We start from the raw sequence: 44,062 nt of genomic DNA on the forward strand, positions 1-44,062 counted from the left end.
TACCTTCGATGCTGATATAACATGGAGTTGGCATGTGTATGCTCCTAAATAGGTTGGTTAAACGAGATAGCACTCGACCAACCTTTAGCAGCGTCCATGCCATTTTTTTATTCCTTATTTATCAAATAATTACATTCCGCCAGTTCTCGCCCAACGCACATGGGTGCAATAAGTTGCGCAATATCATCACACTCACTGGCAAAACTGACCTTTTTAGTAATTTCATCTACGTAATGAGCAAGCTTTTGCGTTAGGCAGCATCATGCACTGTTATCATCCACATTTTCGATTTGTGCCGTGTCAATGTTCAGCCTGACAATCCCCTGCATCAGTGCCCAGGATATCGCCTGATTTTTGCTGCTTGCCCCCAGCTTCTCCGCAATCCGCTCAAGATGGAAAGTGACAGTTCTGGGCTTGATCCCCAGGATCTGGGCAATATCGCTCACTTGCTTGCCTTCGGCGGCCCATTGGCACACCTCCAGCTCCCGTAGCGTCAGATCTTCCTGAGGAAACTTCACGGCAAGACAAACACGGGCCACCGCCTCGAAGACATGCACTGCCAGCCAGCTTAAAAAGGGAATAGCCGTCAACCACTGATGTTCGGTTCGTGGCGTACGAGTGATCAATGACAGCAAGCCAACATGGCCATTCGCCCCGTGCCAGGGAATCGTGATCCCGTCGCGCAGCCCCATCTCTTGTGCCTGCAGCATCACTTCCAACCCAGCGATGTCCTGCTGATCGCAACACTCGGTGATCAGATTGGCCCAGAGGATGGGGGTGCTCTGCTTCATTCCTTTACGCACAACGGGATCTACCGCAAAGAAACGCTGTTTGTCATAGGCCTGCACCCACTCGGCAGGACAGCCGTTGAAAATCCTCACATCAGGACGCTGAATCGAACTGGGAAAGATGAATCCAAGCCGGAAGTGGTCAAACCCCATCTGCTGGCTCAGAGTTCGCAACAGAGTCACTATGGTCTGCTCGTCAGGGGCCTCATTGAAGCGGGTAATTAGCTCAAGTGCATCGGCGGTGTCGAGAAAATAGTTCGATGTCGAAGTCAAAGGCGAGTCGCACCCATTGTAAAGAATTACTAAATATCATTAACAATGAATCAAATAGCATAATATCTCGCCAACACAAAGAAAAGGCGAAGCCAACGAATAACATGGCGTGAGCGGGTCACCTCACGCCTGGCTACATGTATAAAAAATCCCCGCCTGTCAGGGCGGGGATCCGGTGCGGGCAACTGCCCTCGATCACTGCGTGTGTTGTCTTTTTAGAATACGTATTTGACCCGTGCACTCAGGTTGCGGCCCGGTTCGGTCATCATGCTGTTATCGGAGCCCTCGGCACGACCGGCGATGCGCTCGTAGCTGGTGTACTCCTTGTCAAACAGGTTGAAGACCCCAACGTTGAGCTGCAGGTCGGTCATCGGGTTGAACTGGGCGTACATATCCACCACACCCCAACCGGCGCTCTTCACGTAATCCTTGCCTTTGCTGTCTTTACGGACTTTGTCCATGTCGTCAGCAAAGCGCAGCGCGGTGTTGAAGTTCCATTGGGACTGTTCCAGACGCACACCGACGGAGCCATTGAGCGGGCTCAGGCTGTTGATGTAGTTGCCATCCCCATCCTTGCCTTCGATGTAAGCGAGGTTGCCCCAGACATTGACGATGTCGTTGAGCCAGTAATCCGCCTTGGCTTCGACCCCTTTGGTGGTCGCCTTGCTCAGGTTCTGGTACTGGTAGACGGCGGTGCGCCCCTCTTTGCCCACTTCCACCATCTCGATGAAGTCTTCAAACTTGTTGTAGAAGCTGGCTACTTCATAGCTGAAGCCGTTGCTGCTGCCACGCACGCCAAGATCGATGCCGTCGCTGCTCTCCGGATTGAGGTTCGGGTTGGGCTCGATGCGATAGCCGTACGCCTGATGGTTCAGGGTGGAGAAGGCGCTGTCATACATGGGGGCCTTGAAACCGTGGCTGTACTGGGCGAACAGGTTGGCCGCCTCGTGGGCCTTGAACACCAGACCCAGCTTGGGTGACAACTCCCCTTCGGAGAACTTGTGCAGCTTATCGCCGGTGTAGGCCGGATCGTTGTCCGGGGTCATCCGGTAGTAGTCATAACGGGCACCCGGGGTCAGTACCCAGCGCTCGCCAAACTTGATCTCGTCAAAGGCCCACAGGGCGCTGCGCTCGCTGGTGGTAGCCGGGAAACTCAGCTCGTTGTAGCCGACAAAATCACCGGGTGTCGTCGGCCCCTTGTAACGGGTACGTTCGTTGTCGGTGTGCTCGTATTCAGCCCCCCAGGCCAGACGATGGTTGGCGACCGCCTTGTGGAACTGCAGCTGGGCGCCGATGTTCTTCTGATCGAACACGTTGTGATCCAGCGAGTTTTTGGTCACATAGGGATTGCGCGGGTTAACCGGATACTTGGATGAGGCGTACTGATCCAACGTCTGCTTGGTGCGAGCGAAGTAAACCTTGCTATCCATCCGATCTGCCCAGCCTTGATTCAGCGCGATGCCGTGATCCAGCACCACAGAGAGGTTGTCGGTCTGCTTGTCGGTGATGGGCTGATCAAAGACACGGGCAGTACCGGTACCGACCTTGTTGAGCTTGACCGCATCCGGCTCCTCGCCATCGGTCAGGTAGTCAACGGTCAGCTTGAGGAACTGCTCATCGGAGAGGTTCCACTTGCTCTTGAGCAGCAGGGCGTGGGTACCGATATCGAAGTCGTTCTTGGTGGAGTCGAAATTCTGGGTCACACCGCCATCGCGCCAGGTGTAGCGCAGCAGGTTCTCCACTTCACCAGTGCGCAGGGCGCCGGTAAAGCCCGCCATCTTCTGGTGGCTGCTGGAGGCGTAACCACTGGTCACATCCAGATAACTATCCTTGCCCTTGAGGAAGTCGCTGGCATCCTTGGTGGTGATGGCAATCACGCCACCCAGCGCATCGGAGCCGTAGGCGGCTGACGCCGGCCCCTTTGCCACTTCTACCTGCTTGATCATGTCGGTATCGAAGTAGCTCTGGCCAACACCGCCCTTGCTGTAAGCATCGTTCTGGCGCACACCGTCGCGCACCACCTTGACCCGGTTTTCACCCATGCCGCGGATGATGAAGGTCTGCGCATCCCCCTGACCGCCCAGAACGGTCACACCAGGTTCGTAGCGGAACAGGTCGGCGACGTTGGTGACGACCTGCTCTTCAATCTGCTTGGCGGTGATCACCGAGATGGGGCCGGAGACATCTTCCAGTTTTTGCTCCATCCGTGAGCCGCTGACGACCACGACTTCATCCGCCTTCTGGGTGGCAGCAAAGACCTGGGAGGAGAGACCGGCAGCCACAGCGAGGGCAACCAGAGAGAGTGCGTTATGATGGGTCACAGCGAATCCTTATTGAGAACTGTTATCAAACAGGCCGCATATTACCCGGCTCTCGACAAAGATCAACAAGAAACGAAATCATTCTCATTTGTTTTGAACCAAATTGGTTTTACACTGTCGCCCTGTGTTGCCCTTATTCTCTATTAGCCCCCCGAGATGCACCGGCATCCGGGCATATCAGCCGTGAGATCCCATGATTAGACGACTTCCCCTGCTCGCCCTGCCGCTGCTACTGGCAGCCTGTGCCACCCCCACCCAACCGACCCAGTCATCACAGTTGCAGACGCTCTATGACTACCAGCTAAGCAGCGAGGGAGACGCAGACCTGACGCTGGAGCAGGCGATCGCGCGCATTGCCGACGCCGACATCATTCTGGTGGGTGAGCTGCACAGCCATCCCGCCGTGCATCTGTTGCAATCGCGCCTGCTGAGCGGGCTTTACACCGCTGGCCAGCAGCACGGGCGGCCATTGGCCCTCTCCATGGAGCAGTTCAGCCGCGCCGATCAGAAGACGCTGGATGCCTATCTGGCGAACCAGATTGGTGAAGCGGCCTTGATCCGCGAAGGCAACGCCTGGCCCAACTATCCGAGCGACTACCGCCCGCTGGTAGAGTTTGCTAAAGCGCACCAGATGCCAGTGATCGCCGCCAACGCCCCCAAGCCGCTGGTGAGCTGTGTCGGTCAGGAGGGGGCTGAGTGGCTAGACAAACTGCCCGCGTCGCGTCGCAGCCAGCTGGCCCGCCAACTGACGCTAGGGGATGATCCCTATAAACAGAAATTTATGGCCTCCATGCACCACGGCGATGCCGACAGCAACGCCCGCCGCTTCGCCGCCCAAACCAGCTGGGATGACACCATGGCCGAAAGCATGGTGGATTATCTCGCCAAGCACCCGGGCCAGCAGATCATGCATATCGCCGGCAATTTCCACGTCGAGGGGGGGCTTGGACTCGCCAGTCGCATCGCCAGCCGCAATCCTGCCCTCAAGGTGGCGCTGGTCGTGCCCCGCACAGATGAGACCTCTGTTGCAGATCCCGCAGCCGATGTGCAGGTAACCATCATGCCGCTGCCTAAGCGCTGGCAAAACAGTGACGAGATGAAGCAAGATATGGGCGCGCTGCATCAATCCCGCAGTCGTGACTGCAGCCAGTGGCTGCAACCCTAATCTTCCAGGAAACGGCGGGTAAAATATGGATGTGTTACTGATCATCGATGTGCAGCAAGGCTTGTTCAACGAGCCCCGTTACCGCCAGGAGCAGGTGCTGGCCAATATCAATCGGGCTGCGGCCCATGTCAGGCAGCAACAGGGACGGGTCATCTATATCCAGCATGACTCGCCCCCCGGTACCGAACTGGAACCCGGCACCCCGGGTTGGCAGTTGCACAGTGCGCTGCAACCGGCCAAGGGAGAGAGCCGGGTGCGCAAAACGGCCTGTGACAGCTTTCTCGACACCGAGCTTGCCTTCCTGCTAGCCGAGCAGCCGGTCGATCGACTCATTCTCTGTGGCTGCGCCACCGATTTTTGCGTCGACACCACGGTGCGCAGTGCCGCCTCCCATGGGTACGAGGTGCTGGTGTTGAGCGATGGTCACACCACCGCCGATCGCCCCCATCTGAGCGCAGCCCAGATCACCGAGCACCATCACTGGATGTGGCGCCACCTCAGCCTGCCGGAGGGGCGCAGTGTGACCCTGCTCACCACCGACGAGCTGCTGGCAGTAACACCCGCCCTGCAGCCGTGCTAATCTGCGAGCCTCGCCTCGTTTCTCACTGGAGTCTGTCGTGCGCCTGTTGTCTGCCACCCTGTTGTTGATTGTTCCCCTGCTGTCGGCCTGCTCCAGCTTGCCCGGACAGAAATATGACGGGCCGGAACCCCTGTTTCTGACCCATATCAACGAGGAGGGGAGCAAGCGGTTCACCTTTGAAGCCGCGCCCAACGACACCTTGCCGCGCGGCCTCTCGGCGGCCCAGAGCCAGCGGTTGCTGGAGCAGCGGGAGGCGTTGCAGGAGAACCTGCTGACCGAGACCCTGGCGACCAAGCAGTATTGCCGTCAGGGCTACATAGTGCTGAGCCAGACCTCCTGGAAGGTGCGGGGGGAGTGCAACGAAACGGCCACCGACGCCGATCGTCGCGCTTTTCCCAACAAGGCCAGCTGGCAGGATTGAACTGGCGGATGAGATAACGCAATAAAAACGGGCAGCCCAGTGGCTGCCCGTTTTGTTATGACGACTGTCGTGGTCGACTGGGATCGTCAGACCGGCGCATCGGCCGGACTGGTGAGCTCGGCACCGTTGTCGATGCGCTTGTGCCCTTCCACCAGATGGACGAAATCCACCAGCTCGTCACCGGAGACCGCGAACGCCTGGCCGAAGCCCTTGACGAACAGCCCCTGCTCCGGCTTGAGGCGGAACAGTTTGAAATCCTTGAGGTTGGAGAGACCCTTGATGATCTCGCCAAAACGCCCCTCCAGCGCCGCAACCGCCTTGCTCCAGCGGGCGTCGTCACGGGCCACCACTTCAGCCACCGCATCGAAGGTCAAGCGCTTGCGGGCAAACAGCTCGCGGGCACCGCTCTCATCCTCGATCAGCATCAGGGATACCCGCGGCACCTGTTGCAGGTTGCGGGCGTGGCGGGCGATCTCGGAGATCAGCACATAGTAGCCATCTTCCTGCAGCACGAACGGGGCATAGCTGGCGTTGGGATTGCCTTCGCCATCGACGGTGGCGAGCTGCAGGGTACGGCAGCTGTCGCGAAACTCGCGGATCTCCGGTTGCAGGCGGTTCTGCAGACGCTCCTGACGTTCACTCATGCTTTGACTTCCTCTTGAGAGTTGTGGCGCAGCGCCATGAAACGGGTGACCTGATCGGCCAGCAGCTGGCGTTTCTCGTCGCGACCCAGATAGACCTTGAAAATGCAGCGGCCGGAGTGACCGAAGAACTGGAAGGAGTGCCCCTCCTTGCCCATGAACAGCTTGCTGACCAGCGCAATCCCCGCCACGTTGTCGAGCTTGAGGTGACCATGCAGCTCACCGTCGCGGCCCATCAGGTTGTAGTAGCCGCGTGCGTCCTTGCCTTTCGGGAAGGGGGCTTTTACCTCGAAGATGGAACCTTCTGATTCGACGATGGTGGTCACCGGGCCCCAGTCGGCCAAATCTTCCAGCAGACCTTGCGCACGATCGGCGGGCAGCAGGGTCACCAGCTCGGCGGGCAGATGGCGAACCACCTCCCATTCGCTGATGGCAAGCTGGGCCGCCAGGGTGGACGGATGAGCGCCGGGATCCTGCTCCAGCAGCGCGTGAATGCGTTGTGCAATGCTCATGTTTTCTCCCTCTGCGGGACCAGGTCGTCCCGCTGTTTATCATGGCGGCTACTCTAATAAAGCACCGGAATCAATGCAATTGATAATTGCTATCATTATCAGTGCATTTTTTCCAAAGCCTTGATATTCTCGGCGGCACACCCGTTTCATTCACCCCTTCGGAGGTTAGCATGGGCCGTCGTCTTGCCCTCGCCATCACCCTGCTCTGCAGTTCACTCTCTCCCTTCTCTGCCGTTGCCGCCGACGGACAGAAAGAGCGTATCGTCAGTATCGGCCCGGCCACCACAGAACTCATTCTGGCCCTTGGCGGTGAATCGAGCCTGATCGCCACCGATGTCAGCAGCCCCTTGCCAAAAGGGTTGCCCAAGGTGGGCTATCACCGGGCGCTGGCCGCCGAAGGGATCCTGAGCCTCTCCCCCACCCGACTAGTGGGCAGCGACGAGATGGGCCCGGCCCCGACCCTGGATCAGCTACGTCGTGCCGGGGTCAAGGTGGAGGTGCTGGATACCGCGCCGACCCTCGCCAACCTCAACCAGCGTATCGACACCCTCGCCAGCCTGCTGGGCGACAAAGCCGCTGGCGATCGCCTGAAGGCAGAGATCCAGGCTCAGACCGATCAGCTGGCGGCGCAAGCCAAACAGAACAAACCGCTCAAGGTCGCCTTCCTGCTGCTGCACAAGGGGCAACCCACCAGCATCGCCGGGGGTGACACCACCGCCAGCGCGCTGATTTCGCTGGCAGGCGGTATCAATCCGGTCGCCGAGTTGCGCAACTACAAGCCGGTATCCGCCGAATCCCTCATCGAGATGCAGCCCGATCTGGTACTGGTCAGCGGTCGTGACTGGCAGCAATATGCCGATCCGGCCAAGGTGCTTGCCGAAGTGCCCGCCCTGGCCGCCACCCCGGCTGGCAAGCGTAACGCCATTCACGCCATCGACGGCCACGCCCTGCAAGGGGGCCTGAGCCTCAACTCCCTGCAACAGGCGAACCAGATCGCCCAGTGGATCAAGCAGGGGTCATGATGCGGTTACCCCTCTCCTGGCTGCTGGCCTTTACCACGGCCGCACTGGCGCTGTTGCTGCTCGGTTCGCTGGCAACCGGCCCCATGACCCTCACCCTGGGCGAGAGTCTGCGGGCGCTGTTTGCCGGGCAGGAGAGCGGGATAGAGTCGCACAAGCTGCTGATCGTGCAGGAAATTCGCCTGCCGAGAACCCTGCTCTGCATCGCTGTGGGGGGGATTCTCGGGCTCTGTGGCGCCGTGATGCAGGGGCTGTTTCGCAACCCTCTGGCTGACCCCGGCATCATAGGTGTCTCCGGCGGTGCGGCGCTCGGTGCGGCGCTCGCCATCGTGCTGCTGGCCCCCCTCGGCCAGCAGCTGCAAGCCACCATCGGGGTTGGTCTGCTGCCGCTGCTCGCCTTTCTCGGCGGCGCGCTCACCACCACGCTAGTCTATCTGCTCGGCACCCGTGAGGGGTGCACCTCGGTCACCGTCATGCTGCTGGCCGGGGTCGCCATCACGGCGCTCTCCGGTGCAGTGATCGGCCTGCTCACCTATCTGGCGGACGATCAGATGCTGCGCAACCTGAGCCTCTGGCAGATGGGAACGCTGGCGGCAGGCAAACCGGCCGATGTGGCGCTGGCCCTGCTCACCCTGGCGGCCCTGCTGTGGCTCTTTATGCGCGATGCCAATCCCCTCAACGCCCTGCTGCTAGGTGAAGGAGAGGCCCGTCATCTGGGGGTCAATGTGCAATCCCTCAAGCGTCGCCTGATTCTGCTCACCGCCGCGGGCGTCGGGGTGGCGGTAGCGGTATCGGGGATGATCGGCTTCGTCGGGCTGGTGGTGCCTCATCTGGTGCGCCTGCTGGCGGGTCCCAACCATGTCAGGTTGCTGCCGCTATCGGCCCTGCTTGGCGCTGCCCTGCTGCTGGCAGCCGATATGCTGGCACGCACCCTGCTGGCCCCTGCCGAGCTGCCGGTGGGCATCATCACCGCCCTGCTCGGCGCTCCCTTCTTCATCTGGCTGCTGGTAAAAGGCCGCCGCGCCCTGTGATACGGACTGTTATGCAACCACTCTCATCCTCACTCTCCTCCCCCCTGTTGAGCTGCACACGACTCAGCCTGCGCCGTGGCCAGCGCCAGATCCTGGATGGGCTCGATCTTAGTCTCGAGAGCGGTACCCTCACCGCGCTGCTCGGCCCCAACGGGGCGGGCAAGAGCTCGCTGCTCAAGTGCCTGACCGGCGAGCTGGAATATGAGGGCACCATCACTCTGTTTGGCGAAAATCGCCAGCAGTGGGACAGCAGCCAGCTGGCCCACCGGCTCGGGGTATTGCCGCAAAGCTCCTCCCTCAACTTCCCCTTTCTCTGCGAGGAAGTGGTCGCCATGGGGCGCTTGCCCCACAGTGAACCGGCGGCGCGGCGTGACGAGATAGTGGCGGCGGCCATGACCCATGCCGGGGTCGAGCATCTGGCCAAACGGCTCTATCCCGGGCTCTCCGGCGGCGAGCGGCAGCGGGTGCAGTTTGCCCGGGTGCTGGCGCAGATTTGGCAGGCCCCCTCCCCGACCGAGCAGGCCGAGCAACCCCGCTTGCTGCTGCTCGACGAACCCACCTCGGCGCTGGATCTGAAATACCAGCATCAGCTGCTCACCATGGCGCGCGCCCTCGCCAGCCGCAATACAGCTGTGCTGGTGGTGCTGCACGACCTCAATCTGGCGGCGCGCTATGCCGATCGGCTGGTGATGCTGGAGCGGGGCAAGCTGATGGCCGATGGCACGCCTGCCGAAGTGCTCACCCCTGAGCTCATCGCCCGTCTCTATGATTATCCGGCACAGGTGATCCACCACCCCGAGAGCGGCCTGCCGATGGTAGTGTGACAAATTCAGAGTGCGGTAACGGCAGGAAGCGCGTTATTCATCCCGGAAACTGCAGCGTATAAACCGGTTTTTCACACCCCATATCGCCCTGCTAACATTCATCATCGCCAGATATGTGGTGTGAATATCCTCACACTTTGCTCAGGCAAAACCCCCGCAGCATCACCGTCTACTTATAATGACGCCGCCTCACAGAAGGCATAACTCATTGATGCTACGGAACAATTACAATGAAAAATATCAACAAGACCCTACTGGCCGCCGCCATCTCCCTCGGGATGCTGGCAGGCTGCAACAGCGACAACGACTCAAAGGCAGCTGATCCCATGGTTCGTTTTGCCACCTTCAACCTCTCTTTTGACCGCACTGCCGCCGGTATGCTGACCGGTGAGCTGGCCTTGACCCGCACCGAGCAGGATGCCCTGCTGGCCCGCCTCGCCGAAGGGAGCCTGAGCGGCGCCACTGAAACCAAAGCCAAGAACGTGCAGCAGATCCGCAACGTGGCGGAGATCATCCAGCGCACCCGTCCGGATGTGTTCCTGCTCAACGAGTTCGACAACGACGGCAAAGGCGAGAGCACCGCCGATCTGAAAGCCTTCAACGACAACTATCTGGCTCACGCCCAACACGCCGAAGTGACCGCCATCAGCTATCCGGTGATGCAGAACTTCGCCACCAACACCGGCCTGATGAGCGGTTATGACCTCAATCTGGATGGCAAGGTCAACAGCGGCCCCGACGATGCCTGGGGCTTTGGCAACTACCACGGCCAGTACGCCTTTGCGGTGATGTCCAAATATCCCATTGACACCAAGCAGATCCGTACCTTCCAGAACTTCAAGTGGAAGGATATGCCGGGCGAGCAGAATCCCATCATCGATGACTGCAACAATCCCAAGGTCAAGATCCCGGCCAGCCGCCAGTGTGGCGATGCCTGGTATTCAGACGCAGCCTGGCAGCAGTACCCGCTCTCCTCCAAGAACCATGCCGATGTGCCGGTACGGATCAAGACCGAGAAGGGTGAAGAGGTGATCCACTTCCTGATCTCCCACCCGACCCCGCCGATCTTTGCCAACGCGGCGCGTCACACCGTCAAGCACAACCGCGCCGAGATCGCCTTCTGGAATGACTACGTCAAGGGTCTCAACTACATGACCGATGACAAGGGCACCAAGGGTGGGCTCGCCAAAAATACCAAGTTTGTCATCGCCGGGGATCTCAACGCCGATCCGCTCACCGGTGACGGCGACCTGACCGCCATTCAGGATTTGCTAAACAACCCGCTGATGAATCAGGCCATCACCAATGGCACCCTGATCCCGGTCAGCGAAGGGGGCCCGGAGTGTGTCAGCAAAGGGGCCGACTGCAAACGCAACCTCAATCGCCCCAACCCGGAGCGGATCACCAACTCCAGCGTGCTACAGCTGGATCACGTCATCCCCTCCGCCAACCTCAACGCGGTGAAGAGTGGTGTCTACTGGCCGGCCAGCTTCGAGGCGGGTTACCACCTGGTCTATGATGCGAAACTCGGCATCGCCAAGGGAGTCAGTTCGGATCACCGCATGGTGTGGGTCGATCTCAAACTCGACTAACTCTGCCATGACCCCGCTGCGGCGGGGTCTTTTATTGGCGATGGGCAGCGAGCGGAGCGCTGCTTATTAATCCACCAGTTGGCATTGAGTTATCCATCCATAACTCCTCCATAGCCGTTGAATGGGCCTCGCGATCACAGAACCGCCGCGCCAATGGTGGTAGCATGCCTCCTCTTGCCATCCGGCCGCACGGCGGATCCGGTGGCCCTCCCTCCTCCGCTTTCACTTTTTGAGGAACGATTTGATGGAACTGCTTCTGCTTAGCAACGGTAAAGCCAACGAATTTCCGGGTCTGCTTGGCTGGGCCCGCGACCGGGTGCAGAGCCTGCTCGCGCGCAAACAGGTCAAGCGCATCCTGCTCATCCCCTACGCGGTGATCCGCAGCGACTGGGATGCCCGCGCCAACGAACTTACCGAGAGTCTCGGGATCGAGACCATCAGCATTCACCACTTCGATGATCCGGTCGCGGCCGTCAATCAGGCCGACGCCATCTTTATCAGTGGCGGCAACACCTGGCGCCTCAACCAGATGCTGCATGAAAACGGCCTGATCGTGCCGATCCAGCGTGCCGTGCGCGAGCGGGGCGTCCCCTATGTGGGCTGGAGCGCTGGTTGCAACGTGGCGACCCCGAGCATCCGCACCACCAACGACATGCCGGTTTGCAGTGCCGCCGTGCTGCCGGCGCTGGGCCTGTTCCCGCTGCAGATCAACCCGCACTATCTGGACGCCAGCATCAGCGGCCACATGGGCGAGACCCGCGACGAACGTCTGGCCGAGTTCTGCGCCATCAACCCGAGCGAGCACGTGGTGGCCCTGCGCGAAGCGAGTCTGCTGCAAATCACCGGAGAAAACGGCAGCGAGCGTCTGGAGTACTGGAGCGCCCGCGAGCAGGACTTCAAGATCTTCAAACACGGTCAGGAGCCACAAGCCTTTATGGACGCCGCCCCGCTGGCCAAGCTGACCCCCTTCAAGGTCGGCTGAGCCACGAAAAGCGTTTCACCACTGGCAGGTGGATGGCTCACAAAACCGTAGAAACGACAGAGGGATGGCTCGGCGCCATCCCTCTTTTTTATCTTCATCTTTCAGCTGGTTACAGCCTGATTACTCACCCTGCAGGGTCACCAATACCTTGCGGGCACCGCCATCGATGCGATGCTCGCCAAGCCAGATCCCCTGCCAGGTGCCGAGCGCCAACTGACCATCGCGGATCGGCAGTTGCAGGCTCACCCCGAGCAGGGAGGATTTGATGTGGGCGGGCATGTCATCCGGCCCCTCATAGGTGTGGCGATAGTAAGGGGCATCCTCCGGCGCCAGCCGGTGCAGATGGGCCTCCATATCGCTGCGCACGCTGGGGTCACAATTCTCGTTGAGAGTAAGCGAGGCGGAAGTATGTTGCAGCAGCAGGTGCGCCATGCCAATCCGGTAATCCGCCAGCATCGGCAGCTTGGCCACCAGCTCGTCGGTCACCAGATGAAAGCCCCGCGAACGGGGCTTCAACGTCAGCAGGCACTGCTGCCACATCAGACGTACTCCATAAAGACGCGGGAGGTGAGTTTGGTGATGAGTTCGTAGGGGATGGTGCCAATCTCGTCGGCCACCCGCTCTACCGGCAACCCCTCGCCCCACAGTACCGCCTCGTCGCCGGGCTTGTCGGTCGCGCCGGGCCCAAGATCTACCGTGCTCATATCCATAGAGACACGCCCCACCAGCGGCACGATGCGGCCGTTGACCAGCACGGATGTGCCGTTGGGCGCCATGCGCGGATAACCGTCACCGTAGCCGATGGCGATCACGCCAAGGCGAGTGTCACGATCCGCCACCCAGTTGGCGCCGTAGCCCACCGGCTCGCCCGCCTTGTGATCCCGCACCGCAATCAGCTGGGTCTTCAAGGTCATCACCGGCTGCAGGTCGTAATCGGCCGCCACCGTATTGGGGAAGGGCGACACGCCATAGAGGATGACACCGGGGCGCACCCAGTCGCAGTGGGAGTCTGGCCAGGCCAGAATGCCCGCCGAGTTGGCCATGGCCCGTTCGCCCAGGAGCGGTGCCGTCAGACGGCTGAAGAGGTCGATCTGCTCGCGGGTGGTGGGCTGCTCCAGCTCATCGGAGCGGCTGAAGTGGGTCATGATGTTGAACGGCTGCACCACGTTCTTGCACTTGCCGAGGCGCTCGATAAAGGCGGGCATCTCGTCGGCACGTACCCCGAGGCGATGCATGCCGGTGTCAAGCTTGAGCCAGGCCACCACGGGCGCTGGCAGCTCGACCTGCTCCAGCGCTTCGAGCTGCTCCCAGGTGTGAACCGCCGTCTGCAGATTGTTGGCCGCCAGCACCGGCAGATCGTCGGCGGAGAAGAAGCCCTCCAGCAGCACGATGGGCTTGACCACGGCGCAGGAGCGCAGCATCAGCGCCTCTTCGATACGGGCCACCGCGTAGGCATCCGCATCCACCAGGGTGCGGGCGACCGGCAGCAGTCCATGGCCATAGGCGTTGGCCTTGACCACAGCGATGATCTTGCAAGCGGGAGCGTGGCGCTTGACCACGGCGAGGTTGTGGCGCAAGGCCGCAGTGTTGATTTGGGCAGTAGCCGCTTTCATGGTTTTCCCTTACGAGGGCACAAATGGTCTCCCCCTCATCGGGCCGAAGACCGCCACTCACTTATCGTCGTCGAAGGCCGGACCGGCATAATTGTCGAACCGGGAAAACAGGCTCTGACGGGCTGCCTTGCAGTGAATGGCAAGCGGGTCAGAGCGGTGGTGGCAATCCTGACCACAGGATTGCCATGATTGTTACTTATCAATAATCATCGTCAAACGCAGGACCGGCGTAGTTGTCGAACCGGGAAAACTGACCCTGGAAGGTGAGACGCACCCGGCCGATAGGGCCGTTACGCTGCTTGCCGATGATGATCTCGGCAATCCCCTTGTCCGGGCTGTCATCGTGATAAACCTCATCACGATAGATAAACATGATCAAGTCCGCATCCTGCTCGATGGAGCCCGATTCACGAAGGTCCGAGTTGACCGGGCGCTTGTCGGCCCGTTGTTCCAGACTTCGGTTGAGCTGGGAGAGCGCCACCACAGGGCACTGCAGCTCTTTCGCCAGCGCCTTGAGGGAGCGGGAGATCTCGCCGATCTCCAGGGTACGGTTGTCAGAGAGCGCCGGCACCCGCATCAGCTGCAGGTAGTCCACCATGATCATGGATAGGCCACCGTGCTCGCGTGCCACCCGACGGGCACGGGAACGTACATCGGTCGGAGTGAGGCCGGATGCGTCATCGATATACATCTTGCCCTTCTCCAGCAGCAATCCCATGGTGGAGGAGAGGCGCGCCCAATCCTCGTCGTCGAGCTGACCGGTACGCACCTTGGTCTGGTCGATACGCCCCACAGAGGCAAGCATACGCATGATGATCTGCTCCGAGGGCATCTCCAGCGAGAAGATAAGCACCGGCTTGTCGGCAGTGAGGGCCGCATGCTCGCACAGGTTCATGGCAAAGGTGGTCTTGCCCATTGAGGGACGGGCCGCCACGATGATCAAGTCCGAGCGCTGCAAACCGGCGGTCATCTTGTCGAGATCGTTGTAACCGCTCGATACCCCGGTCACCCCGTTGTGCGGGGTCTTGAACAGCTCTTCAATCTTGTCGACGGTCTGCTCGAGGATGAGCTTCAGGGGCTGGGGCCCCTCGTTGGCGCTGGTGCGCTGCTCGGCAATCTTGAATACCTTGCTCTCGGCCAGATCGAGCAGATCGCCGGAGGTACGGCCCTGTGGCTCGTAGCCTGCTTCGACTATCTCGTTGGCGACCGAGATCATCTCCCGTACGACCGCCCGCTCACGCACGATTTCGGCGTAGGCGTTGATGTTGGCAGCACTCGGGGTGTTCTTGGCGATCTCCACCAGATAGGCGAAGCCGCCCGCCTCTTCCAGCTGTTCGGAGCGCTCCAGCTCCTCCTGCAAGGTGATGAGGTCGATGGGGTTGCCCGCGTTGGAGAGGCGGGTCATAGCCTGGAAGATCAACCGGTGCGGACGGCTGTAGAAATCCTGATCGATAACCCGTTCGGCAACCCGATCCCAGGCATCGTTATCCAGCATCAGGCCGCCCAGTACGGACTGTTCGGCCTCAAAAGAGTGGGGAGGAACTTTCAGCTGTTGTGTCTTGGCGTCTTTTTTCGCCGTCACTTGCTCTGCCATACACATAAAAACCGCAGCGGGAAGGGGACGGGAATTTTACAAAAGAAAGCCAACTACGGCGAGCCCTATCTGGCGGCTCATACCATCATAAAGGGCCAAACCAGAGTCTGCTCTACCTTGACCATTTTGATTTTGCTTCGCATTTTGCGCTCCTTGCGACTCAATCTTCTGCTTTTCATCCGGTTTACTCCTCTTGTTTGACGCCGCATCGCGGCTACCTCGTTCATGAATAATTCATGCCAGAGGTGATATTGATGAATACAAGCTGCGACACAATTAGGGGCAGGCAGCCTGCCATGCGCCTTGCTGAGCTTGCCAAAGCGGAGCATGCCCCACCCACAGACGAGAGTGAAAAGAGTCAAAATGAAAAAGATGCTGACCCTGTTTGCCGTGATCCTGGCCATTGGCCTGGGGGCACCTCACGCCGAAGCCAAGAAATTTGGCGGCGGCAAATCCTTTGGTAAAAGTTACAAAACTGCGCCGGCCCAGCCTGCGGCCAAACCGGTCGACAACAAGAATCCGACACTGAATGCCCAGACTCCGCCGAAAAAGAGCGGCATGATGGGTGGCCTGCTGGGCGGCCTGCTGGCTGGCGGCCTGTTTGCCTACCTGCTGGGCAGCGGTGCCTTTGAAGGTCTGCAAGGAATGGACTTCCTGCTGATCGCCCTGCTGGCGCTGGGTGCCGTCTTCCTGATCCGTACCCTGCGCAAGGGCAAGGTCGCGACGCCACAGCCACAACAGGCGGCCTATGCGGGCTATCAGCCACCGCAATCCGCGGCCCCGCAGCAGTTTGAGCAGAGCAACAGCGCACCGCAAGCCACCGGCTTTGCCGACAGCGACGTGCCGTTCCGCCTTCCGCCGGGCTTTGACATGAACAGCTTCCTGGCCGGTGCCCGCGATCACTATCGCACCCTGCAAGAGGCGTGGAACAAGAACGATCTGGAAAAAGTGCGCGAGTACGTCAGCCCCGAGCTCTTTGAGCAGCTCAAAGCCGAGCGCGCCGAACTGACTGGCGACCAGCATACGGAAGTAATGTATGTGGATACCCAGCTGGTACGTGCTGACTACGGCAGCGACTGGGCTCAGGTGAGCGTGCGCTTCAGCGGCCGCTACATGGACCGTCAGGAGCAGGTCGAAGAAGACATCAAAGAGGTGTGGCACCTCGAGCGCGATCTGGCCAAGAACAATGCCCCCTGGCATATCGTCGGTATCGAGCAGCTGTAAGGCTTCGCGCCTATCAGTTAGTCACTAGGCAATAGCCAGTCAGTTAAGCCTGACTGGCTATTTTTTTATGGGCACAACGAGACCAAATAGAGACTGACGCTGGCTCGTTATAGCTGTTGGGGCATGAAGTAACTTGGTCATATTGTGCTGATGATGACACCGATTTGATGACTCGTTTGCAGATGACGTTTGCGCTCCGCACAAAAGCCCCATCGCGGAACCGAGAGGGAATAATGTTGAGCATTAACCAAAAATAAGCAGCCTATTAGCTTGGGAAAAGCCGCGAGCCTATTTGACAGACATAAAAAATCCGAAGCCAGAACAACCGGCTTCGGATTTCATCATCCAAGGAGGAGCAATTAATGAGCATTAGTTGCTCGGTATGACTCCTACGGCAGATTTTTTATCATCGGCATGGCCGTGATCAGTGGTGATGGCCCTTGCCACCACAACCGCCGCCACCGCAGCAGCCGCCGTGACCATGGCCGTCACCGTGATCGTGGCCATGATCGTGACCGTGGCCAGCACCGCCGCAGCAACCGCCCTGGCCGTGATCCTCATCGTGGTCGTGACCATGACCGCCACAGCAGCCGCCGTGATCGTGGTCATGACCGTGATCGTGACCGCAACCACCGGCACCGTGAACGTGGCCGTGAGCCAGCTCTTCGGCAGTGGCGGCACGCACGTCCTTGATCTCGACCTTGAAGCCCAGAGTTACGCCAGCCAGCGGATGGTTGCCATCCACCTTGACGAACTCTTCGGACACTTCAACCACGGTCACCGGACGGTGGCCATCGTCGGTTTCAGCCACAAAAGTATCCCCTTCGGAGACTTCCATGCCGTCGAACAGCTCGCCCGGTACTTCTTGTACCAGTGTCTCGTCATATTCGCCGTAGGCCTGGCTCGGTGCCAGAGTCACTTCGAAGGCTTCACCTACCGCGCGACCTTCCAGCTCGGCTTCCAGGCCTGAGACCAGGTAACGGGTGCCGTGCAGATAGACCAGCGGCTCTTTGCCGACAGTGCTGTCGATGACTTCACCGTGCTCGTCGGTGACTGTGTATTCCAGCGTAACCACGCTCAGAGGAGCTACTTTCATGTCAGGATCCTGCGGATAGAAAAAAACGGGCTCAGAATACCCTAAAAAGCGGGCCGCGCATATGCCGTGCGGCGCCACTGAGTGACGAAAAAAACGGCAACAGCGTCAGCGAGAAGGCCCGCATTCCACCCGCCGTTCCCTTATCAGGGGCGAAACACCCCGATCACCTCTTCCGCCTCGCGAGTCTGCTTGTCGACCTCGGCAGGCGTTTGTACCTGGGTATCGCCACAGGCGACGCAGGTCACCTTCTCGACTCCATGCTCCAGATACAGCATCATGTTGTCCAACTTGCCGCACGCCGGGCAGACAGCACCGGCAATGAAGCGTTTTTTACGTCTGGTTTCCATATTTGTTACCTCCAAGCAGCATCATATCAGGGTTTTTACATGCATCACGCCATCGAGTATCACCATTTTTCCTGCCAGGGCCTGCACGCCGGCAACCGCAAACGAACTCCGGTCGGGCAGCTGTTGCGGATCACCCGGGGCGCCGCGCTGCTGAGACTGGGCCAACATGAGCTGTTGCTGCCGGCAGGCAGCAGCTTCTGGCTCTGCGCCGATGCCCTCGCGGCCTTCAGCCCCCTCAGCGGTTGCGAGTACGATCAGCTGAATGTCTCTTTGCGCGTGGCTCAGCCGCAGCAAGCAGGCTGGCTGCTGGCTACCCCGCTGCTCGATGCCCTGCTCGACTCGCTGGCCCGATGGCAACGTCCGAAAGAGTGGCAAGGGGCCTACGGTCAGCGACTGCAGGTGATCCTGGATGAGCTGCAACAGTGCGCCATCAGCCAGCAGGGTCACGGTGAGCTGCAAGCCTGCTGGCAAGCGCTGGCCAATGGCCAGCCGGAGTCTCTGCAACAGTGGGCACAACAAGCCGATGCGCCGGTAGAAGGGAGTGAATTGCAACAACAGTGGCAACTGCTGCAGGCGCTCAGATTGCTTAAAGGCGGCAGCAAACCCGCGCAGGTGGCCAGCAAGCTGGGTTATGCCGATGAGGCCGCATTGCAAGCGGCCTGCCAGCAGTGGGGCGTTGGCGAGGATGGTGATCAATAACCGGACGCCGATGGAATACGCCAACGAAATTGGCTGAATGAGTCCAGTTTTTTGCCAGATGGTCGTTAACAAGGAAGGGCCATTCCCCCCGTAATCCTTTATGCTAGAGGCCTGAAGTGACTGCCAACGTTTCGACCAACAGGACATCTGCCATGACGAGCAAAGCCAATCAATCCCAGGGCATGTTGCTGTTTCACCTTTCAGCCAAACAATCCTTTGCCATCGGTACCCTCAAGGTGAAGGAGATAGTGCCCTACACCCAGCTGACGGCAATGCCGCACTCGCACCCGACCGTGTTGGGGGCTGCCAATATGCGCGGCTCCACCATTCCGGTGATCGACATGGCGATGGCGGTGGGCTATCGCCCCATCAGCAAGGAGGAGATGCCCCACTGCTTCATCATCATTACCGACTGCCGCCGCACCCTGGTGGGCTTTCTGGTACGGGGCATCGACAAGATCACCGAGTGCAACTGGCGCGATATCGAATCGCCCCCCGCCTCCCTCGGCCACAATGTGTTCGTAACCGGCGTGACCCGGGTCAATGACCAGCTGATCCAGCTGCTGGATGTGGAGCTGATCCTCTCCCGGGTCTATCCGGACGATCCGAGCCACCTCTATCCGGTGCTGACCGATGTGCAGCGGGAGCGGATCAAGCCGATGCGGATCCTGCTGGTTGATGACTCCTCGGTTGCCCGCCGTCAGCTGATGGCAGCGCTGGACTACATCAATATTCCTTATGAGGTCTGTACCAATGGCAAGGATGCACTGACCCTGATGCAGCAACGGGCCAGCCAGAAGACCCCTATCGACATTCTGGTGAGCGATATCGAGATGCCGGGGCTTGATGGCTACGAGCTGGCCTTCGAGGTACAGAGCGACAGCAAACTGGCGGGAGCCTACATCATCCTCCACACCTCGCTCTCCAGCGAGATCAGTGTGGAGCGTGCCCATCAGGTGGGGGCTCATGAGGCGCTGACCAAGTTCGAGGCCAACGAGCTGATCCAGGCCATGCTGCGCGGCGCCGAACATCACGATCGCCTGCTGAAATAAACCAATGACTGGCGGGAGGTCACTCCTCCCGTCCTCCTTATCTTCGACACTGACCGGCTGACCCCATGCTGACCGAGAGCCACTTCCACGCCCCCTGGTGGGCCCGCAATCCTCATCTGCAGACCATATTGCCCAAATGGCTGCGCCGCCCCCCTGCCCGTTTTGTGGCGGAGCGTTTTGAACTGCAGGACGGGGACTTTGTCGACCTCGCCTGGAGCGGGGAAGTCAGCCTTGATGAACGGCCGCTGGTAGTGGTGTTTCACGGGCTGGAGGGGAGCATTCACTCCCACTATGCCAAGGGATTGTTCGCCCACCTGCAGCAAGAAGGCAGAGAGGCTGTGCTGATGCACTTTCGCGGTTGCAGTGGCGAGCCCAATCGCCACCTGCAAGCCTATCACTCCGGCGCCATCGGTGATGCGCAGGAGCTGATTGCCGAGCTGAGCCAGCGCTTCCCGGGCAAACCGCTGATCGCCATCGGCTTTTCACTGGGTGGCAATATGCTGGTCAATCTGCTGGCACGGGCCTGTCCTGCGGCATTGAAAGCGGCGGTGGTGGTCTCGGCCCCGCTGCAACTGGCGAGCTGCGCCGAGCGGGTCAATCAGGGCTTCTCGAAGGTCTACCAGAACTATCTGCTGCGTACCATGCGCCGCAATCTGCTCAACAAAATCAGCCAGCAGCAGAAAGCGAGTGAACGCTGGCAACCCCGGCAAGTGGAGCAGATTGCCACCCTGCGTGATTTTGACGAGCTGGTCACCGCGCCACTGCACGGCTTTCACAGTGCAACCCACTACTACCAGAGCTGCTCCGGCCTTCCCCTGCTGCGCCAGATCCCGATCCCGACCCTGGTCATCCACGCCGCCGACGACCCTTTTATGTCACACGCAGTCATTCCACGGCCGGAGCAACTCTCGCCCGCGGTGCGCTATGAGCTGAGCCAGCGCGGCGGCCATGTTGGCTTTCTGCACGGCACGCCCTGGCGGCCACGGTTTTGGCTGGATGAGCGGATCAGCCGCTGGATTGCCGAACAGAGTCACTCTGCAACACAGAACTGATTGCGTCCCAACTCCTTGGCCCGATAGAGCGCCTGATCGGCCCGCTCCAGCAACTGGCTAGCCCCTTCACCGGACACTGTGCTGGCAATCCCCTGACTCACCGTCACCCAGGGGACAACATCGGACGCCAGATGCTCCAGCTGCAGGCTGGCCAAGCCATCTTGCAACCGCTGCGCCACGCTGGCCGCCGCCTGACGGTCGGTATTGGGCAGCAGCAGCACAAACTCTTCCCCACCATAGCGGGCCACCAGATCAGATGGCGTGCGTACCGCACGGTTGAGCGCTTGTGCCACCTCGTTGAGACACATATCCCCCACCTGATGGCCGTAGTAATCGTTGAAGCGCTTGAAATAGTCCACATCGATCAGAATGAGCGATAGCGGAGCGCCGCTCTCCTGGCTATGGGCCAGCGCGCGCTCCAGCTCAATATTGAAATGCCGCCGGTTGGCGACACCGGTCAGAGGATCTTGCTTGGCGAGCTGATCAAGTTGGCGCAGCAGCGTCAGATTTTCATGCTCTCGCATGATCGCAAGCTCAAACCAGCGGTGCAGCATGCGGCGGCCAACCTCCAGCGCAATCACGCCAAACAACACGCCAAGCAGGTAGATCTGGGGAAAATCGACGCGTAAAAAGAGCTCCAACCCCACACCCACCGTCATCGGGCCCAAGAGATAGCCATAAAAAACCTTGCGATCGGGATAAAACGCGATGAGCGCGGCCAACAGGTTGAGCCGCATGATCCCGTTGGCATAGCTGACCCCTCCCCGCAACTCCACCTGACCAATCGTATAGATATGCAGCGTCCAGAGTCCGCCCCATAGCACCGTCACCAGTGCAGCCATCCGTAACCAGAGGCGATCCTGCAGATGGTCACAAAACAGGCTGACAACAGGTAGCAGCAATAGCACCACCATGACCAGCGCCAGCTCACTCTGAAAGCGCCAGGGCAAGCTGTCATCACTGGCGAGCCCGACCTGGCTGTAAACCTCGTAGCGTATCGAAAGAAACAACACCACCAGCCAGTTCAACAACCAGAACCACACCATGCCTCGGGCAATCGCCTCTCGACGTGCGCTGTCCAGATGCTCAGTCAGGGTTAACGGCGCACTGCGCTGCGCTTCAGACAACATCTCTCAGACTCCGGTGAAAAGGTAAAAAGTGATTGCATTCGCGGGATTCAACACAACAATAGCCTGACGATCACCTCTTTTGCTGTGAGACCTTTAAATGATCATTCCCTGGCAAGAACTGGACGGCGACACCCTGACCAACCTGATCGAACACTTTGTGTTGCAGGAGGGAACAGAATATGGAGAGCAGGATGTACCGCTTGGCGTCAAAGTCGATGCAGTGAGAGAACAATTACAGCAAGGCAAAGCTGTCATCGTCTATAGCGAGCTGCACGAATCGGTGAATATCGTGATGAAAGACCGCTTCATCGAGCAGTCTTGACCCAACCGCAATCCGGACCTTATAACGGAATTCCCAAGGAAGAGAGAATCCCATGTCGGCCAAGCACCCCATTATTGCCGTTACCGGTTCGTCCGGTGCCGGCACCTCCACCTCCACCAACGCCTTTCGCTCCATGTTCCATCAACTGGGATATACCGCAGCTGTGGTGGAAGGTGACAGTTTTCACCGCTACACCCGACCGGAAATGGATGTAGCGATCCGCAAGGCGCGCGAACAGGGGCGCCACATCAGCTATTTTGGCCCTGAGGCCAATGACTTCGGGCTGCTGGAGAGCTTTTTTCAGGGCTATGGGCAGGATGGCAATGGCCAGTATCGCCGCTACCTGCACAGCTTTGACGAGGCGGTACCCTTCAACCAGATGCCCGGTACCTTCACCCCCTGGCAGCATCTGCCCAGCAATACCGATCTGCTGTTTTATGAAGGGCTGCACGGCGGTGTGGTCACCGAGGATCACAATGTGGCGCGCCACGTGGATTTTCTGATAGGCGTAGTGCCCATCGTCAACCTGGAGTGGATCCAGAAGCTGATCCGCGATACCTCGGAGCGAGGGCATTCCCGCGAGGCAGTGACCGACTCCATCGTTCGCTCCATGGATGACTACATCAACTTCATCACCCCGCAGTTCTCGCGCACCCATATCAACTTCCAGCGAGTACCGACGGTGGATACCTCCAACCCCTTCAGCGCCAAGGTGATCCCGAGTCTGGACGAGAGTATGCTGGTGATCCGGTTTCGCGGTATCAAGCAGGTAGATTTCCCCTACCTGCTGTCGATGATCGATGGCTCATTCATGTCGCGGATGAACACCATCGTGGTGCCGGGTGGCAAGATGGGCTTTGCGATGGAGCTGATCCTGCGCCCGCTCATCCAGCAATTGATTGAAACCGGCAAAATAACCTGATTCAAAGGAGTTCACGATGCGGCTTGCTTATCTCTCTGTGGCACTGCTCGCCCTGCTTGGCGGTTGCAGCAGCGGGCCGGCGGCCCCCACGCTGGAGTCCGGCACCATGCTGGTTCGCCCGATGGGCAACTGGACCTATGGTGCAACCCCGCGCTACGCCCTGGCCGAACAGTATCAATTTGCCGGTGAGTTGGCGGAAGGGTGGCTGGAGCCGATGCAGCAGGCGGTAAGCCGGGAGCTCAATGGCAAGGGGTGGCAGAGTGCACCGCTCGACGAGGCGGATCTGTGGGTCGCCATCGGCGTCGCGGGCGGCAAGGATATGAGTGACGGCGAGATTTTCGCCCGTCTTGGCATGACGCCCGGGGTATATGCCTCGGCCAACCAGCGCAAAGGGTCGCTGGCCATCGTGCTGCTCGATCGCAAAACCCAGAAAGCGGTCTGGAGCAGCATCATCCAGCTGACCAGCGATGTAAGCATTGCAGATAGCCAGCGTCAGGCACTCAGCCAGCAGCTCGCGGCCGAGCTGCTCAATCGCGTCCCCACCAACTAGCGCTTGTTTAGTGATAACGGATGGATAGAAAAACGGCTTGCTTCCCGGCAAGCCGTTTTTTGTGGTCTCAACCTCTTGACCCAATCCGGCCTAGGCCAGACCCGGGCACAAAGCTGCACACCTTCAACTATCTGTGGTCACTTATTTAAGCGTACAGGTCAGCAGCGTGACTCCTTTCTGAGTGAGGAGGGCTTGCTTGTCCTGATTCCAGAAAGTGGTGACGCTGTCGGAATATTTGGCGCCAGATTCAGACTCAACACGCGCCAGCTTGTGATAAACCCCGGCATAGGGGAACTGCACCATATCGGCCTGGGCATCATAGGTAACGGCCAGCATCTCTTCGCCACACTGGTATTGGCTGTATTGATACTGGGTAGGTTGCGGGCTGCTGCACGCCGCCAGGCCCAAAAGGGGAAGCAGAGCGATCAATTTTTTCATTGCACTTTCCTTATGTAATGGCTTTATGTCATGGCCTTGTGCAGTGGCCTTACGTAACGGCCTTATGCCAGGGTACCAACGAAACTATCGTTATCAAGCTTCAACAATTTGATAACTATGGGTAATTTGTACCGCTTTTTCCAACATCAGGGAAACAGAACAATATTTTTCCATCGACAGATCGACCGCTCTGGCCACCTGTTTCTCTGCCAATCCCTTGCCTGTCACCACGAAGTGCAGATTAATCTTCTCGAAAACCCGGGGCACGCTATCGACCCGTTCGCCACTGACATCGACGTGGCATGCGGTCACCGACTGGCGCGCTTTTTCGAGGATGGAGACCACATCAATGGAGCTGCAACCACCGACCGCCAGCAGGATCATCTCCATCGGGCTGGCCCCCTCACCGGGGTTGGCACCATCCAGGATCACCTTGTGACCAGATTCACTCTCACCCACAAACTTCATCCCTTCCACCCAGCTGACCTTGGCTTTCATCTCGCACTCTCTCCTGTTAATCATGATGATGGATCCCTAGCATAACCCAGTCGCTTATCTCTGCCGAACAGGGGGAGTTGGGATGGAAATAGATCAAAATCAACATCTCCGACCTCTATCTTCCCTAGAATGGCCGAAGCGGCGCAGCAGGCATTACTCAAAGGGCTCTGTCAAAAGCCCGCAAAGCCTTGTCAGCACAGGCAAAGGCTCTTATCCTACTGCGACCAATACAAGGAATGGCAAGATTGGCAGCTTGCCCGGACGCACAAGTCCATAAAAAGACACTACAGAGGAATTCTCATGGTCATTGGCAAACCGCAAAGCGATCCCACCCTGGAATGGTTCTTGTCGCACTGCCACATTCATAAGTATCCCGCCAAGAGCACCCTGATCCATGCGGGTGAAAAAGCGGAGACCCTCTACTACATCGTCAAGGGCACTGTGGCCGTCTTGATCAAGGACGATGAGGGCAAAGAGATGATCCTCTCCTATCTGAATCAGGGGGACTTCCTGGGCGAGATGGGGATGTTCGAGGAGAACGAGAACCCCGAGCGCTCCGCCTGGGTTCGCGCGAAAGGCTCTTGCGAAGTGGCAGAGATCTCCTACAAGAAGTTCCGCCAGCTGATCCAGGTCAACCCGGACATTCTGATGCGTCTCTCTGGCCAGATGGCCAAGCGCCTGCAACACACCAGCCAGAAAGTGGGTAACCTCGCCTTCCTGGATGTGACCGGCCGGATCGCCCAGACCCTGCTCAACCTGGCCAAACAGCCGGATGCCATGACCCACCCGGATGGCATGCAGATCAAGATCACCCGTCAGGAGATCGGCCAGATCGTCGGCTGCTCTCGTGAAACTGTGGGCCGCATCCTGAAGATGCTGGAAGAGCAGGAGCTCATCTCTGCTCACGGCAAGACCATTGTGGTATTTGGCACTCGCTGATGACCCGTCCGCAGGCCTGACTGAGGCCTTGGGATAAAAAAGGCTGCTACGGCAGCCTTTTTTGATCCTCTCCCCTATAATCCCGAACGCCCTTCACTGTTCCGGCATTCGCCCAGAGAGTTACTATGCACCTTCAATGTCCCCGCTGCCGCAGTCCGCTCCATCTTCATGAAGCCTCCCAGGGACGCTATTGCGACAACAAGCATCACTTCGATCCGGCACCGGAAGGTTATCTGGATCTCATCCCCGGCAAGAAAAACCCCAAAGACAGCGACAGCCGTGCCCTGATGCGCGCCAAGCACCATTTCCTGGAAGCCGGCCACCAACTGCCGCTGGTTGAGGCCATGGCCGCCCTGCTCGCTCCGCTGGCCCCGCAAGAGCTGGTTCATCTGGGATGTGGTGAAGGCTACTACTGCCGCGCGCTGGCAGAGCGCCTGCCCGGCTGGCAGTTTGCTGGGGTTGATATCGCCAAGAACACCATCTTTGCCGCCAAAAAAGCGCAGCCGGACGGCCAGTTTGTCATTGCCGATCCCGCCCGTGCACCGCTGCAACCGGGCTCTGCTCAGGTGCTGCTGGTCAACGATCTCAAGGTCAAGACAGAGCAGCTGGTCAGCTGGCTGGCGCCCGGTGGCTATCTGCTCTATCTGCAGCCCGGCCCGCGCCATCAGTGGCAACTGCGGGTCAGCCTCAACCCGGTGAGCATGGAACACCCCCTCAGCTGGCCAACCCTCGGCGGCCTCAATCCGGTGACTCAACAGCGCTGCCAGTTCAGCCTCACCATGGATCAGGCCATGCGCAGCTTTATTCTGGAGACCAGCCGTCTAGGCTGGCGGGCGACCGGTGAGCAGCGTCACGCTTTCGCTCAACAGGGCCCGAATGAACTGGAACAGGATCTGCTGCTGACCCTGTGGCAAAAGCCCATCTGATCACTGGGGGGAGCCTTGCAAGGCTCCCACCCCGTTTTTCCCGCCCCGCCCCATGCTCCCCTGCGTGATCTAGCTCACAACTTGAGCCATCGACCTTGTTGCTCAGAACAGCCTTGATGTCAAAAAAGTCACTAGAAAATAATTCATTGAATTTAATCTCTTTTTATCTTGTCAAAAACCGTCACACCCAGTCTTGATAACGACCTCGTCACCTCAATTAAACAACGATGGATTCAGCCCCAGTCAAGGTTGGGACGCCTACCGTGTGGCTATCGGACTATTTCCGATTTCACAGAACCGACAACAAGTTCGGAAGTGTTTACATCAGAGGAATAACGCATATGAAGAAGTCTGCACTGACTATTGCCATCTCCAGCCTGCTGCTGGCGAGCGGCGCCCATGCTGCTACCGTTTACAACCAGAACGATACCAAGCTGGAAATCGGCGGCCGTGCACAAGGTGCTTACTACGGTACTGACGACAACGGTTCCGAAGGTGACCAGAGCTACTTCCGTCTGCACGTTGCTGGCGAGACCAAGATTGCTCCCGAGATGAAGGCGTTCGGCTTTGCCGAGTACAACCTGCCGACTTCCGGTTCTGACAACGACGAGCTGCGTTATGCCTATGCCGGCATCAAGCACGACCGTTTCGGCGCATTCAGCTATGGTCGTCAGGATGGCCTGTTCACCAAGGCCGTCAACAACTATACCGACGTCCTGCCTGAGTGGGGCGGTGACGGCCTGGGCAAAGATACTGAAGTATTCGGTACCGGCCGTACCAACGGTCTGGCCCAGTACATCTATAACTACCAGGGTCTGACTCTGGGTGCCCAGTTCACCGGTAACAATGATCCGCAAAACGCCGGTCGCAGTGCAATCACTGAATCTTTCAACGGCAACACCTACAACGGCGAAAGCTGGAATAGCAAAGGTTCTGCTGAAGGCTTCGCAGTTTCTGCCAACTACGATTTCGATATGGGCCTGAGCCTGGGTGCTGCCTATAACCAGGCTGGCAAGACCGACGAGCAAGCTCGCTACGCCGCCTTCGGTGGCGACAAGGATGCCAAGCTGATGGGCTTCGGCGCCAAATATGCAACTGGCGACCTCTACCTGGCTGCAACCTACTCCCACGGTGAAGACCACCTGTTCGTCAACAACGGCTACGCCGAGAAGATGGATGGCTACGAAGCCGTTGCCCAGTACACCATCGGCAAGTTCAAGCCTTCTCTGGCCTACCTGCGCACTGACGTGAAAGACTCCGCTCGCGGTATCGATGATACCTACACCGAGTACGTATCTATCGGTGCCTGGTACAACTTCACCGAGAACTTCAACGCCTATGTTGATTACAAGCTGAACCTGCTGGACTCCGTAGATGGCAAGTCCACCAACTCTCTGGGCAAGAACACCGATGACGTAGTCGCGGTTGCCCTGCAGTACAACTTCTAAGTAATTGGAAGTCAGTTATACCCTGTGATACCAATGTCTACTGTTTGAATTACTTCCGGCCGCTCTGCGGCCGGTTTTTTTATTGCGCCTTTTCAGCACCTTGCATATAACTATCGAGCGGATTGATGGCAATATCCGCGCCGTTGACAGGGAGTGACAAGGAGATATTCACGGATGAGACAAGCGCGCGGGAACATAGACTGGCAACGCGGGTGGCTGTTGTTGCCACTGCTGTTGATATCGCTCATCTGGAGCAGCACGGCAGATGCCAGCTGGGATCAGAGCCTCTATCGTCAACTGGGTCTGGCCGGCAAGCTGGATAAACAGACCTTTCGTCAGGCACTCAACAGTTATCAAACTGTGCGCCACAAACGCAAACCCATTCTCACCATCATCGATTACAGCAAGCCATCCACCCAGCGCAGGCTGTTTGTCATCGATATGAAACGCCACAAGCTGCTCTATCACACCTGGGTCAGTCATGGCCGCAACTCAGGTGAACTGGCCGCAAAACACTTTTCCAACCAGCTCAACTCCCGCCAAAGTTCCCTCGGCGTCTATCGCACGGCGGAAACCTATCAGGGCAAGCATGGCTATTCGCTGCGACTCGATGGCTTGTCACCGGGTAAAAACTGCAATGCCCGCAAGCGTGCCATCGTGGTACATGGCGCCGCCTATGCCAGCCCGACCCATCTGCGCAAATATGACAAGCTGGGCCGCAGCTGGGGTTGCCCCGCCCTGCCCAAAGAGCAGGCCAGGGCCATCATAGATACCATCAAGGGGGGGAGTGTCATCTACGCTCACGGCTAGCGGGCACAACACCAGACAACGCAAGGCCAGCGATCGCTGGCCTTGTTTGTTACGCTTTTCACACTAAACGTGGCGCGTTATTGGCGCACCACCAGTACCGGACAGGGTGCATGACGCACCACAGACTCGGCGACACTGCCTACCAGCAGATGGCTGATACCGGAGCGACCGTGGCTGCCCATCACGATCAGCTCAACCTCATCCTCCTTGGCCTGAATGACAATTTCATCGGCGGCGCGGCCAAAGCGAATATCAAAGGTGGCCGGGATCGGCAGAGTGGCCACCAGCTCTTTGAGCTGGGTTCTGGCCTGACGCTCCATCTCGTGGGTGATCTCGATGGCCGTCATATGCAGGATCTTGTAGCTGTCGAAACCGTGCAGTTGATCAACCACGTGGATCAGCTTGAGCTGGGCCTGATGGCTCTGTGCCATGAAAACGGCATAGTCGAGTACCGCGCGAGACATTTGGGAAAAATCGACTGGACAGAGCAGAGTCTTGATCGATGGCATAATGCAGTCTCCTCTACTGATTGGGGTGCTATTGAATCTTTACTCGATCATAACGATCCGACCGCAAATAACCCTCGACCCTGTCGCAAAATGGAGATGCGAGATGTTTTCTCCGCCCGCCGCGATCAATGCATGGTATAAATCAGGTGATAAATGCTCTCCTCACCCCTGCGAGGATAATGCTGACCATGCTGCGCATCGGTTGTTTGCTGCTTTGCTCTCTGTGTGCGATCGCCCACGCTCGCACAGCCGATATTCACGTCTATTGCGATGGCTGGCCCGGTTTCTGCCAACCGGATGGCCGCGGTATCTATCTCGATCTGGTGCGAACCATCTACCAACCCCATGGCTACCAGATCGTGCCCCATATCGTGCCCTACAAACGCGCCGTCGCCATGATAGCCAAGCAAGAGGGGGATATGGCGATGAGTGTCTATCTGGACGAGATCAAGGGGGTCAAACAGCCCCGTCAGCCAGCCTCCGCAGATGATGTGACCGTCTTCATGCTCAAGCAGTGGCAGCCACAATGGCGGGGAGAGCGCAGTCTGGAGGGAGAGACCGTACTCTGGCGGCGAGGATGGGTGCTGGATAAATATCTTCCGGTCACCATGCGATGGCACGAGATCGACAACCATGAGATGGCCCTGCAGCTGATTGGCAAGGGGCGCTATCGCTATTACCTGACCGCTGGCGTGCTCCATGCAGCCGATGAGACCCCGGCCAATATGTACCGCACCATTTTGCGCTGGATACCGACTTACCCCATTTTTGCCGATACCGAGCAGGGCGACCGGCTACTGCAGCTGTGGGATCAGGAGATGGTGAATCTGATCCGTCGCGGCACGCTGGCCGAGATATATCGCCATTATCACCTCTATGAATACTACCGCGACTTTCTCGAGGAGCAGGCGGTCAAGGCCAGCGAAAAATGATCCCACCATAGGGGAAAGAGAAGGATGCCGCAGCCCCGTCAACAGCGGCCACCGCCAGCAACCTGCCCATGAGCAACACCTTTCCATTGTGGTTTGAGTCACCGTAGCCACGCCACAACTCAGGGTTGCCGGAACCCCTTAGCCAAGCGGTCATAGAGGATCACATTGACCGAGGCGGCCAGATTCATGCAGCCCTGAGTCGGCACATAGACCACATCTTTCACCGCGCCATAGAGGGCGGGATCGAGCGTGCCATCCTCCGGCCCGAAGATATAAAAAGCGCGTTCCGGATGGACATAGTCGGGGAGCGGCGTAGCGCCGTCGATCAAATCGACCACCACGGGCACGCATCCCTGCGGGATAAACGCCATCAGATCATCCACCCCGAGCAGCGGGATCTTCTCCACCATCTGCTTGGTATCGGTGGCAAAGCGGCGCGCCAGCTCGAAGCGGTTGCCGGTGTAGTAGACCTCATCCACCCCGTAGCAACCCGCAGCCCGCATCACGGCACCGACATTTTCCGGGGATTTGGGATTGACCAGCCCCACGCAGCAGAATGCTCTCTTTTCCATCATCTCTCCTCATCTTACGGCGGCCATTATAAGCCGCTGCGGAGTCAACGACCCGTTAAAAGTACCTCGCCAGGCTCAACGATTCGTCGCCCCATCACGGATGTCGATTTTTTGTGCGCAAGCCGACAAATTTTGTACAAGTCGATAGCCAGCAAACGTTTCCCAGCAATAATGGACAAACGTTTGTAAATGGATGTTTGTCTATGACTGAGCGTGAACAAGAGATCCTCGCCCTGCTGCGTCAGGATCCCATGATTGCCCAGCAGGAGCTGGCCGATCGCCTCGGCATCAGCCGCTCTGCGCTGGCCAGCCACATCTCCAGCCTGATCCGGCAGGGATATGTGCAAGGCAGAGGTTATGTACTGCGAGAGGGCCCCTACGTGGTGGTGATCGGCGGTGCCAATATGGATATTTGCGGCACCAGCCACGACAACCTGCTGCTCGGTGACTCCAACCCGGGCAAAGTGCGCACTTCAGCCGGTGGTGTCGGCCGCAATATCGCCGAGAATCTGGCGCGATTAGGGAGCGATACCCGGTTGCTGACTGCCGTCGGCAACGACCAGTATGGTCACCATCTGCTAGAGGTGAGTCAACGAGCCGGCGTCGATGTACGCCAGACCCTGGTGCTCGATGGTCACGCGACCTCCTGCTACCTCAGCATTCACGATGGGAGCGGTGAAATGAGCTGCGCCATTAACGACATGGCTATCATAGAGCAGCTCACCCCTGCCCGCCTGACCCCCCTTGGCGGCTTTCTCGGGGGTGCCAAGCTCTGGGTGCTCGACACCAATCTGGCCATCCACACCCTCGACTGGCTGTTCGAACGACAGGGGGATCACGCCATCTTTGTCGATACCGTCTCGGTGGCCAAGGTGGAGAAGATCCGCCCCTGGCTCGGCAAGATCCACACCCTCAAACCCAATCGCAGCGAAGCCGAACAGTTGTGTGGCATGACCATCGCCGGGCCAGACTCTTGGCCCATGGTAGCCGCCTGGTTCCACCGCGCCGGAGTCAAGCGATTGTTCCTCAGTCTGGGTGAGCAGGGGATCTTCTATAGCGACGGCGAGCAGCAGGGCCACCTGCCGATACTGGGCAGCCCGGTGCTCAACGTCACCGGTGGCGGGGATGCCTTTATGGCCGGCCTCGCCCACGCCTGGCTGCAAGATCTCGATATCACACAGACCACCCGTTTTGCCCTGGGCTGTGCCGCCCTCACCGTCAATTGTTCCGATACCGTTTTTTCCGGTCTCTGCAAAACCGCCGTTGACCGCATACTGGAGGAGTACCCATGCTGAATACTTACCTCGATATCCAACCGGAAGTTGCTGCCGCGCTGGCCGCCGGCAAACCGGTGGTCGCCCTCGAATCCACCATCATCTCCCACGGCATGCCCTATCCACAGAACGTGGAGACGGCCCGTCAGGTAGAGCAGGTGGTGCGCGATAACGGCGCCATTCCGGCCACCATCGCCATCCTCGATGGCCGCCTCAAGGTGGGTCTCGATGCGGGTGCGCTGGAAGCGCTGGGCCGGGCTGGCCACAGCGTGACCAAGTGCAGCCGCCGCGACATTCCGTTCGTACTAGCGCGCAAGGGGATGGGGGCCACCACGGTCGCCTCGACCATGATCATCGCTGCTATGGCGGGGATCCGGGTCTTTGCCACCGGTGGCATTGGCGGGGTACATCGCGGCGCGCAGGAGACCTTCGATATCTCGGCCGATCTGCAGGAGCTGGCACAAACGCCGGTGGCCGTAGTCTGTGCCGGTGCCAAATCAATTCTCGATATCGGGCTGACTCTGGAATATCTGGAGACACAAGGAGTGCCGGTGATCGGCTATCAGACCGAAGAGTTGCCCGCCTTCTACACCCGCGAGAGCGGCTTCAAGGTTGATTATCGACTGGAGAGTCCGGCGGCCATCGCCGAGGCGCTGCGCCTCAAGTGGGAGCTGGGACTGGCGGGCGGCGCCGTGGTGGCCAACCCCATCCCGACTGCACACGCCATGCCGAAAACCGACATCGACACAGCCATTGCCCGGGCGCTCCATGAAGCGGACGAGCAGGGGATCAAGGGCAAGGCGTCAACCCCCTTCCTGCTGGCCCGCGTCTGCGAGCTGACTGGCGGCAACTCGCTCGCCGCCAACATCCAGCTGGTACTGAACAACGCGGCCCTCGGCGCCCGCATCGCCGCCAGCCTCTGATCGCTCGCCGATACCTCGCTATGTAAAAGAGGGCCTGACGGCCCTCTTGTTGTTTTTGCTATCTACTGTGCTATTGCAACGCTGTGTTATTGCAGGACTACGCGCCCATTGAGCGGTTGCACCGGCCGATTATTGGCGTGGTGCATCACCGCCTTGAAAGCGTCGATCTGGGCCTGACTGACCTCAACCGGCTGCTTCATCACCAGCCAGCGCACTCCTTCCGAGCAGGGAGGCGTCGTAAGGGAGCCGCTGAAGCGATAGTAGTCACGATTCTCGGGCAGTAATTGCTCAGCAGAGAGCGGTGTCTTGAGGGTGTGGACCTCCCCCACCTTGGCCGGTAGTTCACCCCAGGCTGCCGCCAGTGCCGGATTGGCCTTGCCAGCCTCGAACATCACCGCCACCACGGCGATCTCTCCCTTGTCACTGACGTGTACCAAATGCCCTTCCAGCGGATAGGATTTGCCCTCGATGAGGTTCTCACTCGGGGCGTGGAAGTGGAACTGCTTTAGTTCAAACGTGGTGCCATCGAGTTGCAAGGTGCTGCCCGGGGCATAACCGACCTGCACGGTATGACCGTTGTTGACCACTGTGTTGCCACCCGCCTGATAGTGGAGTACCAGCGGGGCCAGTTTGGCCTCGACCAATCCGCTCAGGTCAACCGGCGACTGATTGCTGCCCGCACACTGACCAAACTCAGGGGTCAGCTTGGCCCAGTGGGCAGGCCCCGCCTCACCGCTATATTCCCAATGGGGGGCGGCAGCAAACACGACAGGGCACAGCAACAGGGAGCAGGTCAACAGAGACTTTCTCATCATACATCCTTATCTTGATTGAAAAGCACGACCATCCGGCGCCGCTCCAAAGAACAAGACGACAGAGGGTGTTGAAACGCAGGGTACAATTTGCTCATCCTGTCGGTTTATTATTAATGATGCATTTGATAGGTATTTATTTAACGGCAGAATGGCAAAGCATATTGAATAATCGCTTTATTCAATGACAGCAATCTAATTAATCGCCTGTTCATTTTCTTTGCTTCGCACATAATCCAGACATGATGCTAATTCCATACTCTCCTCTTAATTATCCTGCCCTCATTTTGCCAACAAATCATATGTGATTGTTTTTATTGTAAATAGTCAAGCAAGTCTGATTTTGATCAATTAATGAACAGCGCTTTGACGTCATCCTTGTCTTGCTGGCATAAACAGCATCAAGGGAGATGACGCAATGAGAAAATATTGTTTGCTAGTGGCACTGATATTACCCAGTGCCGGTTGGGCGAATGAACCCATACAGCCCGTGGAACCAGCCAAGGTGACAAACCCGGAAAAAGTCGAATTGGGCAAGATGCTGTTTTTCGAGCCAAGACTCTCCAAATCCGGCGCAATCTCTTGTAACTCTTGCCATAACCTGGCGACCGGTGGGGTGGATAATCAAGTCAGCTCACTCGGCCATAAATGGAAAGTGGGCCCTATTAATTCACCGACCGTACTCAACTCCAGCCTCAACTTCGTGCAGTTCTGGGATGGTCGCGCCAAGGATCTGAAAGAGCAGGCGGCGGGCCCCATCGCCAACCCGCTGGAGATGGCATTTACCCACAATCTGGCGGTCGAAACTCTGCATACCCTGCCTGGCTATCGTACCCGCTTCAGCGCCGTTTATGGCAAGGACAACTTCGGCATTGACGAGGTCACCGATGCCATCGCTGCTTTTGAAGAGACCCTGGTTACCCCCAATGCCCCGTTTGACCGCTGGTTGAAAGGGGATAGCAAGGCACTGACCGCACAACAGCTGAAAGGGTATGAGCTGTTCAAAGCCAAAGGATGCACGGCATGCCACAACGGGGTCGCTATCGGCGGCAACTCTTATCAGAAGATGGGACTGGTCAAGAGTTACAAAACGGACAACCCGGCTAAGGGTCGCGGTGCCGTCACCGGAGAGAAGCAGTTCATCGGCTGGTTCAAGGTACCCACCCTGCGTAATATCGAGCTGACTTATCCCTACTTCCACGATGGTGCAGTATGGGATCTGAAAGAGGCAGTCCAGATCATGGCTGATATCCAGCTGGGGCAGCGCCTCACAGATCAGGAAGCCGAAGATATGACTGCCTACCTCAAGAGCCTGACCGGTGAGCAGCCGCAGATCGTGTTGCCACAACTCCCACCGTCACAACCTGATACCCCCAAACCAGAGGTAAAAAACTGATAAAAAACAACAGGGGCCGTGGCCCCTGTTGTCTGCTACCTTACCGGACGATTCAGCGATCCCGATTCAGGGCGATCAGACGATCAAGAATCGCTTCACCATCGGCACGCAAACCGTTGTGCTCATACTCATTGGTGATCCAGGCGCGACTGTTGCCAAGGCCACGCAGGGTTTCGCGGCTGTAGTCAAACTCCACATACATATCCTCGGCATAGACGGCGCAGGCTACCGGCACCTTGTTGCGGGCCAGCTGGGCCGGATTATAGAGCGCCCCCCAGTCCGCCTTGTTGGCCAGCAGATGGGCCGCCTCTTTCAGGGGCAGCAACTCGCGGAACTGCTCGAACATCCAGGGGTAAACCATCTCGCCGGTGAAGGCGAAATCCTTGCCAGGCGCCCAGTTCACCGCAGGAAACTCCCCTCTGACCCGATCCGCCGCCCAGCGAGTCGCCTCCCCTTCGGCGTAGATAGCCTCGTGCAGGATGGCAAACAGCGGGTTGGTATTGAATGGCTGCATGCTCTGCACCTGATAGAGAAAGGCCGGGCTCAGCTTGTCGCCGATAAAGGCCTCTTCCAGCAGGTAATAAAGCTCCTCGAAAGCACCCGTAGCGCCGAGATCCAGCCCTTGCTGCTGGAACTGCTCCACCGTCAGGCGCTGGCCGTTGGGCAGCCGCACATCGTGCTGGTGCAGATGGTTAGCCAACCGGTTGGCAATCCCCTGAGCGTGGGGGAAGCGGGCGAAGAAGGCTCGGTTCTTGTCAGCCACCCGCTGATAGGTGGCGCGGTAAACCTCCTCGGCGCTGCGGCCAATCGGCGCGATGCCGCCGGTGATATAAACCTCCCGCAGGCTATCGGGGAAGAGCGAGAGATAGGTCAAGCAGCAAAAACCACCAAAGCTTTGCCCCAGCAGGCTCCAGCGATGCTTGGGACTGAGCTCCAGCCGGATGAACTCGGCATCTTGCACTATGCTGTCGGCGCGAAAATGGCTGAGATACTCCGCCTGCTCGGCCGGGGTCATTTTGGCCAGAATCTGCCCGTGGATGGGGCTCGACATCCCGGTGCCACGCTGATCCAGCAGCAGCACTCTGAACTCCTGCAACGCCCGCTTGAGCCAGCCACTGTTGGCCGTCGGACGCGGCGCGCCGAAACCGGGACCACCCTGCAAAAAGAGCAGCCAGGGGAGCTTGTCATCGAGTTTGTCTTTGCGGCAGAGGGTGCGGGCAAACAGGGTAATGCTGTCACCATCCGGCTCATCATGATCGAGGGGAACGGTAAAAAAGTGCGGCTCGCAATGAATGCCGTCCAGTACATAGCTCAAGGGGCTGTTCATCTGGGGTCTCTCCGTCAGGATGGGAACATCATTGACCCCATCATAGCCCCGCCCAGCCACAGGGTCACTCCGGTTTTCCAAAATGTTAACAATGGCTTAAAGGTCGAAACATCACCCGACAAGCCGCTCTTCAACGGTGCTGAATTAATTGTTTTGCAGGGGAGATTGACGCCATGGCGCCATTCAACAAAGATGGCTCGCCTGCACAGGAGTGCAGCCATTCAGGCCGACAAAATGGATAAGGGAATGTGATGAAACCGAAGTGGATCAGGGCCAGAAAAAGAGAGAAGAAGCCATGCCCTGGCAGCATGCTGCAGACCGGAATGCTGCTGTTCAGTGCCACCTGTGGCGCGACGCTCTTTTTGGCAGCATGCAACAGCAACTAGAAATGAAAAAGCCCGCTCGATTGAGCGGGCTTTTCGAATTTGGCTCCTCCTACTGGACTTGAACCAGTGACATACGGATTAACAGTCCGCCGTTCTACCGACTGAACTAAGGAGGAATTTTGGTGCCCAGAGACGGAATCGAACCGCCGACACGGGGATTTTCAATCCCCTGCTCTACCGACTGAGCTATCTGGGCAACGGCGCGCATTAAACCCTTTCCAGCGCAGAGTGTCAACCATGATGGCACGATAAAAAGTGCGTTCGCTCAACAACCGAACGAAGCGACCATTTATTATCCATTTCAGTCCTGTTTGCCGTACTTGCTGGCCTCTGAACACCCTGCAGGCTGTGCCAATATGATGGAAATTCGAGGCTCAGTGGGTCCGCCGCATTGAGCCGAATCCACTCTGCGAGTATGCTTTGCCGCAATGATACCGCCTGGAGGCAACATGAGTCTGAATATGCAAGAGTGGCGTGATGAGACCACCGAGATCGTCAACGAACTGCTGGCCGATGGCAGCAATCCCGATGCGGATTACGACATCGAGCACCACTTCGCCTGCCAGGATTTCGACCGTCTGGAAAAAGCAGCGGTTGACCTGTTCAAGGCCGGTTTTGAAGTGACCGATGCCGAAGAGATGGAGCTGGATGACGGCGCCACCATCTTCTGCTTCGATGCCACCATCGAGTGTAAGCTGAATGTCGAAGCGATCGTAGCCGATATCGCCAAGATGCTGCCCATCCTGGAAAAATATGGGGTGGATTACGATGGCTGGGGCACCTACTTCCAGGATTGATCCTGACTCCATCGTAAAACAACAAGGCCACCTTGCGGTGGCCTTGTTGTTTCTGGCGATCTCTCACGCCAGATAGCTGGCAGCGAACTCCGCCGGCGGCAGGGGGCGACTGAACAGATAGCCCTGGAGCCGATCACACCCCGCCTCGGTCAGCCACAACTGCTGCTCGGGTGTTTCCACCCCTTCGGCCGTAATCCGGATCCCGAGCTCATGACCCAGCCCGATGACCGAGCGCACAATGGCGGTGGTCGCGCTATTGCTGGCGAGCCCCTGAGTGAAGCTGCGATCCAGCTTGAGGGTCGCCACCTGCAACCGCGGCAGATAGGCCAGCGAACAGTAGCCGGTGCCAAAGTCGTCGATGGCCAACTGAAAACCGGCGGCGATCAGGTTGTCGAGGTTGGTCTCAATCTCGTCTGCATTCTCCATCAGTACCCCTTCGGTGATCTCCAGCTCCAGTTGACTGGCCTTGAGACCATGGCGAGCGATGCAGGCAGAGACCCGCTCACAGAGCGCCGGATCACGGAACTGCAGCGGCGAGAGGTTGATGGAGAGCACCATATCCGGCTGCGCAGTTTGCCACTGCGCCAGCTGAGCACACCCCTGCTCCAGCATTAACTGGCCAAGCTGACCGATGATCCCCATCTCTTCCGCCAACGGAATGAATTCGTCGGGGGAGATCATCCCAAGCTCAGGATGGGGCCAGCGACAGAGCAGCTCGGCACCGTGCAGTCGGTGGGTGCGGGTACAGATAATGGGCTGATAGACGGCAACCAGCTGGGCGGACTTGATGGCGAGTGGCAACTGGGCGGCGATCAGCTGACGCCGCTTGAGCCGGGCATGCAGCTCGGGATCAAACAGGGTGCAGTACTGCTGCTGCCGTTTGCCCTGCGCCAGCGCAGCCTCGGCATGGCTGAGCAACCGCTCGGCATCGCTTGCCCGCCCTTGGGCCAGCCCCAGAAACACCGGGATCTGGATGCGATGATCTTCCACCTGATAGTGCTCCATCAACTGCTGCTGCAGATGCTGGCTCCACCCCTGCAATGGCTCGTTGAAGTCGGGCAACAGCAGGCTGAAGTCATCGGCAGCGACCCGACAGAGCAGGGAACGCGGCGGTACCAGCTGCTGCAACCGCTTGGCCACCTGGCTCAGCAAGCGGTCGGCAATCCGGATGCCGAAGCGATCGTTGATCTCACGAAAATGGTGCAGATCGACCAGCACCAATGTGGCACTGCGTCCCCCAAGATGGCGGCTGGTCTGCAAGAACCGGGAGAGTTTGAGCAGCCCGGTCAGACTGTCGTAGTGCTGCTCCTGCTGCAACTGCGCCTGAGTGGTGCGCAGGCCGGTGATGTCACGCCCCAGCGTCAGGATCCCGAGGGAGTGGCCGTCACCATCGGGGACATCGACCCGGGTGATCTCCATGTGTCGCCCCTGCCCGCTGGCATCCAGCAGACAGCACTCGCCGTGGCCCATCCCCTGCGGCGCCGCCAACCGGAACGGCAGCTGCTGACCCAGCACCTCATCGGCCCCATGGCCGATAAAGTCGAGAAACGCCTGATTGCACTCCAGCAATACCCCGTTGTGATCATCGAAACGGATCAGATCAGGAATGGCATCGAGCAGAAAACGCTGCAACAACTGCTGCTTTTTGACCGTCTGTTCAAGACTTTTGCGCTGGGCAATCTCGTTAACCACGCCGAACACTGCGCAAGCTTCCCCCTGCGGAGTGTAAAGAGGCACCTTGTGCACCTCCATCCAGCAGGTATCACCACCCCGGTTGCAATGGAGCTGCTGATACAGCATCGGCACGCCTCCGGCAAGCAGCTGCTCATCCTCACTGCGAAAGAGATCGCCCCATGGCATATCTGCATCTGTCTTGCCGACTACCTCGGCAGGCGACTCCAGCTTGGCTTCACGGGCGAACTCACGATTGGCGAACAGGTAACGCCCATGACTATCTCGACAGAAGATACTCATTGGCAATTGGTCGATGATCTGCTGCAGCAGATCCGGGGTGAGCATGTTGGTCACAGGGGTGCTTATGGAGGAATTTCGAGCAAATCTATGATAGCAAACCAATTTTGTAAAGCACCCCGATCACCTCCCCATAACATCGAACGCTGGATGGTTGCTGACAGAGATTGTCGCTCCGGCGATAATAGGTGCCGGTTGGCCAATGGCCTGGTGATATGGACGAGAGAAACAAGATGAAAAAGATTATGGGGAGCGCATTGGCGCTGCTGCTGGTTGGTTGTGCTGGTGACAATAACGGCGGTGAGGAGTATCGCTACAACCCGCCAATTGCCAAGGCAACCAACAACACTCAGGAAATGGCGATCCCGGTGGATCTGGTGTGGGCTCGCGCCGAGAAGTGGTTCACCGATCACGGCCTCACCATCGAAAACAGCCAGCGTGGCTCCGGCCTGATGACTGCCAACGTCAACCAGTTAGCCGACGGGCTGGAGTGGCTGGACTGCGGAACTATGGGTTCCAAAGTTGCACTGGGCAACCCGAACCTGCAGATCAACCTGATCATCACCCAGAGCGGCAACAGCAGCGTGGCCACGGTCAACGTCAAGGGCAACACCGAGCTGTTCTTCGTTGAATCCTCAGGCGAGCGCGTACCGGCCCCGTCCATCAAGCCGGTCTGTGTCTCCCGCGGCACCCTGGAGCAGAGCCTGTTCGCCACCCTCGGCAACTGACTTCGCTTCCCTGCAAAGATAAAAAAAGCGGCAGATTGCTCTGCCGCTTTTTTATTGCCCCCGAGTTGGGCTTACTTATCGATATCGAGCATGTTGTTGGTCAACATGAAATCGATCACCTGGCTAGCCGTTGCACCACTATTACCGGTCAGAGAGCCAAAAGTGTGACCAGACAACACAATCTCCTGGGTAACAGAGCCGCCAACCGAATCGCTAACCTTGAGATGCACACCTTGGCTATCTGCGGACACAGACAACAGATTCTTCAACAATGACTCCGTTTTAGACCCATCATGATCCAGCAGATCACTCAGATCCAGCTTGTCGCGCTGTGTCGGATCACTCAGGCTCGGTTTGAAGTCCGTGACAGTATCAACCGTCAACTTACCTGATTCGTTATCCCCCTTGTTCCACACGAAGATATCCGCTCCATCGCCACCGGTCAGTATGTCGTTGCCCAGACCACCGTTCAGAGTATCGTTGCCCAAGCCGCCGCTCAGAATATCGTTCCCGGCACCACCATCCAGCTTGTCGCTGCCGGTGCCGCCATAAAGGATATCCTTGCCATCGTCACCGTAGAGCTCATCGTCACCACCCTGGCCAAACAGGATATCGTCCCCCAGACCGCCGTGCAGCTTGTCGTTGCCCCCTCGGGTATCGCCCGCCACATCAAATGAGTTAGCATTCCCCTTGATGTACTCGTAAAGCTCAAGAGAGCTGGGTGCATAACCGTTTTTCAAGGTCAGGAACTGGGTCAGACCATCCAGTCCCTTGCCATCAACCCAATCTGCCGGCTTAGCTGGGTTGCCAGCCGTGCCCCACGGCAAGTTGTCGGTGTTGATGGCATCCCCGAACAGGATATCGTTACCCGCGCCACCGTGCAGGACATCGGCCCCCACTTCAGCAGGTGTATTGGTGGTCGAACTGCCAACCAGCACAGCCTTGAGCTGATCTGCCGTGGTGATGATGTCGGGCTGGCCAACCGGCGGGTAGGTCACCTTGCTCAGATTGTCAATCCGCAGCGTAGCAGCAGTGTCATCCCACCCGGCTTGCTTTACATCAGTGACTGTGAATACGTAACGATAATCACCGGCAACCATCGCTCCACTGTTGATGGTGCCAGTGGAGGTCACCGCTACACCGACATTCACCCAGGTAGAACCGTCCCAGCGTTGCAGTTGCACCGAGAAACTGTCCGAGTAAGAGAGATTGTTGCTTGTGCTGAGATCGAAACGGATGCCAACTCCCGTCGCTATCTTCAGTGTTTCGCTGGCAAATACCGATGAACCATTTCCCGCATTATCAGTTAACTCCAGCCGACTACTGACCCTTACGACACTCCCACTGCTATCGCCAGCCCTGCTCCAGCTATTCGCGCTCCAAGACCCCGCATTGCCGGAAAAATCATTCAGCAAAAGAGCGCTTCCATATTGACTGCCTGAGCCAATCACCTGCGTGTTGTCAAAATAATTCAGGTTCTCCTTCGTCACACCATTACCGATACCGATCGCCTTGACTTCGCTCAGCCCAGATAAAGGAGCAAACGCATCGATGGCCTTTTGCATCGCATCTGATTCAGATGCATTACTGTTCCCGTTATAAACTGTTGGATCACCATCGGTCAGGAAATAAGTGACATTCTCAAAGGTCAATCCAGAGCTGCTACCTGGCTTGCTGTTAAACCACTGGGTAGCCTTGATAAAGGCATCCTCATAGTTGGTCGCACCGCCAGCAGACAACGAGCTAATTTTGTCAATAAGCGACTGTAAATTGCTCTTGGATAGATCATTAATTGAGATGACAGAACTGGCAGACCAATTGAAATCAACCAACGTCACGTTCACGACGCCATCATGACCTGCCAGTTGATTGGCCAGCACTTTCAGAGCAGCAATTGTTAGGGTCATCCTGTCCTGGCCTGCAGGCGGATTTGATCTTCCGTCCAGGCCATACTGCATACTGCCTGAAGTATCTACAATCAGAGCAATATTGTAGTTTTTGCCCGGTTCAACCGAGGTCTTGATACCACCTATATCTCCCAGCAATACATCATCACCACGCCCCCCCTCGACAGTGTTATCGCCGTTCGGATTGCTGGGCTTGACCATAAAGCCGGTATCCGCTTCGGTATATTTCACTTCACCGGCTATCGGCTGACCATTCATGTCATACTCTTGCGAACCAGCCACCACGGTAACCTTGATATTCTGGCTACCGACAGGCAACTCCACCTGCAGCGACAGTTTCCCGTCTTTATCCAGCATGCTGGCCGGCACCTTCCAGCTGCCGTCGGCCTGCAGAGTGCCGCCTGACAGTAGCGTACCTTGAGGTAATCCCTTGATGGTCAGCTCGGTAAAATGTTCACTGCCATCGGTATCGATCAAGTCGACATCAACTTTCAACGTCGCCAGCTCAGCTACCTTGGTCAGGTTGCCATCCTTGAACTCATACTTGCCATCTTGCAGGTAAAGGGTCTCAACGCTGTAAAAATCATGGTTAGTCAAAGCACCACTAGAGTCTTTATATACCAATCGGTAATCACAACCCTGTGGCAACCCTGTCGTCACAAGCTTCAGGTCCTTCATCGAACCTAGCATATAGGCAACATCCAGCCCATCACCACCATAATAAGAGGTGGAGGCCTTCAGGCTTTGGGCTATCAGCGTGTCGTTGCCAGCACCAGCATTCAGAGTGACCGACGACGTAGCATTCTTGCCGCCGATCAGAATGTCATTCCCATCGCCGCCATCCAGGTTGTCAGTAACACTGCCACCACCAATCAGAATGTCATTGCCAGCTTCGCCTTTTGCCAGGAAGTGGTCGCCACTGCCGTATTTGATGGTGTCATTGCCGCCACCGCCCAGAACCCAACTGCCATTGGTAACCAGATAATCATCTCCGCCAGTCGGTGATGGCGACGGCCTCTTGCCATTCAGGTCGAACAGAATTTGCTCAATCTTAGCCGCCCCCGGCACAAACCCGCCACTCACCAGCTCAACCTTCAGCGTCACGCCGTCAACCACCGGCTTGATATCGACCACAAAGGTCGCATTACCACTACTGTTTACCCCGTCGCTCACCTGATAGCCGAACGACGCATAATCCCCCAGCTTATTGCCGTCCGCCCCCGTGTTCACACCGCTGCCCGCCGACCCGCTAGCCTCATGCGGATCAGGCTTGAACTGCAGCTTACCGGCGGCGATTTCTGCCTGAGTAAATACCTGATTTTCAACCACAGCCTGCCAGTTACCGTTGGCATCCTTGTACTGCAGCACCCCATCAGCCGGCAGTGAGGTGATCTTGATCGACAACTTGTCCGCAGCGGTATCGACATCGCTAGCCTTGAAGTCGCTCCATTTCAAAGTAAGCGGCATATCTTCTTCACCCTGGGCATAACCACCAGAGGTGGTGGGAGCAGCCAGAACAAGAGCCGTGTCACTGCCCGGCAGGGAGATGTTGCCCGCCTTGTCGGTCTGGGTCGCACTTACCGTCAGTGACTTGCCATCCGCCGGGGTATTCTCGGTCCAGCTGATGATGCCGTTGCTGTAGGCAAAGCCGGTCGCAGGTGTGCCATTGGCAAACTGCAGCACACCGTTCACCAGCTTCAGCTCGACGCTACTGCTGGC

43 protein-coding genes and 2 tRNA genes are annotated in these 44,062 nt (G+C 58.2%); 25 read left to right on the forward strand and 20 right to left on the reverse strand.

Features of this window, described 5'->3' with window-relative positions; genetic code table 11:
- Positions 1-260 precede the first annotated feature (260 nt).
- Together ACW5XC_RS18850 and ACW5XC_RS18855 are read right to left on the reverse strand one after the other, a co-directional pair.
- Complete coding sequence (locus ACW5XC_RS18850; RefSeq protein ID WP_042052769.1) at positions 261-1,061, reverse strand: LuxR family transcriptional regulator; 801 nt, start codon at positions 1,059-1,061, stop codon at positions 261-263.
- A gap of 215 nt (positions 1,062-1,276) precedes the next feature.
- Entirely contained in the window at positions 1,277-3,382 is a 2,106-nt protein-coding gene (locus ACW5XC_RS18855) for a TonB-dependent hemoglobin/transferrin/lactoferrin family receptor (protein ID WP_042052770.1), read from the reverse strand.
- Positions 3,383-3,575: 193 nt separating this feature from the next.
- Here ACW5XC_RS18855 and ACW5XC_RS18860 point away from each other — a divergent pair, with 193 nt between their 5' ends.
- Genes ACW5XC_RS18860 through ACW5XC_RS18870 form a run of 3 tightly spaced genes read left to right on the forward strand, consistent with a single transcriptional unit; the run spans position 3,576 to position 5,548 of the window.
- Positions 3,576-4,547 (forward strand): ChaN family lipoprotein, encoded by a 972-nt coding sequence (locus tag ACW5XC_RS18860; protein ID WP_042052773.1) that lies wholly within the window; start codon positions 3,576-3,578, stop codon positions 4,545-4,547.
- Positions 4,548-4,572: 25 nt separating this feature from the next.
- A complete protein-coding gene (locus ACW5XC_RS18865) occupies positions 4,573-5,127 on the forward strand; it encodes a cysteine hydrolase family protein (protein ID WP_005348211.1) in 555 nt (184 codons plus the stop codon).
- 37 nt (positions 5,128-5,164) lie between these two features.
- Positions 5,165-5,548, forward strand: coding sequence for a hypothetical protein (locus ACW5XC_RS18870; protein WP_005335256.1), 384 nt, complete (start codon positions 5,165-5,167; stop codon positions 5,546-5,548).
- An 86-nt stretch (positions 5,549-5,634) separates the two neighbouring features.
- On the opposite strand, the gene hutZ is transcribed toward ACW5XC_RS18870, so the two are convergent.
- Both hutZ and hutX read right to left on the reverse strand, forming a co-directional pair.
- Complete coding sequence (hutZ, locus tag ACW5XC_RS18875) at positions 5,635-6,192, reverse strand: heme utilization protein HutZ (protein WP_005335257.1); 558 nt, start codon at positions 6,190-6,192, stop codon at positions 5,635-5,637.
- On the reverse strand, positions 6,189-6,701 hold the full coding sequence (hutX, locus tag ACW5XC_RS18880; RefSeq protein ID WP_005362516.1) for a heme utilization cystosolic carrier protein HutX: 513 nt from the start codon (positions 6,699-6,701) through the stop codon (positions 6,189-6,191). Before hutX ends, hutZ begins: the two co-directional genes overlap by 4 nt.
- Positions 6,702-6,871: 170 nt before the next feature.
- Here hutX and ACW5XC_RS18885 point away from each other — a divergent pair, with 170 nt between their 5' ends.
- The 5 genes from ACW5XC_RS18885 (at position 6,872) to pepE (ending at position 12,149) form a co-directional block, all read left to right on the forward strand.
- Entirely contained in the window at positions 6,872-7,723 is an 852-nt protein-coding gene (locus tag ACW5XC_RS18885) for a heme/hemin ABC transporter substrate-binding protein (RefSeq protein ID WP_040066746.1), read from the forward strand.
- Entirely contained in the window at positions 7,720-8,751 is a 1,032-nt protein-coding gene (locus ACW5XC_RS18890; RefSeq protein ID WP_042052775.1) for a FecCD family ABC transporter permease, read from the forward strand. The genes ACW5XC_RS18885 and ACW5XC_RS18890 overlap by 4 nt, the downstream gene beginning before the upstream one ends.
- Positions 8,752-8,762: 11 nt before the next feature.
- Positions 8,763-9,575 (forward strand): heme ABC transporter ATP-binding protein, encoded by an 813-nt coding sequence (locus ACW5XC_RS18895; RefSeq protein WP_042052777.1) that lies wholly within the window; start codon positions 8,763-8,765, stop codon positions 9,573-9,575.
- A 230-nt stretch (positions 9,576-9,805) separates the two neighbouring features.
- Positions 9,806-11,167 carry an endonuclease/exonuclease/phosphatase family protein gene (locus tag ACW5XC_RS18900; protein WP_042052780.1) on the forward strand — a complete coding sequence of 454 codons (1,362 nt, stop codon included), beginning with the start codon at positions 9,806-9,808 and terminating at the stop codon, positions 11,165-11,167.
- Positions 11,168-11,411: 244 nt separating this feature from the next.
- Positions 11,412-12,149: a dipeptidase PepE gene (pepE, locus tag ACW5XC_RS18905; RefSeq protein WP_042052782.1), complete on the forward strand. Its 738-nt coding sequence runs from the start codon at positions 11,412-11,414 to the stop codon at positions 12,147-12,149.
- 120 nt (positions 12,150-12,269) lie between these two features.
- Here the strand turns inward: pepE and ACW5XC_RS18910 are convergent, their stop codons facing one another.
- The 3 genes from ACW5XC_RS18910 to dnaB form a co-directional block, all read right to left on the reverse strand.
- Complete coding sequence (locus ACW5XC_RS18910) at positions 12,270-12,689, reverse strand: secondary thiamine-phosphate synthase enzyme YjbQ (RefSeq protein ID WP_042052785.1); 420 nt, start codon at positions 12,687-12,689, stop codon at positions 12,270-12,272.
- The gene (gene alr, locus ACW5XC_RS18915) at positions 12,689-13,762 is read right to left on the reverse strand and encodes an alanine racemase (RefSeq protein WP_042052788.1); all 1,074 of its coding nucleotides are present in this window, start codon (positions 13,760-13,762) and stop codon (positions 12,689-12,691) included. Before alr ends, ACW5XC_RS18910 begins: the two co-directional genes overlap by 1 nt.
- 199 nt (positions 13,763-13,961) lie before the next feature.
- Positions 13,962-15,356 carry a replicative DNA helicase gene (gene dnaB, locus ACW5XC_RS18920; RefSeq protein ID WP_026035132.1) on the reverse strand — a complete coding sequence of 465 codons (1,395 nt, stop codon included), beginning with the start codon at positions 15,354-15,356 and terminating at the stop codon, positions 13,962-13,964.
- A 363-nt stretch (positions 15,357-15,719) separates the two neighbouring features.
- On the opposite strand from dnaB, the gene ACW5XC_RS18925 reads away from it, so the two are divergent.
- A complete protein-coding gene (locus ACW5XC_RS18925; RefSeq protein WP_005335275.1) occupies positions 15,720-16,580 on the forward strand; it encodes a Tim44 domain-containing protein in 861 nt (286 codons plus the stop codon).
- A 424-nt stretch (positions 16,581-17,004) separates the two neighbouring features.
- On the opposite strand, the gene slyD is transcribed toward ACW5XC_RS18925, so the two are convergent.
- On the reverse strand, positions 17,005-17,676 hold the full coding sequence (slyD, locus tag ACW5XC_RS18930; protein WP_042052790.1) for a peptidylprolyl isomerase: 672 nt from the start codon (positions 17,674-17,676) through the stop codon (positions 17,005-17,007).
- 143 nt (positions 17,677-17,819) lie between these two features.
- The gene (locus ACW5XC_RS18935; protein WP_005335287.1) at positions 17,820-18,023 is read right to left on the reverse strand and encodes a YheV family putative zinc ribbon protein; all 204 of its coding nucleotides are present in this window, start codon (positions 18,021-18,023) and stop codon (positions 17,820-17,822) included.
- A 39-nt stretch (positions 18,024-18,062) separates the two neighbouring features.
- On the opposite strand from ACW5XC_RS18935, the gene ACW5XC_RS18940 reads away from it, so the two are divergent.
- The 3 genes from ACW5XC_RS18940 (at position 18,063) to ACW5XC_RS18950 (ending at position 20,826) form a co-directional block, all read left to right on the forward strand.
- Entirely contained in the window at positions 18,063-18,722 is a 660-nt protein-coding gene (locus ACW5XC_RS18940; protein ID WP_042052792.1) for a hypothetical protein, read from the forward strand.
- 152 nt (positions 18,723-18,874) lie between these two features.
- A complete protein-coding gene (locus ACW5XC_RS18945) occupies positions 18,875-19,774 on the forward strand; it encodes a chemotaxis protein (protein WP_005348267.1) in 900 nt (299 codons plus the stop codon).
- A 65-nt stretch (positions 19,775-19,839) separates the two neighbouring features.
- Entirely contained in the window at positions 19,840-20,826 is a 987-nt protein-coding gene (locus ACW5XC_RS18950) for a hydrolase (protein ID WP_042052794.1), read from the forward strand.
- Here ACW5XC_RS18950 and ACW5XC_RS18955 read toward each other — a convergent pair.
- On the reverse strand, positions 20,805-21,956 hold the full coding sequence (locus tag ACW5XC_RS18955; protein ID WP_042052796.1) for a GGDEF domain-containing protein: 1,152 nt from the start codon (positions 21,954-21,956) through the stop codon (positions 20,805-20,807). The genes ACW5XC_RS18950 and ACW5XC_RS18955 overlap by 22 nt on opposite strands.
- Positions 21,957-22,053: 97 nt before the next feature.
- Here ACW5XC_RS18955 and ACW5XC_RS18960 point away from each other — a divergent pair, with 97 nt between their 5' ends.
- Genes ACW5XC_RS18960 through ACW5XC_RS18970 form a run of 3 tightly spaced genes read left to right on the forward strand, consistent with a single transcriptional unit; the run spans position 22,054 to position 23,750 of the window.
- Positions 22,054-22,278: a YheU family protein gene (locus ACW5XC_RS18960; RefSeq protein WP_005335298.1), complete on the forward strand. Its 225-nt coding sequence runs from the start codon at positions 22,054-22,056 to the stop codon at positions 22,276-22,278.
- 52 nt (positions 22,279-22,330) lie between these two features.
- On the forward strand, positions 22,331-23,200 hold the full coding sequence (locus ACW5XC_RS18965; protein WP_005335299.1) for a phosphoribulokinase: 870 nt from the start codon (positions 22,331-22,333) through the stop codon (positions 23,198-23,200).
- Between the two features lie 16 nt (positions 23,201-23,216).
- Positions 23,217-23,750, forward strand: coding sequence for a DUF4136 domain-containing protein (locus ACW5XC_RS18970; RefSeq protein ID WP_005335300.1), 534 nt, complete (start codon positions 23,217-23,219; stop codon positions 23,748-23,750).
- A gap of 141 nt (positions 23,751-23,891) precedes the next feature.
- Here the strand turns inward: ACW5XC_RS18970 and ACW5XC_RS18975 are convergent, their stop codons facing one another.
- Positions 23,892-24,188, reverse strand: a complete 297-nt coding sequence (locus tag ACW5XC_RS18975; protein WP_040067985.1) for an MliC family protein — start codon at positions 24,186-24,188, stop codon at positions 23,892-23,894.
- 93 nt (positions 24,189-24,281) lie between these two features.
- The gene (locus ACW5XC_RS18980) at positions 24,282-24,686 is read right to left on the reverse strand and encodes an OsmC family protein (RefSeq protein ID WP_005362569.1); all 405 of its coding nucleotides are present in this window, start codon (positions 24,684-24,686) and stop codon (positions 24,282-24,284) included.
- Between the two features lie 300 nt (positions 24,687-24,986).
- Between ACW5XC_RS18980 and crp the strand changes: the two genes are divergently transcribed.
- The 4 genes from crp to ACW5XC_RS19000 all read left to right on the forward strand — a co-directional run bounded on the left by crp (position 24,987) and on the right by ACW5XC_RS19000 (position 28,809).
- Positions 24,987-25,625, forward strand: a complete 639-nt coding sequence (gene crp, locus ACW5XC_RS18985) for a cAMP-activated global transcriptional regulator CRP (protein WP_005335304.1) — start codon at positions 24,987-24,989, stop codon at positions 25,623-25,625.
- A 125-nt stretch (positions 25,626-25,750) separates the two neighbouring features.
- On the forward strand, positions 25,751-26,551 hold the full coding sequence (locus ACW5XC_RS18990; RefSeq protein WP_042052799.1) for a putative RNA methyltransferase: 801 nt from the start codon (positions 25,751-25,753) through the stop codon (positions 26,549-26,551).
- A gap of 341 nt (positions 26,552-26,892) precedes the next feature.
- Positions 26,893-27,999 carry a porin gene (locus ACW5XC_RS18995; protein ID WP_042053944.1) on the forward strand — a complete coding sequence of 369 codons (1,107 nt, stop codon included), beginning with the start codon at positions 26,893-26,895 and terminating at the stop codon, positions 27,997-27,999.
- A 174-nt stretch (positions 28,000-28,173) separates the two neighbouring features.
- The gene (locus ACW5XC_RS19000) at positions 28,174-28,809 is read left to right on the forward strand and encodes a murein L,D-transpeptidase catalytic domain family protein (protein WP_042053943.1); all 636 of its coding nucleotides are present in this window, start codon (positions 28,174-28,176) and stop codon (positions 28,807-28,809) included.
- Positions 28,810-28,886: 77 nt separating this feature from the next.
- Here the strand turns inward: ACW5XC_RS19000 and ACW5XC_RS19005 are convergent, their stop codons facing one another.
- A complete protein-coding gene (locus ACW5XC_RS19005; RefSeq protein WP_005335309.1) occupies positions 28,887-29,318 on the reverse strand; it encodes a universal stress protein in 432 nt (143 codons plus the stop codon).
- A gap of 188 nt (positions 29,319-29,506) precedes the next feature.
- Here ACW5XC_RS19005 and ACW5XC_RS19010 point away from each other — a divergent pair, with 188 nt between their 5' ends.
- Positions 29,507-30,250: a hypothetical protein gene (locus ACW5XC_RS19010; protein WP_042053953.1), complete on the forward strand. Its 744-nt coding sequence runs from the start codon at positions 29,507-29,509 to the stop codon at positions 30,248-30,250.
- Positions 30,251-30,369: 119 nt separating this feature from the next.
- Here ACW5XC_RS19010 and ACW5XC_RS19015 read toward each other — a convergent pair whose 3' ends face one another.
- Positions 30,370-30,822: an RNA methyltransferase gene (locus tag ACW5XC_RS19015; RefSeq protein ID WP_042053941.1), complete on the reverse strand. Its 453-nt coding sequence runs from the start codon at positions 30,820-30,822 to the stop codon at positions 30,370-30,372.
- Between the two features lie 203 nt (positions 30,823-31,025).
- Here ACW5XC_RS19015 and ACW5XC_RS19020 point away from each other — a divergent pair, with 203 nt between their 5' ends.
- Positions 31,026-32,117 (forward strand): PfkB family carbohydrate kinase, encoded by a 1,092-nt coding sequence (locus ACW5XC_RS19020; RefSeq protein ID WP_042053940.1) that lies wholly within the window; start codon positions 31,026-31,028, stop codon positions 32,115-32,117.
- Positions 32,111-33,019, forward strand: a complete 909-nt coding sequence (locus ACW5XC_RS19025) for a pseudouridine-5'-phosphate glycosidase (protein WP_042053938.1) — start codon at positions 32,111-32,113, stop codon at positions 33,017-33,019. The genes ACW5XC_RS19020 and ACW5XC_RS19025 overlap by 7 nt, the downstream gene beginning before the upstream one ends.
- A gap of 86 nt (positions 33,020-33,105) precedes the next feature.
- Here the strand turns inward: ACW5XC_RS19025 and ACW5XC_RS19030 are convergent, their stop codons facing one another.
- The gene (locus ACW5XC_RS19030; protein ID WP_042053937.1) at positions 33,106-33,831 is read right to left on the reverse strand and encodes a carbonic anhydrase; all 726 of its coding nucleotides are present in this window, start codon (positions 33,829-33,831) and stop codon (positions 33,106-33,108) included.
- 418 nt (positions 33,832-34,249) lie between these two features.
- Here ACW5XC_RS19030 and ACW5XC_RS19035 point away from each other — a divergent pair, with 418 nt between their 5' ends.
- Complete coding sequence (locus ACW5XC_RS19035; protein WP_042053936.1) at positions 34,250-35,227, forward strand: cytochrome-c peroxidase; 978 nt, start codon at positions 34,250-34,252, stop codon at positions 35,225-35,227.
- A 52-nt stretch (positions 35,228-35,279) separates the two neighbouring features.
- On the opposite strand, the gene ACW5XC_RS19040 is transcribed toward ACW5XC_RS19035, so the two are convergent.
- The 3 genes from ACW5XC_RS19040 to ACW5XC_RS19050 all read right to left on the reverse strand — a co-directional run bounded on the left by ACW5XC_RS19040 (position 35,280) and on the right by ACW5XC_RS19050 (position 37,136).
- Positions 35,280-36,554: an alpha/beta fold hydrolase gene (locus ACW5XC_RS19040; RefSeq protein WP_042053934.1), complete on the reverse strand. Its 1,275-nt coding sequence runs from the start codon at positions 36,552-36,554 to the stop codon at positions 35,280-35,282.
- A 426-nt stretch (positions 36,555-36,980) separates the two neighbouring features.
- Positions 36,981-37,056: transfer RNA gene (locus ACW5XC_RS19045), tRNA-Asn, on the reverse strand.
- A 4-nt stretch (positions 37,057-37,060) separates the two neighbouring features.
- Positions 37,061-37,136: transfer RNA gene (locus ACW5XC_RS19050), tRNA-Phe, on the reverse strand.
- A 265-nt stretch (positions 37,137-37,401) separates the two neighbouring features.
- Between ACW5XC_RS19050 and rraB the strand changes: the two genes are divergently transcribed.
- Positions 37,402-37,737: a ribonuclease E inhibitor RraB gene (gene rraB / locus ACW5XC_RS19055; protein WP_026034893.1), complete on the forward strand. Its 336-nt coding sequence runs from the start codon at positions 37,402-37,404 to the stop codon at positions 37,735-37,737.
- A gap of 63 nt (positions 37,738-37,800) precedes the next feature.
- Here the strand turns inward: rraB and ACW5XC_RS19060 are convergent, their stop codons facing one another.
- Positions 37,801-39,756 (reverse strand): sensor domain-containing protein, encoded by a 1,956-nt coding sequence (locus ACW5XC_RS19060; protein WP_042053952.1) that lies wholly within the window; start codon positions 39,754-39,756, stop codon positions 37,801-37,803.
- Between the two features lie 185 nt (positions 39,757-39,941).
- Here ACW5XC_RS19060 and ACW5XC_RS19065 point away from each other — a divergent pair, with 185 nt between their 5' ends.
- The gene (locus ACW5XC_RS19065) at positions 39,942-40,436 is read left to right on the forward strand and encodes a hypothetical protein (RefSeq protein WP_042053930.1); all 495 of its coding nucleotides are present in this window, start codon (positions 39,942-39,944) and stop codon (positions 40,434-40,436) included.
- Between the two features lie 71 nt (positions 40,437-40,507).
- On the opposite strand, the gene ACW5XC_RS19070 is transcribed toward ACW5XC_RS19065, so the two are convergent.
- Positions 40,508-44,026 (reverse strand): VWA domain-containing protein, encoded by a 3,519-nt coding sequence (locus tag ACW5XC_RS19070; RefSeq protein WP_456516103.1) that lies wholly within the window; start codon positions 44,024-44,026, stop codon positions 40,508-40,510.
- Positions 44,027-44,062 lie beyond the last annotated feature (36 nt).

Source organism: Aeromonas sp. 25-AL00135 (genome assembly GCF_054052385.1).

Bases quoted from the DNA above. Each gene is read 5' to 3' on its own strand.
- ACW5XC_RS18860 (WP_042052773.1), top strand. From the start codon at position 3,576: ATGATTAGACGACTTCCCCTGCTCGCCCTGCCGCTGCTACTGGCAGCC.
- ACW5XC_RS18865 (WP_005348211.1), top strand. From the start codon at position 4,573: ATGGATGTGTTACTGATCATCGATGTGCAGCAAGGCTTGTTCAACGAG.
- hutZ (WP_005335257.1), bottom strand. From the start codon at position 6,192: ATGAGTGAACGTCAGGAGCGTCTGCAGAACCGCCTGCAACCGGAGATC.
- hutX (WP_005362516.1), bottom strand. From the start codon at position 6,701: ATGAGCATTGCACAACGCATTCACGCGCTGCTGGAGCAGGATCCCGGC.
- ACW5XC_RS18885 (WP_040066746.1), top strand. From the start codon at position 6,872: ATGGGCCGTCGTCTTGCCCTCGCCATCACCCTGCTCTGCAGTTCACTC.
- ACW5XC_RS18890 (WP_042052775.1), top strand. From the start codon at position 7,720: ATGATGCGGTTACCCCTCTCCTGGCTGCTGGCCTTTACCACGGCCGCA.
- ACW5XC_RS18895 (WP_042052777.1), top strand. From the start codon at position 8,763: ATGCAACCACTCTCATCCTCACTCTCCTCCCCCCTGTTGAGCTGCACA.
- ACW5XC_RS18900 (WP_042052780.1), top strand. From the start codon at position 9,806: ATGAAAAATATCAACAAGACCCTACTGGCCGCCGCCATCTCCCTCGGG.
- pepE (WP_042052782.1), top strand. From the start codon at position 11,412: ATGGAACTGCTTCTGCTTAGCAACGGTAAAGCCAACGAATTTCCGGGT.
- ACW5XC_RS18910 (WP_042052785.1), bottom strand. From the start codon at position 12,689: ATGTGGCAGCAGTGCCTGCTGACGTTGAAGCCCCGTTCGCGGGGCTTT.
- alr (WP_042052788.1), bottom strand. From the start codon at position 13,762: ATGAAAGCGGCTACTGCCCAAATCAACACTGCGGCCTTGCGCCACAAC.
- dnaB (WP_026035132.1), bottom strand. From the start codon at position 15,356: ATGGCAGAGCAAGTGACGGCGAAAAAAGACGCCAAGACACAACAGCTG.
- ACW5XC_RS18925 (WP_005335275.1), top strand. From the start codon at position 15,720: ATGAAAAAGATGCTGACCCTGTTTGCCGTGATCCTGGCCATTGGCCTG.
- slyD (WP_042052790.1), bottom strand. From the start codon at position 17,676: ATGAAAGTAGCTCCTCTGAGCGTGGTTACGCTGGAATACACAGTCACC.
- ACW5XC_RS18935 (WP_005335287.1), bottom strand. From the start codon at position 18,023: ATGGAAACCAGACGTAAAAAACGCTTCATTGCCGGTGCTGTCTGCCCG.
- ACW5XC_RS18940 (WP_042052792.1), top strand. From the start codon at position 18,063: ATGCATCACGCCATCGAGTATCACCATTTTTCCTGCCAGGGCCTGCAC.
- ACW5XC_RS18945 (WP_005348267.1), top strand. From the start codon at position 18,875: ATGACGAGCAAAGCCAATCAATCCCAGGGCATGTTGCTGTTTCACCTT.
- ACW5XC_RS18950 (WP_042052794.1), top strand. From the start codon at position 19,840: ATGCTGACCGAGAGCCACTTCCACGCCCCCTGGTGGGCCCGCAATCCT.
- ACW5XC_RS18955 (WP_042052796.1), bottom strand. From the start codon at position 21,956: ATGTTGTCTGAAGCGCAGCGCAGTGCGCCGTTAACCCTGACTGAGCAT.
- ACW5XC_RS18960 (WP_005335298.1), top strand. From the start codon at position 22,054: ATGATCATTCCCTGGCAAGAACTGGACGGCGACACCCTGACCAACCTG.
- ACW5XC_RS18965 (WP_005335299.1), top strand. From the start codon at position 22,331: ATGTCGGCCAAGCACCCCATTATTGCCGTTACCGGTTCGTCCGGTGCC.
- ACW5XC_RS18970 (WP_005335300.1), top strand. From the start codon at position 23,217: ATGCGGCTTGCTTATCTCTCTGTGGCACTGCTCGCCCTGCTTGGCGGT.
- ACW5XC_RS18975 (WP_040067985.1), bottom strand. From the start codon at position 24,188: ATGAAAAAATTGATCGCTCTGCTTCCCCTTTTGGGCCTGGCGGCGTGC.
- ACW5XC_RS18980 (WP_005362569.1), bottom strand. From the start codon at position 24,686: ATGAAAGCCAAGGTCAGCTGGGTGGAAGGGATGAAGTTTGTGGGTGAG.
- crp (WP_005335304.1), top strand. From the start codon at position 24,987: ATGGTCATTGGCAAACCGCAAAGCGATCCCACCCTGGAATGGTTCTTG.
- ACW5XC_RS18990 (WP_042052799.1), top strand. From the start codon at position 25,751: ATGCACCTTCAATGTCCCCGCTGCCGCAGTCCGCTCCATCTTCATGAA.
- ACW5XC_RS18995 (WP_042053944.1), top strand. From the start codon at position 26,893: ATGAAGAAGTCTGCACTGACTATTGCCATCTCCAGCCTGCTGCTGGCG.
- ACW5XC_RS19000 (WP_042053943.1), top strand. From the start codon at position 28,174: ATGAGACAAGCGCGCGGGAACATAGACTGGCAACGCGGGTGGCTGTTG.
- ACW5XC_RS19005 (WP_005335309.1), bottom strand. From the start codon at position 29,318: ATGCCATCGATCAAGACTCTGCTCTGTCCAGTCGATTTTTCCCAAATG.
- ACW5XC_RS19010 (WP_042053953.1), top strand. From the start codon at position 29,507: ATGCTGCGCATCGGTTGTTTGCTGCTTTGCTCTCTGTGTGCGATCGCC.
- ACW5XC_RS19015 (WP_042053941.1), bottom strand. From the start codon at position 30,822: ATGGAAAAGAGAGCATTCTGCTGCGTGGGGCTGGTCAATCCCAAATCC.
- ACW5XC_RS19020 (WP_042053940.1), top strand. From the start codon at position 31,026: ATGACTGAGCGTGAACAAGAGATCCTCGCCCTGCTGCGTCAGGATCCC.
- ACW5XC_RS19025 (WP_042053938.1), top strand. From the start codon at position 32,111: ATGCTGAATACTTACCTCGATATCCAACCGGAAGTTGCTGCCGCGCTG.
- ACW5XC_RS19030 (WP_042053937.1), bottom strand. From the start codon at position 33,831: ATGAGAAAGTCTCTGTTGACCTGCTCCCTGTTGCTGTGCCCTGTCGTG.
- ACW5XC_RS19035 (WP_042053936.1), top strand. From the start codon at position 34,250: ATGAGAAAATATTGTTTGCTAGTGGCACTGATATTACCCAGTGCCGGT.
- ACW5XC_RS19040 (WP_042053934.1), bottom strand. From the start codon at position 36,554: ATGAACAGCCCCTTGAGCTATGTACTGGACGGCATTCATTGCGAGCCG.
- rraB (WP_026034893.1), top strand. From the start codon at position 37,402: ATGCAAGAGTGGCGTGATGAGACCACCGAGATCGTCAACGAACTGCTG.
- ACW5XC_RS19060 (WP_042053952.1), bottom strand. From the start codon at position 39,756: ATGCTCACCCCGGATCTGCTGCAGCAGATCATCGACCAATTGCCAATG.
- ACW5XC_RS19065 (WP_042053930.1), top strand. From the start codon at position 39,942: ATGAAAAAGATTATGGGGAGCGCATTGGCGCTGCTGCTGGTTGGTTGT.